This window comes from Sphingobacterium lactis, assembly GCF_051951495.1.
Taxonomy (GTDB): Bacteria; Bacteroidota; Bacteroidia; order Sphingobacteriales; family Sphingobacteriaceae; genus Sphingobacterium; species Sphingobacterium lactis_A.
In genome coordinates, this window is the sequence record NZ_JBNHAS010000006.1 from 115,343 (window position 1) to 173,013 (window position 57,671).

The 57,671-nt window shown below is 38.6% G+C and carries 46 protein-coding genes and 1 tRNA gene (2 of these 47 running past the window's edge); 16 read left to right on the plus strand and 31 right to left on the minus strand.

The features are described 5' to 3' along the window. A protein-coding gene (locus ACP6L2_RS17245) for a SusC/RagA family TonB-linked outer membrane protein (protein ID WP_440510494.1) crosses the window boundary here: on the minus strand, window positions 1-80 show its 5' portion. 3,265 nt of this gene lie to the left of the window's left edge; only the first 80 of its 3,345 coding nucleotides appear in the window; its start codon is at window positions 78-80; its stop codon lies beyond the left edge, outside the window. A gap of 753 nt (window positions 81-833) precedes the next feature. Then, a tRNA-Glu gene (locus tag ACP6L2_RS17250) sits at window positions 834-905 on the minus strand. Window positions 906-1,018: 113 nt separating this feature from the next. On the opposite strand from ACP6L2_RS17250, the gene ACP6L2_RS17255 reads away from it, so the two are divergent. Next, on the plus strand, window positions 1,019-3,502 hold the full coding sequence (locus ACP6L2_RS17255) for a family 20 glycosylhydrolase (protein WP_440510495.1): 2,484 nt from the start codon (window positions 1,019-1,021) through the stop codon (window positions 3,500-3,502). 92 nt (window positions 3,503-3,594) lie between these two features. Here the strand turns inward: ACP6L2_RS17255 and ACP6L2_RS17260 are convergent, their stop codons facing one another. The 4 genes from ACP6L2_RS17260 to ACP6L2_RS17275 all read right to left on the minus strand — a co-directional run bounded on the left by ACP6L2_RS17260 (window position 3,595) and on the right by ACP6L2_RS17275 (window position 7,751). Beyond that, window positions 3,595-4,314 carry a hypothetical protein gene (locus tag ACP6L2_RS17260; RefSeq protein ID WP_344675634.1) on the minus strand — a complete coding sequence of 240 codons (720 nt, stop codon included), beginning with the start codon at window positions 4,312-4,314 and terminating at the stop codon, window positions 3,595-3,597. Window positions 4,315-4,515: 201 nt separating this feature from the next. Further along, window positions 4,516-5,004: a 6,7-dimethyl-8-ribityllumazine synthase gene (ribH, locus tag ACP6L2_RS17265; RefSeq protein WP_344675633.1), complete on the minus strand. Its 489-nt coding sequence runs from the start codon at window positions 5,002-5,004 to the stop codon at window positions 4,516-4,518. 63 nt (window positions 5,005-5,067) lie between these two features. After that, the gene (locus ACP6L2_RS17270) at window positions 5,068-5,742 is read right to left on the minus strand and encodes a tetratricopeptide repeat protein (RefSeq protein ID WP_440510496.1); all 675 of its coding nucleotides are present in this window, start codon (window positions 5,740-5,742) and stop codon (window positions 5,068-5,070) included. A gap of 83 nt (window positions 5,743-5,825) precedes the next feature. Next, window positions 5,826-7,751, minus strand: a complete 1,926-nt coding sequence (locus ACP6L2_RS17275) for a polysaccharide biosynthesis protein (protein WP_440510497.1) — start codon at window positions 7,749-7,751, stop codon at window positions 5,826-5,828. A 130-nt stretch (window positions 7,752-7,881) separates the two neighbouring features. On the opposite strand from ACP6L2_RS17275, the gene ACP6L2_RS17280 reads away from it, so the two are divergent. Next, window positions 7,882-9,093 carry an alanine dehydrogenase gene (locus ACP6L2_RS17280; RefSeq protein WP_440510498.1) on the plus strand — a complete coding sequence of 404 codons (1,212 nt, stop codon included), beginning with the start codon at window positions 7,882-7,884 and terminating at the stop codon, window positions 9,091-9,093. Between the two features lie 5 nt (window positions 9,094-9,098). Continuing rightward, the gene (locus ACP6L2_RS17285; protein WP_440510499.1) at window positions 9,099-9,962 is read left to right on the plus strand and encodes an alpha/beta hydrolase; all 864 of its coding nucleotides are present in this window, start codon (window positions 9,099-9,101) and stop codon (window positions 9,960-9,962) included. A gap of 8 nt (window positions 9,963-9,970) precedes the next feature. Here ACP6L2_RS17285 and ACP6L2_RS17290 read toward each other — a convergent pair whose 3' ends face one another. From ACP6L2_RS17290 to ACP6L2_RS17315, 6 genes are all read right to left on the minus strand, one after another. Further along, window positions 9,971-11,032: an ABC transporter ATP-binding protein gene (locus ACP6L2_RS17290; protein ID WP_440510500.1), complete on the minus strand. Its 1,062-nt coding sequence runs from the start codon at window positions 11,030-11,032 to the stop codon at window positions 9,971-9,973. Between the two features lie 56 nt (window positions 11,033-11,088). Next, entirely contained in the window at window positions 11,089-11,928 is an 840-nt protein-coding gene (locus ACP6L2_RS17295; RefSeq protein ID WP_440510501.1) for an outer membrane beta-barrel protein, read from the minus strand. 4 nt (window positions 11,929-11,932) lie between these two features. After that, a complete protein-coding gene (locus ACP6L2_RS17300; RefSeq protein WP_440510502.1) occupies window positions 11,933-12,688 on the minus strand; it encodes a hypothetical protein in 756 nt (251 codons plus the stop codon). Beyond that, window positions 12,669-13,232, minus strand: a complete 564-nt coding sequence (locus ACP6L2_RS17305) for an RNA polymerase sigma factor (protein ID WP_440510503.1) — start codon at window positions 13,230-13,232, stop codon at window positions 12,669-12,671. The genes ACP6L2_RS17300 and ACP6L2_RS17305 overlap by 20 nt, the downstream gene beginning before the upstream one ends. A gap of 66 nt (window positions 13,233-13,298) precedes the next feature. After that, window positions 13,299-13,709 carry a tRNA (adenosine(37)-N6)-threonylcarbamoyltransferase complex ATPase subunit type 1 TsaE gene (gene tsaE / locus ACP6L2_RS17310; RefSeq protein WP_440510504.1) on the minus strand — a complete coding sequence of 137 codons (411 nt, stop codon included), beginning with the start codon at window positions 13,707-13,709 and terminating at the stop codon, window positions 13,299-13,301. A gap of 3 nt (window positions 13,710-13,712) precedes the next feature. Beyond that, window positions 13,713-15,266, minus strand: a complete 1,554-nt coding sequence (locus tag ACP6L2_RS17315; RefSeq protein WP_440510505.1) for a response regulator — start codon at window positions 15,264-15,266, stop codon at window positions 13,713-13,715. 212 nt (window positions 15,267-15,478) lie between these two features. On the opposite strand from ACP6L2_RS17315, the gene dtd reads away from it, so the two are divergent. Both dtd and ACP6L2_RS17325 read left to right on the plus strand, forming a co-directional pair. Beyond that, a complete protein-coding gene (gene dtd, locus ACP6L2_RS17320) occupies window positions 15,479-15,937 on the plus strand; it encodes a D-aminoacyl-tRNA deacylase (protein ID WP_440510506.1) in 459 nt (152 codons plus the stop codon). An 11-nt stretch (window positions 15,938-15,948) separates the two neighbouring features. Next, a complete protein-coding gene (locus ACP6L2_RS17325; protein ID WP_440510507.1) occupies window positions 15,949-16,275 on the plus strand; it encodes a nucleotide pyrophosphohydrolase in 327 nt (108 codons plus the stop codon). A 14-nt stretch (window positions 16,276-16,289) separates the two neighbouring features. Here the strand turns inward: ACP6L2_RS17325 and ACP6L2_RS17330 are convergent, their stop codons facing one another. Then, window positions 16,290-17,048 carry an endonuclease/exonuclease/phosphatase family protein gene (locus tag ACP6L2_RS17330; RefSeq protein WP_440510508.1) on the minus strand — a complete coding sequence of 253 codons (759 nt, stop codon included), beginning with the start codon at window positions 17,046-17,048 and terminating at the stop codon, window positions 16,290-16,292. 67 nt (window positions 17,049-17,115) lie between these two features. On the opposite strand from ACP6L2_RS17330, the gene ggt reads away from it, so the two are divergent. Further along, the gene (gene ggt / locus ACP6L2_RS17335; protein WP_440510509.1) at window positions 17,116-18,810 is read left to right on the plus strand and encodes a gamma-glutamyltransferase; all 1,695 of its coding nucleotides are present in this window, start codon (window positions 17,116-17,118) and stop codon (window positions 18,808-18,810) included. Between the two features lie 64 nt (window positions 18,811-18,874). Here ggt and cydB read toward each other — a convergent pair whose 3' ends face one another. From cydB to ACP6L2_RS17355, 4 genes are all read right to left on the minus strand, one after another. After that, the gene (gene cydB / locus ACP6L2_RS17340) at window positions 18,875-19,951 is read right to left on the minus strand and encodes a cytochrome d ubiquinol oxidase subunit II (RefSeq protein ID WP_440510510.1); all 1,077 of its coding nucleotides are present in this window, start codon (window positions 19,949-19,951) and stop codon (window positions 18,875-18,877) included. Window positions 19,952-19,957: 6 nt separating this feature from the next. Next, window positions 19,958-21,295 carry a cytochrome ubiquinol oxidase subunit I gene (locus ACP6L2_RS17345; RefSeq protein ID WP_440510511.1) on the minus strand — a complete coding sequence of 446 codons (1,338 nt, stop codon included), beginning with the start codon at window positions 21,293-21,295 and terminating at the stop codon, window positions 19,958-19,960. A gap of 145 nt (window positions 21,296-21,440) precedes the next feature. After that, window positions 21,441-22,763: a DNA recombination protein RmuC gene (rmuC, locus tag ACP6L2_RS17350; protein ID WP_440510512.1), complete on the minus strand. Its 1,323-nt coding sequence runs from the start codon at window positions 22,761-22,763 to the stop codon at window positions 21,441-21,443. A 32-nt stretch (window positions 22,764-22,795) separates the two neighbouring features. Next, window positions 22,796-23,983: a formimidoylglutamase gene (locus ACP6L2_RS17355; RefSeq protein WP_440510513.1), complete on the minus strand. Its 1,188-nt coding sequence runs from the start codon at window positions 23,981-23,983 to the stop codon at window positions 22,796-22,798. Window positions 23,984-24,095: 112 nt separating this feature from the next. Between ACP6L2_RS17355 and ACP6L2_RS17360 the strand changes: the two genes are divergently transcribed. Beyond that, window positions 24,096-25,061: an SDR family NAD(P)-dependent oxidoreductase gene (locus ACP6L2_RS17360; RefSeq protein WP_440510514.1), complete on the plus strand. Its 966-nt coding sequence runs from the start codon at window positions 24,096-24,098 to the stop codon at window positions 25,059-25,061. A 23-nt stretch (window positions 25,062-25,084) separates the two neighbouring features. Then, complete coding sequence (locus ACP6L2_RS17365) at window positions 25,085-26,380, plus strand: HAD-IB family phosphatase (RefSeq protein WP_440510590.1); 1,296 nt, start codon at window positions 25,085-25,087, stop codon at window positions 26,378-26,380. Window positions 26,381-26,853: 473 nt separating this feature from the next. Here the strand turns inward: ACP6L2_RS17365 and ACP6L2_RS17370 are convergent, their stop codons facing one another. The 8 genes from ACP6L2_RS17370 to ACP6L2_RS17405 all read right to left on the minus strand — a co-directional run bounded on the left by ACP6L2_RS17370 (window position 26,854) and on the right by ACP6L2_RS17405 (window position 37,090). Beyond that, entirely contained in the window at window positions 26,854-27,423 is a 570-nt protein-coding gene (locus ACP6L2_RS17370; RefSeq protein WP_440510515.1) for a 5-formyltetrahydrofolate cyclo-ligase, read from the minus strand. A 72-nt stretch (window positions 27,424-27,495) separates the two neighbouring features. Beyond that, window positions 27,496-28,056: an elongation factor P gene (gene efp / locus ACP6L2_RS17375; RefSeq protein WP_440510516.1), complete on the minus strand. Its 561-nt coding sequence runs from the start codon at window positions 28,054-28,056 to the stop codon at window positions 27,496-27,498. A gap of 49 nt (window positions 28,057-28,105) precedes the next feature. After that, a complete protein-coding gene (locus tag ACP6L2_RS17380; protein WP_440510517.1) occupies window positions 28,106-28,729 on the minus strand; it encodes an ABC transporter ATP-binding protein in 624 nt (207 codons plus the stop codon). Window positions 28,730-28,746: 17 nt separating this feature from the next. Beyond that, window positions 28,747-29,541, minus strand: a complete 795-nt coding sequence (gene lpxA / locus ACP6L2_RS17385; protein WP_440510518.1) for an acyl-ACP--UDP-N-acetylglucosamine O-acyltransferase — start codon at window positions 29,539-29,541, stop codon at window positions 28,747-28,749. 10 nt (window positions 29,542-29,551) lie between these two features. Further along, entirely contained in the window at window positions 29,552-30,946 is a 1,395-nt protein-coding gene (locus tag ACP6L2_RS17390) for a bifunctional UDP-3-O-[3-hydroxymyristoyl] N-acetylglucosamine deacetylase/3-hydroxyacyl-ACP dehydratase (protein WP_440510519.1), read from the minus strand. A 39-nt stretch (window positions 30,947-30,985) separates the two neighbouring features. After that, a complete protein-coding gene (gene lpxD, locus ACP6L2_RS17395) occupies window positions 30,986-32,023 on the minus strand; it encodes a UDP-3-O-(3-hydroxymyristoyl)glucosamine N-acyltransferase (protein ID WP_440510520.1) in 1,038 nt (345 codons plus the stop codon). Between the two features lie 17 nt (window positions 32,024-32,040). After that, window positions 32,041-33,303 carry an HD domain-containing protein gene (locus ACP6L2_RS17400; RefSeq protein ID WP_440510521.1) on the minus strand — a complete coding sequence of 421 codons (1,263 nt, stop codon included), beginning with the start codon at window positions 33,301-33,303 and terminating at the stop codon, window positions 32,041-32,043. A 1,324-nt stretch (window positions 33,304-34,627) separates the two neighbouring features. Then, window positions 34,628-37,090 carry a TonB-dependent receptor gene (locus tag ACP6L2_RS17405; RefSeq protein WP_440510522.1) on the minus strand — a complete coding sequence of 821 codons (2,463 nt, stop codon included), beginning with the start codon at window positions 37,088-37,090 and terminating at the stop codon, window positions 34,628-34,630. 356 nt (window positions 37,091-37,446) lie between these two features. Here ACP6L2_RS17405 and ACP6L2_RS17410 point away from each other — a divergent pair, with 356 nt between their 5' ends. The 3 genes from ACP6L2_RS17410 to ACP6L2_RS17420 are packed head-to-tail and all read left to right on the plus strand — an operon-like array spanning window position 37,447 to window position 40,412. Beyond that, on the plus strand, window positions 37,447-38,610 hold the full coding sequence (locus ACP6L2_RS17410) for an amidohydrolase family protein (protein ID WP_440510523.1): 1,164 nt from the start codon (window positions 37,447-37,449) through the stop codon (window positions 38,608-38,610). 34 nt (window positions 38,611-38,644) lie between these two features. Beyond that, on the plus strand, window positions 38,645-38,926 hold the full coding sequence (locus ACP6L2_RS17415) for an acylphosphatase (protein ID WP_344675601.1): 282 nt from the start codon (window positions 38,645-38,647) through the stop codon (window positions 38,924-38,926). Window position 38,927: 1 nt separating this feature from the next. Next, window positions 38,928-40,412 carry an oligosaccharide flippase family protein gene (locus ACP6L2_RS17420; RefSeq protein ID WP_440510524.1) on the plus strand — a complete coding sequence of 495 codons (1,485 nt, stop codon included), beginning with the start codon at window positions 38,928-38,930 and terminating at the stop codon, window positions 40,410-40,412. A 16-nt stretch (window positions 40,413-40,428) separates the two neighbouring features. On the opposite strand, the gene dusB is transcribed toward ACP6L2_RS17420, so the two are convergent. The 5 genes from dusB to trmD form a co-directional block, all read right to left on the minus strand. Further along, window positions 40,429-41,424 (minus strand): tRNA dihydrouridine synthase DusB, encoded by a 996-nt coding sequence (gene dusB, locus ACP6L2_RS17425; protein ID WP_344675599.1) that lies wholly within the window; start codon window positions 41,422-41,424, stop codon window positions 40,429-40,431. Window positions 41,425-41,570: 146 nt separating this feature from the next. Next, entirely contained in the window at window positions 41,571-42,353 is a 783-nt protein-coding gene (trpC, locus tag ACP6L2_RS17430; RefSeq protein ID WP_440510591.1) for an indole-3-glycerol phosphate synthase TrpC, read from the minus strand. A 22-nt stretch (window positions 42,354-42,375) separates the two neighbouring features. Further along, window positions 42,376-42,948 carry an anthranilate synthase component II gene (locus tag ACP6L2_RS17435; protein ID WP_440510525.1) on the minus strand — a complete coding sequence of 191 codons (573 nt, stop codon included), beginning with the start codon at window positions 42,946-42,948 and terminating at the stop codon, window positions 42,376-42,378. A gap of 1 nt (window position 42,949) precedes the next feature. Then, window positions 42,950-44,353: an anthranilate synthase component I family protein gene (locus ACP6L2_RS17440; RefSeq protein ID WP_440510526.1), complete on the minus strand. Its 1,404-nt coding sequence runs from the start codon at window positions 44,351-44,353 to the stop codon at window positions 42,950-42,952. 243 nt (window positions 44,354-44,596) lie between these two features. Then, entirely contained in the window at window positions 44,597-45,277 is a 681-nt protein-coding gene (gene trmD / locus ACP6L2_RS17445) for a tRNA (guanosine(37)-N1)-methyltransferase TrmD (protein ID WP_440510527.1), read from the minus strand. Between the two features lie 400 nt (window positions 45,278-45,677). Here trmD and ACP6L2_RS17450 point away from each other — a divergent pair, with 400 nt between their 5' ends. The 4 genes from ACP6L2_RS17450 to ACP6L2_RS17465 all read left to right on the plus strand — a co-directional run bounded on the left by ACP6L2_RS17450 (window position 45,678) and on the right by ACP6L2_RS17465 (window position 55,727). After that, window positions 45,678-48,743 carry a SusC/RagA family TonB-linked outer membrane protein gene (locus ACP6L2_RS17450; protein ID WP_440510528.1) on the plus strand — a complete coding sequence of 1,022 codons (3,066 nt, stop codon included), beginning with the start codon at window positions 45,678-45,680 and terminating at the stop codon, window positions 48,741-48,743. Between the two features lie 5 nt (window positions 48,744-48,748). Then, the gene (locus ACP6L2_RS17455; RefSeq protein ID WP_440510529.1) at window positions 48,749-50,248 is read left to right on the plus strand and encodes a SusD/RagB family nutrient-binding outer membrane lipoprotein; all 1,500 of its coding nucleotides are present in this window, start codon (window positions 48,749-48,751) and stop codon (window positions 50,246-50,248) included. Between the two features lie 714 nt (window positions 50,249-50,962). Then, complete coding sequence (locus ACP6L2_RS17460) at window positions 50,963-54,157, plus strand: SusC/RagA family TonB-linked outer membrane protein (protein WP_440510530.1); 3,195 nt, start codon at window positions 50,963-50,965, stop codon at window positions 54,155-54,157. Window positions 54,158-54,161: 4 nt separating this feature from the next. Next, window positions 54,162-55,727, plus strand: coding sequence for a SusD/RagB family nutrient-binding outer membrane lipoprotein (locus ACP6L2_RS17465; protein ID WP_440510531.1), 1,566 nt, complete (start codon window positions 54,162-54,164; stop codon window positions 55,725-55,727). Between the two features lie 161 nt (window positions 55,728-55,888). Here the strand turns inward: ACP6L2_RS17465 and ACP6L2_RS17470 are convergent, their stop codons facing one another. Then, complete coding sequence (locus ACP6L2_RS17470) at window positions 55,889-56,947, minus strand: Mrp/NBP35 family ATP-binding protein (protein WP_344675589.1); 1,059 nt, start codon at window positions 56,945-56,947, stop codon at window positions 55,889-55,891. Window positions 56,948-57,058: 111 nt separating this feature from the next. Here ACP6L2_RS17470 and ACP6L2_RS17475 point away from each other — a divergent pair, with 111 nt between their 5' ends. After that, a protein-coding gene (locus tag ACP6L2_RS17475) for a transglycosylase domain-containing protein (protein ID WP_440510532.1) crosses the window boundary here: on the plus strand, window positions 57,059-57,671 show its 5' portion. Its footprint extends 1,469 nt past the window's final position; only the first 613 of its 2,082 coding nucleotides appear in the window; it begins with the start codon at window positions 57,059-57,061; its stop codon lies beyond the right edge, outside the window.

The window sequence follows — 57,671 nt, forward strand, 5'->3', positions numbered from 1 at the left end:
GCATCCACAACTGTACCTGAAATAGTGTTTTGAAGTGTTGATGCTGAAATTTTAGCATCTGCGTTCAATTTTGATGACATTGGGCTTGAAGCCAAACTGGAAAATGATATTGTGCCGGCAACAGCCAGAACAACTAAATTTTTCCATGTTTGATTGAGCCTGTTTTGTCTCCAACAAGAAGATTGAGATTTTCTCTCAAAAATCGGAGAATAAAGATACCCCATAGATTAAATAATTTAGGACGTTTAATAATTGTGAGTTAAAGCATCAAAAGGTTTTCTGCCACTCGTGTAATTTATGGGGGGCAATATATAAAAACATATTAAAATTTAAAAATAATTTAATGAGAGGTTCTAAGTTACTATTTATAATAGTTTATAATAAAACATTATTTTAATAAATAAATAAAAATGTTTCTAAAGAATGTAAAAATTTCCTTGTTGGATTTTAAAATATCAGTTTTTTAGATTTTTAGTGTAACTTAAAAATGAGATAATTTTAAAGCTAATTCCTTTTATTAAATGGGTCATAAAATCTTTCGGTCTTCACTTAAACCTAGAAAGTAATAAAATTTAACTGAAGAAAGTTTAATATTAGGAGGTGAAGTGCTTGTTAAATATATTAGTCTATTCCTTCATTTATAAATCCAATAGCCAAGGTACTGTGTCGCTAAATAAATTTCGTACATATTTCGATTTGGGATGACCTTAGTTTGGAGGGAAAAAGACTCTTCGCTTTGCGCTGAGTTGGAAGTGGGTATATGCTAGATTCTCTTACTATCTCAAATCTCACTATAAACTAAAAAAGCGACCTTTTCAAGTCGCTTTTTTCTGTAGCCCGTAGGGGAATCGAACCCCTGTTTCAAGAATGAAAATCTTGCGTCCTAACCCCTAGACGAACGGGCCGTTCTGTGTTTCGGTGTGCAAATATAGAATTAAGATCTTTATTAACAAAATTTTTTTAAGAAAAATCTTTCATTAACTTAGTTTCTCTGTTTTTTTGCTAGATTACCATCATTATGAATCAATTAAAATCTTCATTATTGCTTATGCTAGCTCTTGGGTTGGGGACAAGTGCTGTTCATGCACAAAAGCTCCAGGTGAAATGGGATTTCGCCAGTGGCTACAACCATAACGATAACCGTTTGCTGAAATTGACCTTAGTGAATACTGATCAAAAGGCAATTCAATTAGATGCTTATAACCTTTGGTTCAATTCCATGTATCCAATTGAGAATACAGGAAGCAATAAAGCAACATTCAATGATCAAAGTGGAAACCTATATCGCGTAGACTTTAATGCTGGGACTACACTTCAGGTAAAGGACTCTTTGGTGTTGCATTATAAATCGCCTTATCCAATAACACATACGTCTCTTACACCAAATGGTTTTTACCTGAAGAGTAAGGGACAAACATCGGAAATCATCAATCTGGATCCGGTAGAGGTTACAGCATTGCATGTTACAGCTCGGGAGGAGAATGCGCAGTTATCAGCATTGTTTGCCAAGAACAGTTTGCTGTATAAGGGAACTCCTCAGCCAATTCTACCAATGCCTGCTTCCTTTAAAATGAACAATGGATCATTCAAGGTTGGAAAGATCTGGGGAGTATATGAAGATCCTCAATTGAATTTATCGCAGCAGTCAGGATATGATTTGGCCTTTAGAACTTTAGACGTTGCTGGAGTAAAAGGACCTAAAAATGGTTCAGATGTCAGGGTATTACAGAATGCAGACTTGGCATCTGAGGCCTATGAGCTTCGCATAGATAAGTCAGGGATAGAGATTCAAGCATCTACCGCTGCAGGTGCATTTTATGCAATTCAATCTTTGATTTCATTGGCCTCTGCCGAGCAATTACAGGGAAAATCAGAATTGTCGTTCCCCTACGTAGAAATCAAAGACGCTCCTCGATTTGCCTATCGTGGATTCATGATGGATATTTCACGTAATTTCAAGGAGCTTTCGGTATTGAAGAAATACGTTGATCTATTGGCTTCCTATAAGCTGAATAAATTTCACTTGCATTTTATTGATGATGAAGGATGGCGATTGGAGATACCTTCGCTTCCTGAGTTGACAGAGATAGGTTCCAATCGTTCTGGCTCTTTTCAAGATGGGAACACCATTCCGCCGGCATATGGCTCAGGCGGTCATGCCGTTGGAAAGAATTATCTAAGCAAAAAGGAATTCCAAGAATTGCTGGAATATGCTGCAGATCGCTTTGTAACCATTATTCCGGAGATAGAGTCGCCTGGTCATGGTCGTGCTGCCATTAAGGCGATGGAAACACGTTATAATCGCTTGATGAAGGCTGGTAAACAGAAGGAAGCTGAGGAGTTTCTTTTGTATGAAGCAGCAGACAAGTCGGTTTATAATTCTGCCCAAAACTGGAGGGACAATGTGATGAACCCGGCATTGCCATCGGTATATCGTTTTATGGATGTGGTGCTGGATGACATCAAGAAGATGTATGAGGAAGTCGGCTTGGAATTGAAATTGGTTTCTTTGGGTGGTGATGAGGTTCCTGCGGGATCTTGGGAGAAATCTCCTGCCGTACAAGAGCTGATGAAGAAAGAGGGAATGTCTACGGTATATGAGGTTTGGCCGTATTATGTGAAGAAACTCCACGAAATCTGTGCTTCAAAGGGGATGGATATGGCAGGTTGGGAAGAGTTCGGCATGGTCAATAAAGGACAAGGCATGGTTGTCAATGAGGAATTAGCTCATTTGAACTTGCATTTGGATGTATGGAACAATGTAATTGGCGGTGGACAAGAGGATTTAGCCTATAAATTGGCTAATGCAGGTTATAAAACAGTGTTTACTTCTTCTGCTAACTATTATTTGGATATGGTTTGGGACAAGGATTTCCGTGAGCCTGGTTTAAAATGGGCTTCCATTACAGACCTTTATCAGTCTTATGCCTTGTTACCAGATGCTTTTTTTGCCAATATGAAGCATATGGATGCGGGAAAGAAGTTAGAAGATGCTTATTTAGCTAAGAAAGTACGCCTGACAGAAAAGGGTAGATCCAATCTGATCGGATTGAAAGCTGCATTATGGGCGGAGACGGTCTTGACTGCTGATCGCTTGGATTATATGATATTACCACGTCTTTTTGCTTTAGCTGAGCGTGCTTGGGCACCTAAGGAAGCTTGGGAGGGTGATCAGACTTTTGATCAAGGTAAATTTGAAAAGGCATACCGTAACTTTGCGCATAAGGTAGGATCGCAGGAGCTGCCTAAACTTGATAATTTGCATGGTGGATTCAAATACCGTCTGCCATCCGTAGGTGTTATGGCTGAGAAGGGAAGTATTCACGCCAATGTCGAATATCCAGGATTTAAAATTGTCTATACATTGGATGGGTCTAATCCGACAAGTTCTAGTCAAAAGTTCCCAAAAGGTGGGATTCAAGCCAAGAACGGCATGGTCGTGAAGCTGGCGACAGTAGATGCGAATGGCCGTATTGGACGAATTAGTACTTATACGAGGTAGATTGGTTCAAGTTTTACCATAAACAGACAACGGGCTTCAAAATTTCTTGAAGCCCGTTGTCTGTTTAATATTTCTCTTATTCTTAAAAGCTCCTAGAAGCTGTTAAATTTAGCTGGTTCCATTTCGGTAAAACTAGCTACCTTTTGATAAGAGATGCTGTCTCCTGAGGCTTTAAAAATGGTCGGAAGGACAAGTCCATTGCCGATATCCTTGTAGCCATTGACAGTATAGCTCTTATCGTCCATGTCAATGCGTTTAATCAATCCTGATTCTTCATTTACATAAACTGATCCTCTACCACCTAAGAAATTAGCGAAATCTACCTTTTGTAATTTTTCGGCATTGATGATTTTGCTTTCTGATGGATTGTTCAAGGAAGAAGAAGCGATACTAGCGGGCAATGATAGGACTTTTAAGTCGATGTTGTATTGATCAATTAAGTCAGGCAACAGACCTCGGTAATCTTGTGCAGCTATTTCGGTTCCATTCTCGTCGAAGATGTGGATCAACTTCTGATTCGGTACATTGAAAATCGCGACAACATTGTTGCGGTTTAAGGTACCTTCAAAGCGGACCATTCCACTTTGTTTGTCCAATAAGAATTTACGGTTTCCGGTGATACTAGCGTGTTGGCTGTTTCCAGAAACGGTAAACATGATGTATTTCGTACTTTCCCATTTGCTTTTACCTCCTGCGGCATTCCATATCTTGTCTGCAATGTTCTTGGTTTGCGCCATGAGCATCGATGGACAAAGACTGACTACGCTGAGGAGCAGGCAGAAATAGTACATGATATTTGTTTTCTGTTTCATTTTTTGATTGTTTAATGCTGAATTTGGCATGGTTGCCGAACAAACATGATGTTAAGCCTAGGCTTTGCGTGAAGTTTGCAAAGGAAAGGTAGGACATGGTTTAGTAGCACATGGTATAATCTCCGGTAATTGTACCGACTTAACCATGAATACGATTAACTCACTTTGTTTCATAACCTTAGCTAATCAAAAACGATACCATTAATATTTTAGGTTGATAAGGGCCATTTGTATTGCCGTTATGGCAGCTTCTTCACCTTTATTTCCATGTTTGCCACCAGCACGGTCAAGCGCTTGTTCTTGGTTATCTGTGGTTAAAACACCAAAAATAACAGGTGTATCATGTTTTATACCTACTTGAGCTAATCCACTGGCAACTCCCTGACAGATAAAATCAAAGTGACGGGTTTCTCCTTGAATAACACATCCTAAAGTGATGACAGCATGAAGATTCTGATCTCTCAATGCGATATCACTACCGGCAATAAGTTCATAACTTCCAGGAACTTCAATGAGTTTGATGTTTTCCTCCTTAGCGCCATGGTCTAATAAACCCTTGTAAGCACCATTTAATAAAGCACCGGTAATTTCTGCGTTCCATTGCGATACAACGATAGCAAATTTCAGGTTTTCAGCATTCCCAACTTGTATATGGGAGAAGTCGGATAGATTCTTTAAGCTACTTGACATATTTGATTGTAAATAAAAAGGGCTACCAATGGTAGCCCTCAAAGATAATCAATTTTTTTAGGATTACTGTTTCGCTTGAACGCGTGCTAAGAAGCTGTCAATCGTAGTTGATTCAGCACTTTGCGGGTATTCATCACGAATGCGTTGGTAAGTAGTCTCCGCATTTTTGTAATCACCAAGTTCTTCATAAACTAAGCCCAATTTCTTTAAGAACAATGGGGTAGTATATACGTTCTTCGATTTGTCAGCTGCTTTTTTGTAGTAGTTAGCTGCTTTATCGTAAATTTTTTCTTCAGAATAAGCATCGCCTAAAAGACCGATAACCAATGGATCTAGAATTTCAGAACCAGTCTCAGAATATTGCTCTAAATATTTGATCGCTTCTTTAAAGTTTTTCTGACGTAGGTAAAGACCTCCTAAGTAAGCATTAGCAATATTTGCAGACTTCGTGTTTGAGAATTCATCAGCGATAGCTTTGAATCCTGGCGCTGTTCCATCACCATCAATTGCTAATTTCTGTAAGGAATCAATCGCTACGAATTGCTCTGCATGGTACATTTTATTTGCTGCCTGCTCTGCACGAGGTGCTAAATATAATTTTTGGTATCCAATGTATAACAAGATCAAAATAACGATACCTGCTATGATAAAGGTGATACTCTTTTCGTTTTCTTGGAAAAATGATCTCTTCACAGCTGGTCTGTTACTGGAAGAAATGTTCTGATTATTTTGTGACATTCTTAGTTTTAATAGATTACGGAACGCAAAAATACACTTTTAAAGAATACTTGCAATATATTAACAAAAATATTTAAGTCTCCTTAATGATTTAATGCGCTGAGTTTTTCTTTGTCTAATTGCTCATAAATGGAATTCTGACTGACAAATTCTGGTACCATGACTTTCATTTGTCGCACAATATCCAAGTTGTTATGACTATCCAATGCTTTGGATAGGGTTATAATTTCTTTCTTAACCAATTCAAAATCATTCTCACGAACTTTCGCAATCATGATCTTTTCATGGTGGGTAGTAATCGTGTTCTCCAAGTCATTCAATAACTCTTCATACAGCTTTTCTCCTGGGCGAAGACCTGTGAATTTAATTTCGATATCCTTGAAAGGAACGTAGCCTGATAAACGAATCATCTTCTTTGCTAAATCCACAATCTTCACAGACTTACCCATGTCAAATACAAAGATCTCTCCACCATGCCCCATGTTTCCGGCTTCAATTACCAATTGGCAAGCCTCAGGGATGGTCATGAAATAACGGGTAATATCAGGGTGGGTCACTGTAACAGGACCACCTTTTTCAATTTGATCTCTAAATCTTGGGATAACAGAACCATTTGAACCCAACACGTTTCCAAAGCGTGTGGTGATAAAACGAGTAGGTTTCATATTATCCTGGGTCGTTAGGAACTCATTAAGCGATTGTACATACTTTTCAGCGATACGCTTTGTCGCCCCCATGATATTGGTAGGGTTTACCGCTTTATCCGTTGATACAAATACAAATTTTTGAATATCGAATTCTACGGAAAGGTTTGCTAATAGATAAGTTCCAAAGACATTGGTTTTAACACCCTCACTTGGGTGGTTTTCCATCATAGGCACGTGCTTGTACGCGGCAGCATGATATACGTAATGTGGTTTGAACGTTTCAAACAATTGACGCATTCTTTGTTCGCTTCGTATATCGGCTATGAAGGTATGATAAATCTGATTCTTGTATAAATCCTGTAGATCCAGTTGTAAGTTGTGTAATGGTGATTCCGCTTGATCACACAAGATAATCATCTGCGGTTCATACTTACTTAATTGCTTTGATATTTCCGATCCAATCGATCCTGCAGCACCAGTAACCAATACACGCTTTCCACGCAATTGATCAAATAGCTTTTCATTGGAAATCTGAATTGGAGCACGCTCTAGCAAGTCCTCAATCTTGATCTGTTTAATCTGTGCAGGAGAAAGGTCTCCATTCATGATTTTATTGACAGGAGGTAGGGTCAGAACAGTTACATTGTGCTCTAGGGCAATGTCGATAATCATGTCCTTACATTCGATATCGATATTGGAAGATGCAATGATTAATTCATCAATCCCATACTTCTTGATCATTCTTGGGAATTCCTTCGAGCTGAAAATCTTTAAGCCATCAATGGATTTACCAATTTTCTCTTCGTTATCATCAATATAGGCGACAATTGTTTTCTCTGAACGGAAGTCGTGTTCAAAAGTACGTTTTACAGCTATTCCTAAATCTCCGGCTCCATATACAACAGCATTCTTACGGCCATTGCGGGTAGACTTTGTGTATTGGAAGAAAATCTTGATACAAGTTCTATAAGTCGTTAATCCGGTAAAGGCAAATAACGAATAGATAATGATCAGATTAATAGGGATATTTAAAGGAACACGAAGAGCAATGAAGAGTAATTTGGCAATGAACATTACAATTGCCGTAAATACAATTGTTGATAAGATCCGAATGGAATCTACTGCACTGGTGTAGCGCACAATGCCACTGTATAACCTAAATACCAAGAATGAAAAGGCAGTCAGGGTCATACAAAATAGGAACTTCACAGCGAAGTCAGTACTAGAGAAAGATTCTAACTGAAAGTTGTTGTAAAGTATGAAAGCGAATATAAAAGCACATGCTGAAATAGCAATGTCGAAACTAAAGATTATCCATCTAGGAACAATCTTTATGTGATTCAAAGGCTTTAGTAGTTTCATCGTAACAGGTTAGTTTGCAAACTTACGATTTATTGTTTCTAATATCAGATTAATTATCAAATATAATCCTTTACGGGTGTTAATTTGAAATAATATTGTGTATTTTTAACTTAACTTATTTTTTGTGTAAATGATAAATGTGTCCAAATTAGCTCAAGAAGGTGTCTTACAACCCCAGGAAGCACTACTAAGCAGAGGAAAGAAAAAAGGTCAATTAACCATCGGCATACCCAAGGAAAGCTCCTTTCAAGAAAATAGAATTGCATTAACACCATTATCTGTAGGATTATTACTAGAGAATGGTCATCGGGTTATTTTAGAACATGATGCCGGGAAAGCTTCTAACTTTTTGGATCACCACTATAGCGAACAAGGGGCGCAAATTGTTTATGACAAAAAAGAGGTCTTCCAAGCAGATATAGTAATCAAAGTTTCCAGCCCTACCATGCAGGAAGTGGAGATGATGAAGAACCGCCAAGTACTCTTTAGTTCTCAACAGCCTAGTCTCATGGATTTAGATGTGTTGAAAGCATTGATGAAAAAACAAGTTACAGCTTTGTCCTTTGAGTATTTGCAGGATGAGGGTGGTCATTTATCGGTTGTTCGTGCTATGAGTGAGATTGTAGGTGCTACATCCGTATTGATTGCGGCAGAATATTTATCCAATGTGTTTGATGGGAAGGGTTTGATGTTGGGTGGTGTAACAGGAGTTCCTCCTACAGAAATGGTTATTATCGGAGCAGGTACTGTTGGTGAGTTTGCTGCTAGAACAGCAATAGCATTGGGAGCACAAGTGAAGGTCTTTGATAGTTCAGTATATCGATTAAGACGTTTGCAAAGTAATGTAGGCAGTCGCGTGTTTACCTCAATAATACAACCTATTGTATTGAATAAAGCCGTAAAATCCTGTGATGTGGTAATCGGTGCTGTACGAGCAAAGAATGGTAGAACGCCTTGTCTAATTTCTGAAGATACTGTCTCGAAGATGAAGCCTAATTCGGTATTGATCGATGTCAGTATTGATCAAGGTGGTTGTTTTGAGACTTCGGAAGTGACTAATCACGATAAACCGGTATTTAAAAAATACGATGTTATACATTATTGTGTTCCGAATATTGCTTCTCGGGTTGCACGTACCGCTACTTATGCTTTAACAAATATATTTACACCAATCTTATTGGAAATAGGGGAGTCTGGGGGTATGAACAATATGATCTGGGCCAATCAAGGTATTCGCAGTGCGATTTACTTGTATCATGGTAATTTGACCAATAAGGATATGAGCGATAAATTTAACTTGCCATGTAAGGACCTCAACCTGATTGTAATGGCTAACCTATAAAACCTATGAAGCAGTTCCTGATAATTTTAATGAGTATAATGACGATACATGCGATAGCACAGGAAAAGGGGCAGATGCACTATTTATATTCTGCAGATGAAATTCCTGGATCTACAAAGAAGCAAGCAGAATTAGAGGAAAAAGATAAACCTAAGCTATTCGTTTATACAGATGTCGATAAAGCTGCAAAAGATATTGTGTTTTTAGTTATTCCTGGTGGAGGATATAGCCGAGTTGCGATTAATCATGAGGGACATGACGTGGCAAAACGATTTGAGAGCCTAGGTTATGCAGCCTATGTATTGGATTATCGCTTGCCTAAGAAAGAAACAATGATCGATAAACGCTTTGGTCCATTGCAGGATGCGCAGCAAGCCATGCTGTTGATTCGGAAACAGTTTCCTAAAAAGAGATTGGCTGTTATAGGTTTTTCTGCTGGAGGACATTTGGCTGCTACATTATCCAATTTTGCTAAACGTTTCACCATTAAAGGGGCTAAGGCTTCCGATTTACAGCCTGATATTTCTGTACTTTGTTATCCCGTAATTAGTATGGAGGATGGTATTACCCATCAAGGCTCTAAACAAAATCTTATTGGACCTCAAGCTACTTCTATTGATACTGACTTATTTTCCATGGAAAAGCAAGTGTCCAAAAAAACACCTCCTACTTTTTTGATGAGTGCCAAGGACGATAAGACCGTGCCTATTGAGAATACGTATCGTTATAAAGCTTCTTTAGATAAGTTTAAGATCCCAAATGAGTTGCTTACTTATGAGCTGGGTGGCCATGGCTTTGGACTCAAAAACAAAACCAGTGATGTGGATTGGTTTGCGGCCATGATAAAATGGCTTGATACTCAAAAATAGAAACTCTACTAATCTTCTGAATAGGATTCAAAAATATGGTAAGCATTGATACGAATATCAATTCGGGTATTTTTGGGTAATTCTAGTTTTGGAAATTGAATCTGATGCAGCGTTATGTTATCATTGCCTAGAATCAATTCATTGTAGAACCCTCGAAATCGAATTTCCTTTATCCAATATTCGCCATTTAAATTGGCTTCCACTTGAATGTCTTCTTGTAAAATAGCTATCGGGTGATTGGTTTCAATACCAATTAATCTTGCCTGTTCGGCTTTGAGGATATTGCTTTTCGCTAATAGACGTGCAGTATAAGGATGGTGTGGCCAGTTGTATAGGGCATGCGGATCTCCTGCATCGGCAATGCGGCCTTGTTTCATAACAATCAGCTTGTCTGCCATCGCCAATACCTCAGCCGGATCATGCGAAACCAAGATGACGGTTAATCCAGTGTCTTTAACAATTTGTTGAATATCCTGTTGTAGCTCATCTCGAAATGCAGCATCAACTTGATTGAAGGGCTCATCCATTAACAAGACTTCAGGGTCATTAATCAAAGCTCTACTTATCGCCACGCGTTGTTTCTCTCCACCACTTAAATCGGCTACACGTTTCTGTGCCAGGTGATCAATTCGCAAGCGCTCTAGTGTTTCTTGAGTCTTAGTTCTCTTTAATTCAAGATTGGTATTAGAGAGTTGTGAGGCCACATTATCCCAGACTTTAGCATAAAGATTTAAGTCATCAAATCCTTGTGATACTAATTTCATGGCATCATGACCTGGGATTAGTTTATCCTTACGGGTTGGTACTAACCAGCCACGATAGCGAACTTCCCCCTCTGCGGGCTCCAGTAAACCATAAATCAATTTCAATAGCGTACTCTTGCCACTGCCAGATTCTCCAATGATAGCTGTAATCTTGCCTTCCTCAATGCCAAAGTTTACACGATCAACCGCTGTGACCGTCACATTGCCTTCAAATACGCAGGATAAGTCCTTACCGTGTATTAAAGGTAGATCAGGTTGTTGAACATCGGAAAATATATATTGACAGGAGTTAGCTTGTTTGCCCATAAAAAATGTCGGGCCTTTAGAACCCGACACAAAAATACGTTTTACAATTCACTTTCTTAAAATCCTAAGGTAAGACCAAAGGCTAAGTTTCTTAAATTCTCTTGTTCCGGACTCTTTTCAAATAAGTCATTCATATAGTATTTGGCAAATATTCCAAAGTTATCATATCCTAGACGGACAAAAGGACCGTATTGGAATGTTTGAAGGTTGTAAGTATCCTTGAACTTTTGTTTGCCATATTTATCGCTTTTTAAGCGTTGTGTTCCTTTCAATAATACGCCTGTCATTGCTCCAAATGCTAGTTTAACACGCTTGCCATTATTCAGCTTATGAGAACGCAATTCGAAGGTAAGTGGTAGACGCAAGTAAGTCGAAGTAAATACATTCTTTTTGAAATTACCATCAGGATCTAAATCTTCTGTCTGTATAGGCGTTTGATCTTGCAATAACAACACATCATTTTTCAATCTCCAATAGTTCCATTCAAATCCTGCAGATAGATACACCTTAAATCGATCTGTAAAGCGGATACCATATTGTGCTACATCAAAGCCAAAGTTAGAAGATTTTTTATAGCTCATAAATTGGTTGTCATCCGATAAGGTGAAACTTCCCTCATCTGATAATCTGGAGAATCCCCAATCCACTCGTGTGAAAGTAATACCTCCAAAAGAACGTGGGTAACGGATTTTTTTATTTTCATTATCTAATGTATCCGACTTATCATCCTTTCCAAAATTTATACTGATATCAGCAGATTTCTTTTTGCCAGCTTTACCATCTTGTCCAGCAGTTCCTTCCTTATTCTCCTCTTTTGTTTTATTTTCTTGGCTATTTGCTGCTTGCAATCCTACGAATAGGAACGCGATAGCGGGTAGTAAAAATTTAATTTTCATATGGTTAATTTCTAGTTTTAGCAATACTGTTTTTAATGTTAAGATTCCATGTCCCTTCTTCATCTTCCGTTAGTCGAACATCCTTATCTAGTATAACGATATTCTCAGCGAGGTTATTTAGTACCCGAACAAAGAGACCCTGTTTATTCTTTTTACTTGGAGCAGCCTCTTGATGAATATGGTCTTCGATCTTCACCTGTGCTGTTTGCACCAATGTTTTATTTTCTAATTCAGGTACATTGGCCACAAACTGTTCTTCTGTTTCTAGATCAATTGACCTTACAGGTTCAGAAACTTCAGCTATAACTTGTTCCTGTACTGCAGCTGTCTGAATATCTTGACTAGAAATTGTATTTCTTTCTTCATTTCTATTCGCAGCTACTTGAACCTGCTTTGTATGTGCTTCTGAATTTTCTAATTTCTTTGATATTTGTTGCTCGCTACTTACTTTTTCATTCTCATTTGAAGGTTCTATTTGCATTTCTTCGGTTTCAACAGTCTCCTTAGGAACACTTGCAATGATCTTTTCTTCCTTAATGACATTGGTGTCCTTATTTAGGAATATTTTTAAGGAGATTCCAAATGCCAAGAGCAAAGCAGCAGCCATACTTAGGATAAACCAAGGCATGCGTTTTACGGGCTTTTCTTTCGTTTCCTTATTTAAGGACGCTTCAATATTGTCCCAAAGACCTTCAGGTGGATTTTCTTCAAAATCCTTTAGTTTGTCTGAGAATAACTTATCAAAATCTTGATCTTTCATCTGTTATTTCCTCCAATTTCATGATTCTTTCTTTCAGCGATTGCCTCGCTCTTGAAAGTTGTGATTTAGAATTGCCTTCACTGATATCCAACATTTCGGCAATTTCCTTATGATTATATCCTTCGATGGCATATAGGTTAAATATTGTCCTATAACCCAAAGGAAGTTCTTGAACCAAGGCTAATAAATCCTTATAATTCAAATGCTGTAAGCTGCTGCTTGATGTACTTTCAAAATCACGGTCACTGAGACTGTCTGTCTGAAAGATCAAGTTTTTGTTTTTGCGGTAGTGTTCTATGGCTGTATTCAGCATTATACGTCTGATCCATCCCTCTAAAGAACCTGTACCAGAGTAATCCTTAGCTCGCCCAAAGACTTTTATAAATCCGTTCTGTAATATATCCTGTGCCGCTTCACTATTTTCTGCATAACGCAAGCAGACAGCATACATCTTGGAAGCAAAATATCGATACAACTCCGATTGCGCTTTGCGGTCATTCGCTAAGCAATCTATCCATAATTTATGTAGTTGTATCGGCTCCAATTGTGTTCGGTTTAATAGTAAGACGCAACTGAGCCAAGATGGGTTGCATCAAAAAGAAAAAAAAGATTAATTTATTTGAATGTGTCGCTTAAGATCTTCATCTACAGTGATATTTACTTCTACTGCATCGTCAGGAATAAGGTTAGGGATTTTCTCAGGCCATTCTACAAAGCAATAATCACCTGAATAAAAGTATTCCTCATAGCCTAAATCGAATGCTTCTTGTTCATCTTTTAAACGATAGAAGTCAAAATGATAAACCGGACCATTTGCTGATTCGTATTCATTAACAATCGAAAAAGTAGGGCTAGATGTGGCGTCCATTACGCCCAATTGACTGCAGATAACCTTGATAAAGCTCGTCTTTCCAGCTCCCATAGGGGCCTTGAATATAAATACACGTTTTTCTGCAGACTGTTCAAGCAACCAATCTGCAGCTGCAGGTAAATCTGCGAGGCTTGCTGCTACAAATTCCATGGTTTATTTCGGGATGTATGTAATAAATGGGATAATCATTTCCTCAAGGCTGATTCCGCCATGCTGAAAGGTGCCATTAAAGTAATTTACGAAATGGTTGTAATTGTTTGGATAGACAAAGTAGGTGTCCTCCTTGGCAAAGACAAAGCTTGAGCTCACATGGATACGTGGTAGTTGTGCTTCCAATGGGTTTTTTACAACAAATACGTCCTTATCAATGTAGTTTAAGTTCTTACCCTGTTTATACCTTAGGTTAGTATTCGTATTACGATCACCAATAATCTTACTTGGTTTTTTTACGCGGATAGTACCATGGTCAGTTGTGATAATCACACGAACTTGTCTTTGTGCTAACCATTTCAACACTTCCAATAAGGGTGAGTGTTCAAACCATGATAATGTTAGGGATCTGTATGCTGCTTCATCATTTGCTAGTTCACGAATCATTGCCATATCCGTACGTGCATGCGATAGCATATCTACGAAATTATAAACAAAGACATTCAGATCAATTTGCATATGCTTATTGATATTTTCTAACACGTCTTTGCCTTGCTCTAAGGTAATCACTTTCGTATAGCTATGCTTGATGTCGCGGCGGTATAGTCTTTTGATCTGGTCAGCTAAGAATACATCCTCGTGCAAGTTCTTTCCGCCCTCCTCATCATCATTCTGCCATTCCTTTGGAAAACGCTTTTCCATTTCTAAGGGAGTTAATCCGGAGAAGATGGCATTTCGGGCATATTGGGTTGCTGTTGGAAGGATACTGTAGTAACTGTCTTCTTCCTCCAAGCGATAATAATCCGTCAAAACCTCATTGATTACCTTCCATTGATCATAACGCAGGTTATCGATCAGGAAGAAGAAAGTCGGTCGATCAGCTTCTAGTTTTGGGAATACCTTTTTCTTAAACAATTGGTGAGATAAGGTTGGGCCCTCTTCTGGATTCTTTAGCCATCGGAGGTACTCCTTCTCAATGAATTTAGAAAAGAGGAGATTAGCCTCAGACTTCTGCATGGTTAAGATTTCATGCATGCCCGCATCTTCTAGTTTTTCTAAGGATAATTCCCAATAAAGAAGTTTTTTATAGGCATCCACCCATTGGGTAAAGTCTAGGTTTTCATTCATCCGCATTCCCAATTGTCGGAAGTCTTGTTGATAGGCCATGGATGTTCTTTCAGAGACCAGGCGTTTGTTCTCTGTGAATTTCTTAATGGTCAACAAGATCTGTTTTGGATTGACAGGTTTAATCAGGTAATCATCAATTTTAGCGCCTATGGCTTCTTCCATCAGATGCTCTTCTTCATTTTTGGTTACCAATACTGTCGGGATGGATGGATTGATGGACTTTAACTTACTTAAGGTCTCCAACCCGGTTAAGCCAGGCATATTTTCATCTAAAAACACCAAGTCAAAAGGCTCACGCTGAAATGCTTCTACCGCATCAGCTCCATTATTTACCGTTTTGACCTTGTAATCCTTTTGTTCCAATAACAAAATATGAGGTTTTAAGAACTCAATTTCGTCATCTGCCCAAAGTATATGTATTTTCTGCATGAATTTATCCCAACTAATTCAGCTAATTTACAGCTTTCTGCTTAAGTAAGGTGTAGAATTGTAGTTTTTGTTCGAAGTGATGCCATATTCCTGCTAATCTTTGTTAATAAAAAATAAATTTAATTAGCAGGGAAGTTTGCATTTCGCATAAAAGGATTTTCAGTATGCTGTGTTATTTGTAGAGTAAGAAGATACTTTTTACTTTTACCCTCATGCGAGCAGTAATTCAACGAGTAACACATGCTTCTTGTACAGTAGAAGGTGCTATAACAGGGAAAATTGAACAGGGATTTGTCATTCTTTTAGGCGTGGAGGAGTCAGATATCAAGGATGATATGACTTGGTTAGCACAGAAAATAGTGAACTTACGTATCTTTTCTGACGAACAAGGCTTAATGAATAAGTCCATTCAGGATGTAGCTGGAAATATTTTATTGATTTCACAATTTACCTTGTTTGCACAAACTAAAAAGGGAAATAGACCTTCCTTTATTCGCGCTGGTAAACCAGATATTGCCAAGCCGATGTACCTGGAAATGGGTCAAATGTTATCTGATTTAATAAGAAAGGAAGTACAGATGGGTGTTTTTGGCGGAGATATGAAGATTGATTTACTAAATGATGGACCAGTAACCATCATTATGAATACCAAGGATAAAGATAATTTTTAACAAACTAATTTATGACCATACAAGAAGCGCAAGAGATCGTCGATAAATGGATTAAGAGCAACGGAGTTCGATATTTTAATGAGCTTACAAATACAGCCATGCTCATGGAAGAGGTCGGTGAAGTTGCCAGAATCATGGCTAGACAATATGGCGAGCAGTCTTTTAAAAAATCGGATGAAGAGGTAAACCTAGCCGATGAAATGGCAGATGTGCTTTTTGTATTAATCTGCCTGGCCAACCAAACAGGGATTAACCTAACGGATGCTTTGGCTAAAAACCTGCAAAAGAAAACCCTTCGCGATAGCGAAAGGCATAAAAATAACGAGAAGCTTCGTTAAGAAATCACCTTCTCTTATTTGAAGGTGATTTCTGCTAGTAACGGTAAGTGATCAGAAGCATAGCTTTCATTGATCACAGAATAACTTTTCCACTCGAATTTCTGATTCTTCAACACCATGATGTAATCAATCTCATTTCTTGGATTGACATTCGGTGAAGTGGGTTTATTTGTTTTGGTATTTCTAACGAAATATTTCTCCAATATCTTGATGGGCTCAGAATCTGGCTTAGCATTTAAGTCGCCAACAAAAATCAATGGTTTACTATACAATTCCCCTAATTCATTGATAAATTCCGCTTGGGCTATTCGGTTTTCAGGTTTTAAATCTAAATGCGTATTGGCTAAAGAGATTGTTTTCCCTCCAGGTAATTCCACATCTACTATTGCTAAAGAACGGTTCTCACTTTGAACAGGCATGGGAAGGTCATAACGACGTTTTCCAACTATTTTATGTTTGCTTAAAATCAAGGTTCCATAATAACCTTTCTCCAAATTGATGCCTTTGGAAAAGTAATATTCCATGCCGGTTAGCTCAGCTAATTTCTCTGCTTGGTTGACCATTTCTGAACGGCTTACGTTGATGTCTACTTCTTGAATACCTACAATATCTGCTTTGGCATCATTAATAACTTTTGCTATTGCCGGCAAGTCAATGAAGTTAGGTTTTGAAGGTGGATTAGCATGGTGAATGTTATAGGTCAGAATTCTGACTGTCTGAGCTTGTAAGCTAATCGAAAATAATACAGCTAATAGGAGGAATAGTTTGCGCATAAATTTAAAATTTGAATGAAGTTAAATATATTCAGCTAATAATTCCAAACTTATTATCTTTAACCTCATGAAAAAACCGAACTTAATCTATATTGTAAGCTTATTTTTACTTCTTGGTTCTTGTTCTGTCAAGCAACAGTCTGGAACTGCAGTACAAGAATATGAGCATGGTGCGGTAGTTACTGCCCACCCAATAGCATCCAACGTAGGTGTGGATATTTTGAAAAAAGGGGGGAATGCAATAGATGCTGCTATTGCTGTGAAATTTGCCTTAGCCGTAGTCTATCCCAATGCTGGGAACTTAGGTGGCGGTGGCTTTTTAGTGTACCGTGGTAAGGATGGGGAAGTGAATTCCTTAGACTTCCGTGAGAAAGCTCCAGGTGCTGCATCTCGTGATATGTATTTGGATAAAGAGGGCAATCCCATTACGGATTTAAGTCTTTATGGTCAGTTGGCTTCTGGTGTTCCGGGCTCTGTTGCAGGAATGGATGAAGCACATAAAAAATATGGTAGCCTAAGCTGGAAGGAATTGGTGCAACCTGCCATTGATTTGGCAGCAAAAGGATTTGAAATTACGGATCAACAAGCTGGTGAATTCAATCGATATAAAGCTAGGTTCCAAAAGTTCAATCCCAATGGGGCTGCTATCATTCAGGATAAAGAATGGAAGGCTGGGGATGTATTTGTACAAAAGGAACTTTCAGAAACCTTAACCCGAATTGCCGAACAAGGTCGTGATGGTTTTTATAAAGGAAAAACAGCCGATTATATAGTTGCTGAAATGAAGCGTGGCAATGGTATTATCAGCCATAAGGATTTGGAAGATTACCAAGCTATTTGGCGTGCTCCAATAGTTGGAATGTATAAAAATTATAAGGTTATTTCCATGCCTCCACCTTCATCAGGAGGTGTTGCACTCATGGCTTTATTACAGTCAGTAGAAAAGTATCCATTGGCTAAATGGGGATTCCAAAAGGACAGTACGGTTCGTGCAATGGTAGAAGCTGAGCGTCGTATTTACGCTGACCGTGCTACGCACTTAGGTGATCCTGATTTCTATCGTGTTCCGGTAGCCAATTTAATGGATGCTAAATTTAACCAAGAGCGTATGGCTAAGGTTAGCTTGGCTAAAGCTACACCAAGTGATGCGGTTAAAGCAGCTAAATTCCCTGGATATGAATCAGAACAAACCACACATTACAGTATTGTGGATAAGGATGGAAATGCTGTTTCATTAACGACCACCATCAATGGTTCTTATGGTTCTTGTGTTTGGGTTGATGGTGCAGGATTCTTATTGAACAATGAAATGGATGACTTCTCCGTTAAACCTGGAACACCAAATATGTATGGTTTGTTAGGTGGAAAAGCAAATTCCATCGAACCTGGAAAAAGAATGTTGAGTGCCATGACACCAACCATTATTGAAGAGAACGGAAAATTGAAAATGGTGGTAGGTACTCCTGGAGGTTCTACCATTATCACTTCGGTATTCCAAACCATATTGAATGTTTTGGAATTCGGTATGACAGCTCAGGAATCTGTAAGTGCTGCTCGTTTTCACCATCAGTGGAAACCTGATGTAATCGATGTAGAGGCTAAGGCAATTGACTCCTTAACCCGTGTTAGCTTAACAGAAGATGGTTATAAACTAAATAAACGTGGACCTATTGGGCGCGTGGAAAATATCGTGATTCTTCCAAATGGTAGAAAACAAACTGGAGCAGATCATCGAGGAGATGATAAAGCTGCTGGATATTAATCCTAAGAATTAGGATTGATAAAAAAGGGGATAAGTAGCCAATTCTTATCCCCTTTTTATATTATTAGTGATCACCATATCCAACATCATCCAGCTTTCCTTTGAATACGCGGAATTGAATAATGAAGTAAATGACAACCAGGATAAAGGCAATGATAAACCAATTCATTCCTACCGATAATCCATATTCATGAGCTGCTACATTGTAGATCGTGAGAGATGGATTTACAGAATTTGTAGAAGGTAATACATTTGGGAATAAGGATGCTACCGTACTTGCGAAACTACCCATAATAAACAAACAGGAGAAAAGGAATCCCATTCCATCCTTCTTGAATTTATGTATCCAGAACTGCCCAATTAGACCAACGGCAGCAATTAGCGGAAATATCCATAACCAAGCATGATCTATTAGATTGTTCAATGGAAAGGGCTTTACGTATTGCCATAAGGCTGCGGTTAGAATAACCAGAACACAGAGCACAATATTCAGTTTGAAAATAATGGATTTCAATCTGTTATTGATAGTCGAAGAGGTTTTAAGGATAATCCAATTGGCCCCATGAATCGTAAGGGTTATAACTGAAACAATACCCAGTAGGATAGTGAACCAATCAATTATACCATGTGATTCTGCTAAGGGATCCAATGTCGGATTCCATAACTGCAGGAAGAAATAATGCCCTTCTTGTGTGGATATGCCATTTTCAACCATACCTAAGTTGACTCCTCGGACAACATTTCCAAGGGCAGCACCAAAAAATAGGGCCAAGCATAAACTAGCTACTCCAAACGCTTTTTCCCAAAACCGCTCCCATAGCCTGTTATGTAATTGTCCTCTCAATTCCAAACCAATGGCTCGGAAGATCAGGAACCACAACACCAGCATCAAGGGCAAATAGAAGCCACTAAATGCCGAAGCATATAAAGTAGGAAAGGCAAAGAATAAAACTCCCCCAGATGCAATCAGCCAAACTTCATTAGCATCCCAGAACGGGCCAATGGCATTTCTTATTGCTGCTCGTTCCTCATCTGTTTTTGCAAATAATAAGTGCACTATACCAGCACCAAAGTCATAACCATCGAGAATGACATACATCCCTAACATAATAACCAAGATTATAAACCAGAAGATTTCCATACTCGTTTATTTTAAGGCGAAGGGAGCTTCAGGACCCTTGCGAATGATCTTTAATACCAACATGAGGAATAATAACCCCAACAAAATATATAAACCTACGAATCCCAATAAGGTGAACAAGGTGTTTCCCGATGAAACTGTAGGCGAAACCCCATCAACCATCCGCATAAGGTTATAGACTAGCCAAGGCTGTCTGCCAAGTTCTGCAGTATACCAACCAGCCGTATTTGCGATGTAGGGGAAGGGAATCATAAACATCAAGATCCATAAAACCCAATTCGTTTGATACAGCTTATTCCGCCAGAGCAGGAATGTAGCAACTACCATAATTCCGATGAAAATAGTACCTAAGCCAGCCATAATATGATAAGCATAATATAAACCTGGTACATTGGTCGGGTGTATGGACTCATCAAATTCGTTTAAACCTTTTATGGTAGCATCCCAGCGTTGATGTGTCAAGAAGCTGAGGACATTCGGTACAGCAATTTTATTGTCTAGTTTTTTGTTCTCCATATCGGGTTGACCGATAAGGATGATTTCAGATCCTCCATGCTCAGTCTCGAAGATTCCTTCCATGGCTGCAAAGGTGACGGGTTGATATTTAACCACATTTTTTGCTAGTAAATCTCCAGTAGGAAATGCAACGACAATTGAGGCTATTAATCCAAATACAACTCCAGTCTTAAGGAATAGCTTGCCATATTCCTTATGCGAATTACTCAACACATAAAATGCTCCAACAGCCGAAACAAAGAAGGCGGAGGTAATTAAGGAACCTGCCTGATTGTGAAGATAAGATGGCAATAGCCATGGATTACTGAATAAAGCAGAGAAGTTCTTCAAGACAAACTTTCCATTTTCCAATACCTCATAACCGACGGGGTGCTGCATCCAACTGTGTGTGGCTAATATGAGGTAACCTGATGCCCAGGAACCCAAGAATACCATGAAGCCTGCCAAGAAATGCATTTTCTGCCCCATTAACTTCTCTCCGAAAATGAACATCCCCAAGAAAGAAGACTCTAAAAAGAAGGAAAACATACCTTCCATCGCCAAGGTCTGTCCGATAATACCACCGGTGAGTTCAGAGAATTTTGCCCAGTTGGTTCCAAACTGAAATTCCATAGGTATACCCGTAACGACACCCATCGCAAAATTCAAGGCAAAGATCTTCATCCAGAATTTCGCTGCATCGTTATAAGCTACAATTTGAGTTCTTAAGAATCGCCATTTAAAATAAACGACCATTAAGGAAAGCCCCATGGTAAGTTGTGGAAAGAGGTAGTGAAAGGTAATCGTAAATGCAAATTGCAGACGATTGTAGAGGATCATATCTTCCATAAGACGTTTTAGTTTTGTGGTCGAAATTTTCCTTAAATGTAAGGGCATTACATTTGAAAATCAAATAAATATAGTGTTATTACCATAATTTTATGGAATAAAGCCATTCGAGGTTAAAATATCAAATGCTTGGGGCTAATCTTGATTAATCTTCTAGATACTTACCACCAATTTGCTTACTGGCTTTCGCACCTAGAACTTTTAATTGTTCAATTTTACGAACCACATTACCTGGACCTTCAGCAAGTTTCTTCATCGCATCCTCATGCTTATTACTGGCCTTCTGTAGGTGGTTTTGAATCTGCTCCATGTCGTCTAAAAAGCCAACAAACTTATCATAGAGTAAACCGGCTTCCTTGGCTATTTCAAGAACATGTCGATTTTGGCGTTCCTGTTTCCATACGCTGGCAATAGTGCGTAGAGTAGCCAATAGGGTAGAAGGACTAACAATAACTACTTTTCTATCCCAAGCATCACTGAAAAGCTCCGGCTTCACCGTAATGGCTAAACTAAGTGCGGATTCAATTGGGATAAACATTAATACAAAGTCTGGCGAGTGTATTCCGTATAAGTTATGGTAATCTTTGGAGGAAAGATCCCGAATATGATTTTCTAAAGACTGCACATGCTGTTTGCCAAACTGCAAACGTTCTTCTTCTGTATCCGCATTAACCGCTCGTTCATAGGCAATCATGGAAAGTTTAGAATCTACGATCAGGTGTTTCTCATCAGGAAGAAAAATAATCGCATCTGGTTGTAGTCTTCGTCCATCTTGCTCTTGAACAGAAGCCTGTAGTTTATATTCCTGCCCTTTTATCAATCCCGAACGTTCCAATACGCGTTCAAGGATCACCTCGCCCCAATTGCCCTGCTTTTTATTATCGCCTTTTAAGGCCTTAGCGAGGTTATTAGCTTCATCCCTTATCTGCACGCTCTGTTGCATCAATTGTTCCACCACGCCCTTTAAAACATTGCGCTCTGCCGCCTCATGTTGATAGGTCTTGGAGACTTGTTCTTCAAACTGTTTAATCTTCTCTTTCAAGGGATCCAGTACCAAGCCAATTTGTTGTTGATTCAGTTGGGTGAACTTCTGCGATTTTTCCTCTAATATTTTATTTGCCAATACTTGGAACTCTTGATTGAACTGCGCTTTGATGGCTTGGAGTTCTAACTTTTGATCCGCAAATTTCTCCTGTTGCGCTTGAAGATAAGCATTGGTGCTTTCTAAGGTTCGTTCAATAGACTGCCTAGCCAGAGACTCTTCTTTCCAGGCCAATTGGCTCTTGTCCCATTCTTTCTGTAGCAAGGCTTCTCTTTCCTGTGCCTTTGCCAATTCTACTTGTTGCAGCTGCATCGCTTGCTTGAGCTGCTCATGGCTATTGGCTGATACTGATTTACTGCTTCTAACATACAGCCAGATGCAAATCAGAGTCACTATTAACAAAAGAATAGGGTATAGGATTTCCATGAATGAAAAGCTCTTAATTCACTAGGAGAATATTATTGTAATTTCTGATGTGTCTTCCACCAAAGATCAGGCATTTCACCATTTACAGCCAATTGATAATCTTCATATCGACATGGAACCAAATAGAAACGCTCATTCACTGATTTTGATCCAAAATAAGGAACCTGCATCCACCAACGGTCGGATTTCTTACTCTTCACAAAAACCAATTCATAATCTTCTGCCTCTAGGCTTGTACGGTAGATGATATAATTGGACTTCGGATACATCGGTGCATCTTTTTTACGGCTATAATAGCCATCCACAAAACACCATAACATTTGTGCGATTAACATCGCTGTTTGTCCCATAGGGTCAAATGTGGGGTTAAATTCATAGATGCCAAAGGAGGTACATTTATCCGACATACCGGCATAGCGTGCCAGTTGACAAGCCTCATCACCATATAATCCATTTGGACTTGCATTAGCATTACCACCAGCTTCAGATGCTCGAATAGCCCCAATATCGAAACTAATCATATCCGCTGAGCGAATAATAGGTTCTGCTTGATCCAGCTTGCCGGAAAAAGAACCCAAACGCATCGCATTGAAGAATAGTTTATCATACATATTGATGGACTCCTTGCTCACCAAATATGTCTGATAACCAATATTACTCAGGTTGAACAAGTAATCCGGTTGATGCAGAATGATGTGGTTTAAGTAAGTATGCGAGTTAAGCGGCATATCCTGTGGATTGTCCTGATCCAAATCAAATTTGCTGTCAATGATTGCAATGTCAACCCGTTGTTCTAAATTCTCATAGGCAGTATATTGCGCATATGTTAGGTCTTGACCACCACCAATCAATACTGGAAGGATCTCTTTTTTCAGTAATTCTTCCATCACCATTTTGATAGCTACATAAGTATCTTTTATAGTTGCCCCAGCTTTGATATTTCCCAAGTCGGCAATTCTAACCTTATAGTCACCTTGATAAAGGTCATAAAGATGCCTGCGAACGACATCTGGACCTTTTTGAGTACCGTTGTTATTCACGGATGAACGGCCTTCTTCCACACCAATGATAGCGATTTGTGGTCTTTCAGACTCATCCTCTAAATCAGGGAAGATATCGATGTATTTTTGTATGGAATGCCCGAACTGTGAATTGTAATACTGCGTAGAAGCTCCAATGCTTTTTAGAGAGATGGGCGATAAAAAATCTGCTAATGACATATTGATTGTATAATAACTGAATTTTTCAGTGAGAATATCCTATTGTATTTAGCAAATATGCATTTATTAGCTTACTTTTGGTTAACATAATTTTTCAACAATAAGTTAGGAAGTGATTTTAGTTACCGGAGGAACTGGATTTTTAGGTTCAACATTAGTACAACAACTGATTGATCAGGGGCATAGCATTATCGCGACCAAAAGGTCAAGCTCCATCATACCTGAAAACCTGAAAGCCTCGTCATTGATTCAATGGGTAGATGCTGATATCACCGATTACTATGCGTTGGAAGAACTTGTTGCTCAAGCAAGGCAGGTTTATCACTGCGCAGCCTTAATTTCCTACCATAAAAACGATGCCGCCCAAATGTTCCACACCAATGTGGAAGGAACCAAGCATATCGTCAATCTTTGCTTATTACATCAGAAAAGATTGGTTCATGTCAGTTCTATTGCAGCATTAGGGGCCAGCAAGAAAGGACTCCCAGTTAAAGAAAGCGATAAATGGGAACATACGCCACGAATTTCTAAGTACGCTTTAGCGAAGTATGAGAGTGAAATGGAAGTATGGCGCGGAATAGCCGAAGGTCTAGATGCGGTCATAGTCAATCCTTCTGTGATCATGGGAATAGGGCCAGGTGAAAATGGATCGAGAAGTATCTTTGAGATGGTCAATAAGGGGAATAAGATCTATCCCTTAGGCAGTGTGGGGATTGTGGATGTGCAGGATGTAGCGAAAGTAATGATCCAATTGATGGATAGTGCGATTTCTGGACAACGCTTTATTGTGAACTCAGAGAATATTTCTAATCGAGAATTACTGAAGCGCATTAGCAAGCTGATGAACAAACCGGAACCTATAATTAAGGCTACACCGATCATGCTTTCGGTGGCTTGGCGAGTTTCAAAAGCCTTATCCATGTTGAATGGAAAGAAGCCTGTACTCACAAGAGAAACTGCTCGAGCAGCAACAAGTAAATTGGCTTATGACAACAGTAAGATCGTCAATACCTTGGGTGTTTCCTTTAAACCCCTGGACCAGATCCTGGAAGAAGTATGCCAAGCATATTATACTTAAAACAATCTAAACAACCATACACAGTGAAAAACTATTACATCATCGACTTCGACTCCACCTTTACCCAAGTCGAAGCTTTGGACGAATTAGCTCGTATTTCTTTGGAGAATCATCCAGATCAAGAGGAAATCTATCAGGAGATTGAACGGTTTACCAACCTTGCCATGGAAGGGAAGATCTCTTTCCGTGAGAGCTTGGCTGGTCGTGTAAAGTTATTACAGGCCAACCGATCTCATTTGGATAAACTGATCAGCCAATTAAAAAAGAAAGTCTCTAAATCCTTCAGTAGAAACAAAGAATTCTTTAAGGAGAATTCTGATACAGCATGGATCGTTTCTGGAGGCTTTAAAGAGTTTATTACCCCCGTGGTGAGTCAATACCATATCCGCAAGGAAAATATCTATGCAAACACCTTTAAATTCGATGAGGAAGGAAATATCATTGGTTATGATGAAGAGAACCCTTTGTCGGATGAGGGAGGTAAAGTGAAGTTACTTCAGCAGTTGGAAATCAACGGTCGTATCTTCGGTATAGGTGATGGTTACTCTGACTTCCAATTGAAGGAATCTGGATTAATAGAGAAGTTCTTCGCTTTTACGGAAAATATTGCTCGTCAATCCGTAACAGATAGGGCAGACCATATCACACCAAGTTTCGATGAGTTTTTATATGTGAATGATCTTCCACGTGCCATTTCCTATCCTAAGAACCGCATACTATGTTTAATTGTAGGAGAAGTTCCAGAGATTGCGGCACATATCTTAAAACGTGATGGTTTCTCCATTCGTATTAAAGAGACTTTAGAGGAGAAATATGTAAAGGATGTGGGAATGCTCTTGTTAGGACCTAACCAAAAGATAGCAGATGATGTTCTAACTCGTGCGGATAAGCTAAAAACAATAGGTTTCCTTGGCGATGCAAAAGGTCATATCTCCAAAGCCATCTGTAATGAGAAGGGAATTGTCGTTTTTGATGACAAGAAAAATAAAAAACGCAATGCGGAATTTATTCCACGCCGCATGGCAAACTTCATCAATAATGGAGATACAGACCAGAGTCGTAACTTCCCGAATTTGACTTTACCAAACTTGACCCGGGCCCACCGTCTTTTGCACATTCATAAGAATGTTCCAGGCATCATGGCACAGATCAACAACGTATATGCAGAAAACAACATTAATATTTTCTCGCAATTCCTAATGACCAGAGGAGATATTGGCTATGCCGTAACGGATATTGACGCCGAATACGACAAGAAAATGTTAAAACAATTGAAGCAGATCGAGAACACGATCAAGTTTAGAATATTGTATAAGTAATTTGATAAAAAGAATTTGTCTAAAAAGCTACTTAATACTGGCTATTGACACTTGATTCCTCAAGTAGACAAATTAAATGGTCGATCAGGTTGGTAATAATTCATGGATATTTCTAAAAGAATGGGAAATACCAACTTGACCTTGCTAGGAGTAAATAATGTTTAGACCAGAACCTAGCTTTTTAGACAGTGATTCTTTTTACTTTATTACTCCTGTTCAAAATCTATGTTCTTGAAAATGAGCATAGGATATCTCGCAGAAGCTGTACTACTATATAAACGGTAGGAATCTCAACAAATTGCCTTTTGATTGCTATTTAACGGTCGATGCCTGCATTGACCCTACAAACATTCGTGAAAATAAGGTTTCCTATTACTGATCGTAATGCTAAAGTCTGTTGTCTGGTGTCTTATATCTAATAGCGCAGCGGTCTCATATCTCACATCTCATAGCGCAGCGGTCTATACCCCTCCCTAAAAAACAAAAGTCTTTCCAGGGGTAAATGCCAGGTCAATGGGGATATCCCATTCTTGAATATCATCAATGGCCTCAACGGGTGGAAAATAACTGACGCCCAATTTCTTGACATCTTCTTTGCAGCTAGCAAAAAAACGGTCGTAAAAACCCTTTCCATAGCCAACGCGATTACCAAGCATATCAACCACCAGCATTGGTGTAATGATGGCGTCAATAGCCGTCGGAGGTATCTCCTCGGCAACAATCGGTTCAGGGATACCCCAACTGTTCAGTTCGAGAGAAGTGTCCTTAAAGAAGCTGTAATGCGTTAATTCGTTGGACTGGAAATCGGATTTCGAGATTACAATGGTTATCTCCGGGAAATGTTTCCAAATCCAATCAATGAAGGGTAGGGTGTTGTATTCCTTAAATTTTTCAATGGATAAATAGCAATGCAGGTATTTAATGCCAGACCAATCATAAGCCTTCAGCTCTTCCAGGAGTAGGTCATCCAACTGTTTCACCTCCTCCAAGCTTAGCTCATTGCGTTTCTGCTTATATACCTGTCTTAATTTTGCTTTTTCCATGTCTATGAATGAAAACGGTCTTGAAGCTTTGGGGGCTAACAAGACCGAGTAATCAACCTAAACCTAAAATCTTTATTTTACGCGTTCGATGTAATCACCAGAACGTGTATCTACTTTTACTTTATCTCCTTGGTTGATGAACAAAGGCACTTTGATTTCCACACCAGTTTCCACCGTTGCATTTTTCAATGCGTTGGTTGATGTATCACCTTTAACTGCAGGCTCCGTATAGGTAATTTCCAATTCTATGGTAGCTGGAGTTTGCGCCATGATAGGTTCATCACTTTCAAAAGCTACGATCACATTCATTCCTTCCTTCAAGAAACGTGCAGCATCGCCAAACAATAATTTTGGGATGTTAAACTGCTCGTAGGATGTATTGTCCATCACCACGAAGAAGTCACCGTCATCATATAAATATTGATAATCGTTGGTCTCTACGCGGGCAATTTCTACCTCCTCATCCGTTCTGAATCTATACTCAACCAATTTACCAGTTTTTACATTACGCATTCTTGCTTGGTAAAAAGCACGTAAGTTGCCTGGAGTACGGTGGATATATTCCTCTACTGCTACTAATTCTCCGTTAAAACGAAGAATGTTTCCATTTTTAACTTCTGAAGCTTTTGACATATTTATATTGTTATAGGCAGCAAAAATAATAAAAACCTTGATTATATGGCTATTTGTACTTTAGAATTTCCACATATTCATCGCAGAAGGCATATTCATGCTCCTGGTTTGACCCGATGATGAGCACGCGGTCATTCTTGGTTTTCTCCACCAAATCCAAATACCATTTCTCGCCGGCTTTATCTAAATTACTGCTTGGTTCATCTAAAAATAACACCTTACTATCGACACAGCAAGCCATGGCCAACTTGACACGTTGCTTCATGCCAGATGAAAAATGCCTGATTTCTTTTTGAAAAACACCCTTAGCAAATCCCAATTGCTCTTTTACCGTCTCCAAATCATATCCCGGCAGGAAAGACTTGAATTTAAAGTGAAAGTCCAAGTGCTCCGCTAAAGTGAATTCCTCTATAAGCTCCACATAGGGAGCAGCATAACTGATGTATTGGAAGGTTTGGTCTATTTCAACCGGCTTGTCGCCTTCCATACGATATTCAATGGTCCCCTCACTTGGTGTTAAGGAACCGGTTAGAACCTTGAGAAGAGTGGACTTACCAGACCCGTTTGGACCTAGGATAGCATAGCTCTTTCCAAAAGAAAAGGTATAATCCAGATGGCGAAATATCCATTCTCGATTATACCTTCTTCCAATATCTTGTAGAATTATATTCAAATAAAAATCTCCTAGAATTACATACTTGATTTACCTTGTCCAAATCCTTTGACAACTCCTCGGTTCGAAGCACGAACAAAACCTAAGATTTCATCACGTAACTCTGTTGCTTCAAACTCCGCTTCTACGATATCCAATGCTTTTCCCAAGTTACTATGTTGAACAAATAGAACCCGATAAATATTTTGGATTTCATTGATCTGTTCATTGCTGTATCCACGTCTGCGAAGACCAACAGAATTGATCCCGGCATAGGAAATAGGCTCACGAGCAGCTTTGATATAAGGAGGAACATCTTTACGTACCAGGGTACCTCCGGTTACAAAGGCATGGGAACCAATCTTACAGAATTGATGAACGGCTACCATTCCCGCTAATACCACGTAATCGCCTACGGTGATATGTCCTGCTAAGGTGCTGGAGTTGGAGAATATACAGTTATCACCTATGATACAATCATGAGCGATGTGGCTATATGCTTGAATTAGACAATTTTTACCAATTACTGTGCGGTATCTATCTTTGGTACCGCGGTTTATGGTCACACATTCGCGGATGGTGGTGTTATCACCAATCTCCGTAGTTGTGATCTCTCCTTCAAATTTTAAATCTTGCGGTTCACCCGAGATAACTGCACCAGGGAAGATACGGCAGTTCTTACCGATCCTAGCTCCATTCATAATCGTTACGTTTGAACCTATCCAAGTACCTTCACCAATCTCTACATCCTTATGGATGGTCGTGAATGGTTCTATGACAACATTCTGAGCAATTTTTGCCTCAGGATGTATATATGATAAAGGTTGTATCATTTGCTGTTAATTATCCTTTAACTTTAACTATTTGAGCCATTAACTCCGCTTCGCTTACTACCTTATCACCGACCATACCCACACCTTTCATACGTGCAATTCCACGACGGATTGGTTCCAATAGTTCACAGCTGAAAATTACAGTATCCCCAGGGACAACTTGATTTTTGAATCTTGCGTTTTCAATCTTCAAGAATAGGGTCAACCAATTTTCGGGATCAGGAACGGTATTCAATACCAAGATTCCTCCAGTTTGTGCCATAGCTTCAATCTGAAGCACACCCGGAAATAGTGGTGCGCCAGGGAAGTGTCCCATGAATAAATCTTCATTCATCGTCACGTTCTTCAATCCAATAACATGGGTCTCCGAAAGTTCCAATATCTTGTCAATCATTAAGAATGGCTGACGATGCGGAAGAATGTTCATGATTTGTACCGTATCATAAACTGGTGGCGTATTCGGGTCATATACTTTAACCCCTTTTTTATTCTTCTCACGCTTTATCTGTGCTTTAATGCGTTTTGCAAATGCAACATTCGCTGCGTGGCCTGGACGTGCCGCCATAATATGGCCCTTAATTGGCTTGCCTACCAAAGCAAGGTCACCAATCATATCCAGTAATTTGTGACGTGCTGGCTCGTTCTGATAGCGTAAAGAAATATTGTTTAATATCCCTTCTTGCGCTACTTCTACGCGTTTATGGAATAAACCTTGAAGTTTATCCAATTCAGTTTCGTCTACTTCTTTATCTACTATAACGATCGCATTTGATAGATCGCCACCTTTAATCAAATTTTGGCTTACTAATGCTTCCAATTCATGTAGGAAACAGAAGGTTCTCGAGCTGGAAATCTCCTTGCTGAACTCTTCAATATTCGTGATGGATGCATGTTGACTACCCAATACCGGCGAATTAAAGTCAATCATACAAGTGATGCGGTAACCATCCACTGGCATAGCCACAATTTCCACTTTGTTCTCCGGATCGGTATAATGAATGTTATCGGTTACTTCGAAGAAGTCACGGTCAGCATCCTGATCAACGAATCCTGTCTCTTGGATCTTTTCGACGAAAATAGCCGAGCTACCGTCTAAGATAGGAACTTCAGGAGCATCGATTTCTATCAGTACATTGTCTAGTTGAAGACCTACTAATGCGGCCATCAAATGCTCAATTGTACTAACTGAAGCGCCATTTTGCGAAATAGTTGTTCCCCTTGCTGTATTGCTTACATTGTCAGCATCTACACTAACAAGCGGCTGACCATCTAAATCTGTTCTTTTAAATTTGTACCAGTGGTTTTCAGGTGCTGGCTTTAGCGTTACATTAACTTGCTTACCAGTGTGAAGCCCAACGCCTGAAAAATGGACATCAGATTTAATGGTTCTTTGTTTTACATTCATATCTAACATTCGTGTTATTGCAAAAAATATCCTGTAAAGTTAACTATTATTTTTTTCTTTTAATTGCTTTTCAAGCTCCGCGATGCGTCTTTCCATTTCTGGAAGCTTGCTGTAGAGAACTTGCGAGCGTAACTCGTTGTTATATGGGAAGGCAGGACTACCACCCCATTTCTTGTTCTCTTCCTTCAAAGACTTGTTTACTCCGGACTGCGCCTGCACCTGCGTGCCTTTGGCGATACTGATATGGCCTACAACACCTACCTGCCCACCTAATACCACTTGCTCAGCGATCTTTGTACTGCCTGATATTCCAGTTTGAGCGGCGATAACTGTGTTATAGCCAACCTCAACATTATGTGCTATCTGAATTAAATTGTCCAATTTAACCCCTTTTCGAATAATTGTCGACCCTAATGTAGCACGATCAATCACCGTATTGGCGCCAATCTCCACGTAATCTTCAATGATGACATTCCCGATCTGTGGGATTTTAGAATAACTGCCATCCTCTTGAGGGGCGAATCCAAAACCATCACTGCCGACAATAGTGCCCGAGTGAATGATCACCTGTTTCCCTAATTTACAGTCTCTATAAATCTTTACGCCAGGAAAAATAATCGATCCATCACCAATTTCTACATCATCCCCGATGTAAACCTGTGGGTAGATCTTCACCTGATTACCGATTTTTACTTGTTTCCCTATATAGGTAAATGCACCGATATAATTGCCTTCGCCAAGCTGAGCTGTTTCATGAATAAAAACAGGTTCTTCTATACCTGAACGTTCATTACGCAGTTGGTCGTATAGTTTTAATAATTCGGTAAAGGCTGTATAAGCATTCTTAACACGCACCAATGTCGATTTTACAGGTTTCTGTAAGTTTAAATCCTCATTGATAACGATGATACCTGCTTCTATTTCATAGATAAAATGCTCATACTTTGGATTCGATAAGAAGGTTAAACTCGAAGGACAGGACTCTTCAATCTTGGATAATTTGTCCACAAGCACTTCGGGGTTACCTTCAACGGTACCATGTAGTAAATTTGCTATCTGTTCTGCGGTAAATTGCATGAATTGATACTAAAAGGTTATATGTTAATAATTGTTTGTTGGCGTTGTGTGATGTAACCAATCTCTTTCGGATAGGTGACAGCATATTTATTCACTCGTTTTGTCAGCGCTTCGATATTTGAAAGGTCAGAGGCTTCAGCGATATCCTTTAGCTGACCATCTTTTTCCAAAACGCAGATCTTACTGCTGGAGGAATCGTATGCACTATTTCCGACAACTTGTTCATAGACAAAGTAACCAACTTCATCTTCCCCAATCATGAACTTCTCTTTCACCTTTTCCTTCAACTCATTAATGTATTCCGTTGGAAATGGCTTATTGCTCATTTCAGTTCGGAATAGCTCCCTACGGATTAACTTTCGGCATAATGTTCGCAAAATGGGGTCTTCATGATCTGCCCAGATTTTGATTGCTGAAAGAATATCGGTGTCGTCTAAACGTGTAAACCACTCCAAATGCGACTCGTTCTCTAGAAAATTTTCTTTTGTTACCCGCTGAGTAAGAAAATGTTCCAATGCCGGGGTTGCAAACAAGCGATGACCTGCATTGCTTAATTGTTTTGCCCTCGCCAAAGCTTGGATTAACATCTGCTCAGCAGCAATAACTGTTTTATGCAAATAGACTTGCCAATACATTAATCGCCTAGCAATCAAAAATTTCTCTACGGAGTATATCCCTTTTACTTCGACGACCAGCTCGTCATCTTTCACATTTAACATCTTAATGATGCGATCAAAGGAGATGACACCTTCGGAAACCCCCGTAAAGAAACTATCCCTATTCAGGTAGTCCATACGGTCTGTGTCCAATTGACTGGAAACCAATTGATGTAAGAAAGGACGAGGATAATGATCGTTGAAAATGGTAATTGCCAAATCTAATCGACCATTAAATTCTTTATTAAGTTTATCCATCAATTGAGCAGAGATCAATTCATGGGACACACCTTCCACAAGAGTATGCTCCAAGGAATGTGAAAATGGGCCATGGCCTACATCGTGCAATAAGATCGCTGCTAATGCTGCTTCCTCTTCCTCTTCAGAAATCAGCACATCCTTTCCACGTAAAGTCTCAATCGCCAGGCTCATGAGGTGCATGGCTCCAACAACATGTTGAAAACGCGTGTGTAAGGCTCCGGGATACACCAAATGCGTCATAGATACCTGTTTGATATAACGAAGTCTTTGGATGTAAGGATGCTGGATGAGGTCATAAATGAAACCCGACGGGATTGTGACAAAACCGTAAACAGGATCATTTATTATTTTTTTCTTATTCAATCTAATCTAAAAGTGATTATGTATAAGCCATTTAACCGTAATTTTCTTACTTGTGTAGGCTAAGATACGGGCAAAGATACACAGATGGTACTTAATTAATGTTAAAAATATATCAAAAACGGTCTTTTTTGATAGAAATACCCATTATTAGGTAGAAAATTGATGTATCTATTCGTTAATTATTACCAAGAATTCAATCTATTTGATGCAATCGATTTCGAAATAGACAGCTTATGAGCTGAATTAGAGAGGTTTTACCTGTTAAAACATAAGTTTTTATAATTTCAATTGGACATTGTTAAATTCCTATTTATATATCCTTTTAGTTAAGTAAGGTTGTTGAATGTTTGTTTTTTTAGAGTGCTCAAATTAATAGCTGCAGCTTTTTTACGTTGCTTTCACTTTTAGAATGCCGGCAAAGTCCGACCAGTTTGCTCTGATACTCTAATGGAATTTCCTTGGATCTGATAGGGATCTTCTTCGGATCTCGTTCGCTTCTAACCGAACGAGATCCGAAGGAGTTCCGAACAAGTTCCGAAGGAGATCCGAAGGAGTGACGAAGAAAACCCTTGTGAAGCACACGGTAAACCCCTGTTTAAATAGTAGTTAATATTTGGTATTTAGACCTATGTCCATCCCTAAATAGAGTTGACCGTTTTTTATGGGATTATTGTTGCTGTTTTTAGGATTTAATATATGCGGTCGAAGCATGCTTCGACCCTACAGTTTTGGGTAATAGGAAACCTTATTTTCACGAATGTTTGTAGGGTCGATGCAGGCATCGACCGCTAAATAGAGATCAAAAAAGTCCCAATGCAAGGTTATTGTAAAAAACGGTCGAAGCATGCTTCGACCCTACAGTTAGGGATATTTTAGGCTAAATTTTCCATGTTTCATGTAGGGTCGATGCATGCATCGACCGTTAATAAACGATATCTAAAAACCATTATTGTTGCGGAAATATAAAGATTAAGGACATACATAGTAAAAAGGAAAAAGTCCAAAATCAAAGAGAATGAACAAGTGCTGGAGTAGTTAATAAAAAGTAAGATTATCCATCCTTCCTATTAGAAAATACAACCAATCACTCTTATATGCTTTTCTTAAAAGATCAGTAAATAGCCTATTAATGTCAGCAAATAAATTGCGAAGCGTGTTCTAGGTCTTTGAACTTTTTATCGTATTGGGAATCTCATCTTATATACTTTAAATTTTCCTTGTTTATATCATGATGCATTCCGCGAGGATATTCCATAAAAAATGCTGCATAAATCATTTTTCATGCAGCATTTCTGTATAAATTTTATTTGCCTTTCTTTTTGAACTAGAATCGAATATTCAGTCCAAGCATAAAGTTTGTTCCAGCTTGTGGATAATAAAAGTTATAATAATCGCGCTGGTTGCTGTCTTGGAAATATTGACCCCAAGTATAACCAGAAGTGGCATATTTCGCATTTAAGATATTGTAGACCGTAGCATTGAGGCCAATATTCTCGATTCCGAAGGCTGAGAAATTGTAAACTGCCTGAACATGATTTACAAAGGAAGGTTTTAAACTGCGTTCTTTTGCACTGGTATTGTCCATGTATATTCTTGAGATGTATTTACTCAACAAGCTAAAAGATAAATCTGGAGTTGCATGGAACGTGAAATTATTGGATAAAACCGCCGATGGTGATTTAGCTATATTCGTGCTTTTATGAAAGATTTCCTTTTCGCCAATATATTCCCAATCGATATTGTTGTTGTATATGGTCATCAGCTCCGTGAAATTCTTGATTTTGTTTTGACTTAAGGCTGCTGTCATGGACCATTGGAATAGATCGCTTACTTTCCAGGCAGCATCCAATTCAAAGCCAATTCTATAACTGTCTTTTACATTCTGACGAATTGCCTCACCTACATTGTTGATTTTACCGGTTGGGATTAATTGATCTTTATACAACATCGCATACAGGTTAGCTCCAATGTTGAACTGTCGATCGCGGTATCTATATCCCGCTTCGATATCCTGCATTTTCTCCGGTTTTGGGAAAAGGTTCAATGGATTTTCCAAATAATCATCGCGTACTGGCTCCTTGCTTGCATAAGCATAAGAAGCATAAATGTTCGATTGATCATTTAATAAATAGGTAAATCCAGCCTTCGGATTAAAGAAGTTTAACTTATCATTGAAATGAAAGTTTTTGATTTTGTTGTCATCACCTTCGGCATTGTAATAGATGTTACGGTATTGTAAATCCACATTGAAAAGCCATTTGTTTAAACGATAGTCTGCTTTTGCAAAAAAGTTGAAGTCATTTTTATGAGCTTCGTTGTAGTAGTAGCGATGGTTAGGCTGGGTGCCCCAATTGTATTTACTCCAGATGACTTCTCCAAAATGCCCTCCAACATATTGATTATAAGCACCACCAAAACTTAAGTTGAAATGATCATTAACCCGATGTTGTAAGGCGTAGGTTACACCGTAGAACCAGTTGTCTAACCAACGCTGACGAATTAAATCTGTTTTTTTAATGGATTCCGTACCGTTAATAATGTCGGTTAAACCATAATTACTGAACTTATCATCAATGCGGTATTCCTCATAGTATCCTGCTCCACGTGTATAGTGTAATCCAGCATTTAAACTAGTCTTATCGCTGATTTTATAAGTGTACTGCAGGTGACTATGTGTCTGCGTATAATTATCAGTTTGGTTGTCGTAATTGTAAATATTATACCTTCTATCTGCATTTTTAATGCGTTCGATTTCTTTAGGATCATAGATCTCCATAGCCGCGATGTAATCATCAAGACGATCCCTGTTACCGGTGTACAATGGTTCAGGAAGGCCGTACCAAGCTTGATAAGTCTTTTCCTTACCAGAGAAAACAGTCGCCTTTAAGGTATGTTTGTCAGTATACATGCCAGCATCTACATAGAAAGATTTCAGGTCAGAAGATCCGCGTTCCACATAGCCATCTGAACTGATTCGGGATAAACGAGCATTTACTGCATATTTACCATTGATTAGTCCTGAGCCTGCTTTTACGGTGTTTTTCCAAGAATTAAAGGAACCGAATGAGTTGTTCAGTTCTGCATAAGGGTTGGATTCCAAGGCATCGGTTTGGATGTTCAATGAAGCTCCGAAAGCACCAGCTCCATTGGTAGAAGTGCCGATACCACGTTGTACCTGTATACTTTGCGTACTGGAGGCGAAGTCTGGAAGGTTGACAAAAAAGGAGCCCATACTTTCTGAGTTGTTCAAAGGGATTCCATTTAATGTTACATTGATACGCTCATTATCCGATCCACGGATAGTCATGTTAGTATATCCAATACCTGCACCAGCATCCGAACCAATAACCACACCAGGAGTTTGATCGAGTAAATAAGGGATATCCTGACCTACATTTTTACGTTGGATTTCTTCCTTACCCAAGTTCTTGAATGTAGTTGCTGAATTTTCCTTAGCACGGGTCACGTTGATGTAGATTTCCTCTGCTTGGAAGCCAAGTTCTGTTAATCGTATATGGATTTCTTTTTGTTGACTAGGATTCACTTTCACTTTCTGCGGGCTGTACCCTAAGAAGGTAACCTGCAACAGGTAATTTTGATTGGAAAGATCGGTAAAAGAGGCTACACCTTCTGTGTTGGATTGTGTGGTTTGTTGGTTTAAAGTAACCGTGGCACCACTTAATGGTGAATTTTCTTGATTAGTCACGCGGACTGTCAGGTTGTTTTGCGCCATCGCTGAAATAGCAAACAAGCAGCATACTGCCAGGGCTATACATCTGTTTAGCATAATAAATATTTGTTTTTTTATGAGTTAAAAGTTCCCATTGCAAGGGGTTACAATAGGTTAAATTTAACCTCCCTTTCCCTACGCTGGCATTACCCAGATCAGGTGAGTGCAATTCGTTTTACAACTGTTGCACAGGGTATAATCTCAGCCTTTTTTTGTGTTGTTGACAACAAGGCACCCCTATTAGATGCGGCAAATGTAGGCTTTATATGCATCATTTCAAAATTGTGCAACCTTTGTAACAAATTCATAAATATTTTTTTATTAGTTAAACTGAATTTTATTTTTTGTAAATTGGCTGAACTGTTTCAAAAGCAGTTACACTAACTTTAAAAAAAATAGAACTATTAAATTGTATGAAGTATTACGGTGCTGATGTTGTATTCCCTATTTCGAGTCCTGCAATAAAGAAAGGAATTGTTGCTATGGATAATGAGGGAGTAGTAAAAGGTGTTTATAATCCTGGGGAGATCGATGAAAACCTAGTCGAATATTTCAAGGGTGCCTTAATTCCGGGTTTTATCAATGCCCATTGTCATTTGGAGTTGTCGCACATGAAGGGTGTGGTTCCCGAAGGTACAGGATTAACCACTTTCTTGAGTAAAGTGATGGATGAGCGTTCCAGCAAAGAGGATCAGGTGGAAAAGGCGATGTTGGCTGCTGATAAAGCAATGTATGAAAATGGTATTCAAGCAGTTGGTGACCATGTGAATACAGCTGCTACAGCTAAGGTGAAAGAGGAAAGCCCGATTACCTACCATACCTTTGTTGAGGTTATGGCTATGCGAAAAGAGGATGTTGTTAACCGTATCGATCAAGCAAAAGAAATCGAGTTTCATTTCGATTACAAACACTCGTCGATTACTCCACACGCGCCATATTCAGGTTCTAAGTTCTTGTTTAAAACCTTAAAGAAGGCAGTCAGTGAGGATAACATTATCAGTATCCACAACCAGGAAAGTGATGAGGAAAATAAACTTTTCCGCTACAAAAAAGGTGAATTCTTAGACTTTTATAAGAAATTGGATTTCGATATAGAAGATTTCAAAGCGCAAGCTAGAAACTCCTTGCAATCCTTCCTTCCTTACATTCCAACCAAAAACAAATTAATTTTAGTACACAACACTTACACTTCCATTAAGGATTTGGATTTTGTAGATCGTATGGGCCGTAAGGTTTATTTCTGTTTCTGCCCGAAGGCGAATTTATACATCGAGGGAAGAATTCCTAAGGTTGATAATTTCCTTTTAGGAGATTATGAAATCATAATAGGAACAGACAGTTTAGCGTCTAATGATAGTTTGGATATCTTGGAAGAAATGAAGGTAATTCATCAAGAGTTCCCTGATTTGGACTTCAACGATACGATTAAATGGGCGACCATTAATGGTGCTCGTGCTTTAAACTTAGATCATCAGTTGGGATCTTTGGAAGAAGGCAAGCAACCGGGTTTGGTGCTGTTAGAAGGTATGGACACATTCAAATTGACACCTAAAGTTACGGTAAGACGTATTCGTTAGTTTGTTATTCTAATTCTTCTTTTACCTTTGTAGGATGAAGCATTGGAATATTCAGGTTCAGGGTAAAGTACAACGTGTTTTCTTTCGCGCAAGTACAAAAGCTGTGGCAGATCAATTGGGTGTTAAGGGTTTTGTAATGAACCAGCCTGATGGTTCGGTATACATAGAGGCTGAAGGTGATGATTTTGCGCTTCAGTCCTTGCTTGAGTTTTGTGCGGATGGACCAGAGGATGCCGAGGTAAGCTCCGTGGAGCACCAAGAGACAAATGAATTAAAAGGCTTCAAAAATTTTGAGGTCGTTAAAAAAATAAGTTAAGGTGTCGGGGCTTAAGAAATTTGTCAGCGATACGATGATATATGGTCTTACGACCATTATCTCAAGAACATTGGGATTTGTTATTACGCCCATTCTGACCCGTAACTTTACGGAAGCGGCATATGGTATCTTTACGCACGTATATGCCTATGTTTCTTTAGTAAATGCTGTTCTAGCATTTGGCATGGAAACAACATTCTTCCGATATCTACAAAATAAAGAGGGTGACAAGCAGCGGGTCTATGATTCCAGCTTCTTTGTCACCCTTCTTATGACCGCGATTTTCCTTATTACTATTTTTACATTTTCAACACCTATCGCGATGTTCGTTGGTGAAAGGGAAAACGTATCGGATTATACAACTTATGTTAAAATCGTAGGATTAATAGTGGCAGCTGATGCATTAGCAGTGATTCCATTTGCTAAACTTCGTGCCGATGGTCGCCCCATTCGTTATGGTGTTATCAAATTGGTCAATATATTTACCTATTTAGGTTTTGTTTTGCTATTTCTTTATGGTTTGCCATGGTTGACAGAGCAGTCAAGTTTTTGGAAGGACCTCAGTGCAGGTTGGTTTCGTAAAGATTGGTTGGGGAATGTCTTCTTGGCGAATCTAGCGGCATCCTTAGTGACCTTATTTATGCTGTTGCCCCAACTATTGAGTTTCCGGTTCCGTGTTGATACGGTGATGTTACGAAAAATGTTGACCTATAGTTTCCCTATCATGATTGCCAACATTTCCTTTATTATCAATGAGAATCTGGACAAAATGATGTTCCCGAAGTTAATTCCAGGGGTAGAGGGTGATCGCGAGTTGGGGGTCTATGGAGCTGTTACTAAATTGGCGGTGTTTCTGAATTTATTCGTTATGGCCTTCCGATTAGGTGCTGAACCTTTCTTTTTTTCTTATGCCAAGAACGAAAATGCCAAAAAAACTTATGCCATGATTATGCGGTATTTTGTGCTTGCCATGATCTTGGTGATGGTTGGAATCTGTGCTAATTTGGATTGGTTGAAGTTATTTATCCGTGGAAAAGCTGAAGATGTTGCCGGATATTGGGAAGGATTATTTATTGTTCCGGTGTTGCTGTTTAATTATGTGCTGTTGGGAATTTACATCAATCTTTCGGTATGGTATAAGCTTTCCGATCAGACACGTTATGGTCTGTATATTTCAGGTATAGGTGCTTTGATGACTATTGTGTTGAACCTGTTGTTAATACCTAAATATTCCTATACCGGAGCAGCATTGTCGACAACTGTTGCCTATTTTACGATGGTGATTTTGTCTTATGTTTGGGGACAAAAGAATTATCCGATTCCTTATGAATCCTTAAAAATAGGTGCTTATCTTCTTATAGGGGTGGTTTTATCCTTTATTGCTTATCAGCTTAATTTCTGGTTCGCAAATGTCCTATTTCTTGCTCTAATAGGTGTTGTGGCTTATTCAGAGAGAGAATTGATTAAGCGGTTTATTAGGCGATAAAAAAAAAGTCGCTTACTTAAGCGACTTCCTCGGCAAAGTTATGCCTGATATCTTCCAGAACTTCTATGATGTGGTTTACATCTTGAAGCTCGACTAATTTCATTCTATATTCCTTAAAGTTTGGAATGCCTTTGAAATAGTTTGCGTAGTGACGGCGCATTTCAAAGATTCCTGTTTTATCACCTTTCCATTCAATGGATTTGGTGAGGTGAGTTCTACACACATCAACACGCTCGGCAATGGTTGGTCCCTCAAGACGTTCACCCGTTTGGAAAAAGTGTTTGATTTCACGGAATATCCAAGGGTAACCAATGGAAGCTCTTCCGATCATAATACCATCCACTTGATATTCTTGACGCCATGCCGCTGCTTTCTCAACAGAGTCAACATCGCCATTTCCAAAAATAGGGATCTTAATTCTTGGGTTTTGTTTCACATCACGAATCATAGACCAGTCGGCTTGACCTTTATACATCTGCGCACGTGTTCTTCCGTGAATGGCTAAAGCTTTGATGCCGATGTCTTGCAGGCGTTCTGCGACCTCATAGACGTTTTTAGTACTATCATCCCATCCCAAACGAGTCTTCACGGTAACCGGAAGGTGAGTAGCATCTACAACCGCCTTAGTCATGGCAACCATTTTATCAATGTCTTGTAAAAGACTGGCACCAGCACCACGGCATGCAACGTTCTTTACAGGGCAACCGTAATTGATATCGATCAGGTTGGGATTAGCTTGTGTACAGATCTCGGCTGATTGACGCATATGCTCAATGTCTGAACCGAATATTTGTATGCCAATCGGGCGTTCATATTCGAAAATGTCTAATTTTTGGCGAGATTTTGCAGCATCCCGTATCAGGCCCTCTGAAGAAATAAATTCGGTGTACATCATGTCCACTCCATTTTGTTTGCAGACATAACGGAACGGTGGATCACTCACATCCTCCATAGGTGCTAGCAATAACGGAAACTCTCCTAAATCAATATGTTCGCCAATTTTTACCGACATGCTTTTCTGAAATTTTCACAAAGGTAAGGAAATTAATGGCTTGTTTGAAAATGTAGGCTGCCATTGCTTGCTAATCTAAAAGTCAAAAAAGAAAAAGCAACGCTTGAATAGGGCGTTGCTTTTAGATGTTTATTCTTGTCAATAGATTAGATTTGAGCTACAAATTCTTTTATTGACTGTGCCGGATTTTCTGTTTTCATGAAGTTCTCTCCAATCAAAAAGGCATGGAATCCTGCTTTCTTGAGATCCTTAATCGTTTGAGGATCGGAGATTCCACTCTCAGATACTTTGATGTAGTCATTTGGTATTTTATTCACCAAACTATAGGAATGATCTAAAGAAACCGAGAAATCCTTCAGGTTTCTGTTGTTCACCCCAATAGCATCGATGCTTGGAAATATGGATCGATTAAGCTCTTCCTCATTGTGCACTTCCAATAGAACATTTAAGCCTAATGATTTGGCGTATTTGGAGAAATCACGGATTTCCAAGGTGCTTAGACACGCAGCAATCAAGAGGATGATATCCGCTCCATAAGCTTTGGCTTCTGCGATTTGATATTTATCAACGATAAATTCTTTTCGTAACAAAGGGATTTGCAATACTTCACGGGCTTCCGTCAAGTCTTGAAGTGATCCTTGGAAGAAATCTGCATCAGTAAGTACGGAGATGGCAGAAGCTCCAGCATCCTGATAGCCTTTCACGACTTCCTGAACGGATGAAGTTCCATTAATCAGACCTTTGGAAGGGGAGGCTCTTTTGTATTCTGCAATAATTCCCTTTTTATTGTTGTCCAATACGCTTTCTCGGAGGCTATAACAGCTACGGTTGAAGAGTGGATATTGTTCCAACTCAGCCAAACTAACCTTTTCCATGGCAGCCTGAACCTCTTGACGTTTCCGAAGGACTATTTTATCTAATATATTCATGTTTACCGCTTCTGTCATGACCTTAATTTTTTAACCAGTTTTCTAATAGGATTTTTCCATTATCGGTAAGAATGGATTCTGGATGGAATTGCATGCCTTTTACATCGTATTCTTTATGCGCTAATGCCATGATAATACCATTGGGATCAATTGCCGTTATTTTTAAACTCGCTGGGAGATCTTCTTTGGAGACCGCCCAAGAGTGATATCTACCGATTTTGGATTCTCTAGGAAAATTCTGAAACAGGTTTTCTGTGTCATCTGTTACCTCAATGTTTGTCGCTACTCCGTGTAAAGGCTTAGGCATGTTGAATAAACTGCCACCAAATACCTCTGCTATAGCTTGCTGACCTAGGCAAATGCCTAATATACTTTTAGTAGGAGCGTAGGTGCGGATAACATCCAAAAGCAATCCGGCTTCCTCAGGTATTCCAGGACCTGGAGAAAGAAGGATTTTGTCAAATTGGTCAACATAGGATAAATCGAATTTATCGTTACGGACCACTTCATAAGATTGGTTCAATTCCTGAAGTAAGTGAACCAAATTATAGGTGAATGAATCGTAATTGTCGATTACTAAAACGGGTTTGTTCATGTTATATGGTCACTGCTAATTCTAATGCTCTTCGTAGAGCGGATATTTTGTTATCTACTTCTTGTAATTCTTTTTCTGGGTCTGAGTCTAGGACGATGCCTGCACCAGCTTGATAATGCAAAACATTTTGTTTGCTCATAAAGGAACGTATCATGATGGCGTGATTAAAATCACCGTTAAAGCCCATGAAACCAATAGCACCTGAATAAAAGGAGCGCTGAAAGCCTTCATACCTATCGATTAGGGTTAGTGCCATATGCTTTGGAGCTCCTGATAAGGTACCTGCAGGATAGGTGTCTCCCACAACATCGAACGGATTGGCATTTGCATGCAATTTACCACTTACCTTGGAAACCAAATGGATAACGTGGGAATAATATTGCGCTTCTTTGTAGGATTTTACTTCTACGTTACTGCAGTGACGGCTTAAATCATTTCTTGCTAAATCAACCAGCATTACATGCTCCGCACTTTCTTTAGGGTCGTTTTTGAGTTCTTCCGCGATCTGCTCGTCTTTCTCCAGATTGCCAGTTCGTTTGAATGTTCCAGCAATAGGATATATGGTTGCCACATCTGCTTTGATGGTAAGTTGTGCTTCTGGTGAGGAACCGAATAGTTTGAAATCTCCATAATCAAAGTAGAATAGGTAAGGAGATGGATTGATGGATCGTAAAGCGCGATATACATTGAACTCATCGCCACTGAACGGTCTTGCGAATCCTCTGGATGGGACAATTTGAAAAACATCGCCACGTTGAATGTGCTCTTTCATTTTAAGAACTAGGTTCTTAAAGTCCTCATCGCTCATGTTGGAGGATTCAGGTCCTTTGGTCTGGAAGGTGTATTCAGGAAAGTTTTTATTCTGGATTAAGAACTGCATGCGATCCAATTCGCTTTCTTCGTTTTCCAACAGGTTTTCAAAAATGTGTAATTGATTGCGGAAGTGATCAATAGCAATGACATATTTGTAGACGTGGTATTGTAAGATAGGGATTTGTTTTGCAGGATTTGGTTTAGTAGTTAGGGTGATGTCTTCAAAATATTCAACAGCATCAAAAGTGAAATAGCCGAATAAGCCGGTACTTATGACATTGATGTCTGCTAGGGGCTCTGCATGAAAAGTGCTTCGGAATTTGGAGACTTCTTCACGTAGGTTGAGCTCTTTTGCCGATTTTGTTGTTTTTGGTTGATCAGGGAAAGAGATGCTTAACTCTTCATTCTCCAGAACAATCCCTGCGATCGGCTGACAACAGATGTAACTGATGTTGTTGTCACGACTGTGGTATTCCGAACTCTCTAACAGCAGGCTGTTCGGAAAGGTGTCACGAAGCCGAAGGTATATGCTCACTGCTGTAGTCGTGTCAGCAAGGATCTTCTTGTGGTTCGTTTGAAATTTGTAGCTCATATTGTTTATTAATCGTTTAAAAAGTATAAAAAAAGCCCGGCGAAAAATCGTCGGGCTACCATTCTGTGGTTTTGGTTGATTATGAAAATCTTTATCTAATAATATACCACCCTCCCGACTTATTTAGTCAGAAGCCACCAACGGTTAGTATATTTGTTTTGAGTCAACATAATTCACAAAATTAGTAGAAAATTCCACAAAGCAAACATTTTTTATAAAATAATCAAAAAAAAGTGCTAATCCTTAGTCATTTAGCAAATCTGGACGGCGTTCTTTCGTTCGTTTCAATTGCTGTTCATGGCGCCATTCGGTAATCTTTGCCTCATGACCTGATAGTAAAACATCAGGTACTTTATGGCCTTTCCAATCCACTGGTCTACTGTAAATTGGCGCATCTAATAATCCGTCCTGGAAAGAGTCTGATAGGGCAGAGGTTTCATCGGATAAAACACCTGGAATAACACGGACAATGGCATCTACTAAAATCGCCGCGGGTAATTCTCCGCCAGATAGCACATAATCACCAATGGAGATTTCTTTGGTGACATAAATATCACGGATTCGCTGGTCGATTCCCTTATAGTGACCAGCAAGGATCATGATGTTCTTTGCACTTGAAGATAATTGATTGGCAATTTCTTGATTTAAGGTTTCACCATCAGGTGTCATGTAGATGATTTCGTCATATTCGCGTTCTTCAAGGAGCTTATCAATGCATGCAGCGAAAGGAGCGATTTGCATGACCATTCCTGACCCACCACCATAAGGATAATCATCAACAGATTTATGCTTGTTGTCCGAATAATCGCGGAGATTATGAACATGGATTTCTGTCAGTCCTTTATTCTGTGCTCTTTGCAAGATAGAATGAGCAAATGGGCTATCCAATAACTGTGGTAATACGGTAATAATATCAAATCGCATGCTTGCAAAGTTAGAATAATGGTTTGGAAGTTTAACCCCAAAGTGTTAGGAAATAATTTTATCTAATTATTAGAAATGGTTGTTGGTGTAGACAAGTTAAGTGTGAATGTTTGGAAAAAGTAATTAAAATGCATGTTTTAAACTTAATTTTTGTCTATAAAAATAAAATATATTTCTTAAGTATTTTTTTGTTTAGATTTTATTACTATTGTTTACATTGAATTTAAATAATGTATTGTTTTGGTAACATTTGTGTATAAAACACGATAAATTATCAAAAAAAATGGCATTTTTTTGCAATACTCATACGTCTCGAGCTACATTTGAGAAGAGGTTTAACAGTAATTTAACAATTATACTACCTGAAAACCCAAATTATTTAACTAAACAACAACAAAACATGAAACAAAAATTACTCAGCGTAATTTTGCTATGTACTATGCTTATTGGTGTAGTTTATGCGCAAAATCGACAAGTGAGTGGGAAAGTTACATCTGAGGCTGATGGGCGTCCTTTGAGCGGCGTGTCAGTTACAGTAGTTGGAACATCTTCCGGCACTCAAACTGATGGAAATGGTGACTATACTATTTCTGTTTCCAACGAGGGAACCTTATCCTTTTCCTATGTAGGATATACGTCCCAGCGTGTAAAGGTTGGTACTCGTAGCAACATTTCTATTGCTTTAGTAGCTTCAGAAAATGCCATTGAGGAGGTAATCGTAACAACAGCTTACGGTATTAAACGTTCTGCGGCTTCTACTGGTTATTCTAACCAAACGGTTGATGCTAAGGCATTAACTGAAGGAAAAGTTGTCAATTTGGCAACAGGTCTTCAGTCGAAGGTTCCTGGTCTTCAAATTAACTTGATTAACAACGGTGTAAACCCATCTACTCGTGTGGTATTACGTGGTAACCGTTCTTTATTAGGTAATAACCAGGCGCTAATCGTTGTGGATGGTGTACCAGTTCCTAACTCCGTATTAAACGCACTGAATCCAAATGATATTGAGGATGTCAACGTTCTGAAAGGCGCGAATGCTGCGGCATTATACGGTTCAGAAGGTGTGAATGGTGTGTTAATCGTGACTACGAAAAAAGGAAGTAAAGGTGGTCCTGTTATCAATTTCAGTAACACTTCTTCTTTAGAATCTGCAGCTTATCTACCAAAAATGCAGGAACAATTCGGTAATGGATATGACTTAGACACCTACGTGCCTTATGAAAACACATCTTGGGGTCCTAAATATGATGGAAGTACTGTAGTTGTAGGTCCAACCTTGGCTGATGGTAGCGAATGGAAACTTCCATATTCTGCTGTAAGTGGTGAGAAAGAAAAATTCTGGGCTTTAGGATCAACTATTCAAAATGATATTTCTGTGTCTGGTGGTGATGATGTTACATCATACTATGCTGCCTTCCAAGATGTAAATATCAAAGGTATTACACCGAAGGATAAAAACAGAAGAACTGGTGGTCGTTTTAATGCCTCTAGAAAATTTGGTAATTTCACGACGTCCTTTAATTTGAACTATACTTATCAGAACCCTGATGTTACGAGTTCAAGTGTTTACAACAACCTATTGAACGTTCCTCAAAACGTGCCTATCACGCAATTGAAAGATTGGCAAAATAATCCGTTCGCTACTCCTGATGGTTATTTTTCAGGTTATTATGTAAATCCTTACTGGGAAATCGATAATAACAGAAGAAACACTAGAGAAGAAGTGTTTAATGGTAACTTGGAGTTGAAATATGACTTTACAGATTGGTTAAGCGCTACTTATCGCTTAGGTAACTATGCATTGAATTCAAACTACAAACAATACTATGCGAAAGTTGCCTATACTAAAGCTTATGATAGACCTACAGATAATCCAGGTTCTGTAACAGATCGTTCCGATAACTTTAACCGTTTGAACTCAGATATTATACTTCAGGCTCAACGTAAATTCGGTGATTTTGACTTAGGATTAATCTTAGGGGTAAACGTTCGTACAGATTACTCCAAATTTGTATCAAACACTGCTAATGCGTTAGTAGTTCCAGGATTATACAATGTGTCCAACAGATTAGGTGAAGCAACAGTTGGTTCTGATTATTCTAGAAAAAAACAATCAGCTAGATTTGCTCAAGCGGATGTGAATTACCGCGACATGTTATACCTTACAGTGAATTTAAGACATGAGTCTATTTCCGTGTTAAGTCCTGATAACAGATCGTACTTGTATCCAGGTGCTTCCTTATCGTTTATAGCAACAGAAGCATTCCCGACTATTAAGGAATCATCTCCGATTAATTTCTTGAAATTCTATGTGTCAGGAAATAAAACTGCCAATGTAAACTTAAGTCCATACAATTTGACTACAGCTTATGAATTAGGACCAGGTTTCCCATTTGGAAATTTACCAGGCTTTACTGTTGGAAATACATTTGCTAATCCAAACTTAAAACCTGAGTTTGTGAATTCCTATGAGGCTGGTTTCCAAATTAGCATGTTGAACGATCGTTTATACGCTGAAGGAACTTATGCTTACAGTATTTCTGATGGTCAAATTATTCCTATTTCAACTTCTTTCGCAACTGGATACGACAGAGCATTCGTGAATGCTGGTACAGTAACCAATAATACGATCGAAGCTACATTGCGCGGAACACCTGTTCGTACAGAAGATTGGAAATGGGACATCGGATTGAATTATACCCATTATGATAATAAAGTAACAGATTTATACCAAGGCTTGAACGAAATTCCATTGGGCGGTTTTGCAAACTCTGCTTATATCTATGCGATTAAAGGAGAAGCTTATCCGATGATCAAAACTACTGCTTACAAACGTGATCCAGAAGGTCGTGTAATAGTAGACAAGTCTACAGGATATCCAATCCGTGCTTCTGAAATGAAAGCTATGGGACAAACAAATGCGCCTACTAACTTAGGTTTCAATACATCATTACGTTATAAAAACTTAACCTTAGCTGCACAATTGGATTACCGTACTGGTCATGTGTTCTATAGCCGCTTAGCGAACTTGAATAACTTTACTGGTTTGTCATGGGAGTCTGCTCAATATGATCGTCAACCATTCGTGTTCCCTAATTCAGTATACGAGGAGAACGGCACATTTGTACCTAATACAGATATTAAAACAGCTGATGGTGGATTTGATTATTGGTATAGCCAACACAATGCTACACAAGAAAACTATGTTAAAGATGCGACTTTCTTGAAATTAAGAGAGGTGTCTTTGAACTATAACTTACCAGCTTCTTGGTTAGCTAATCAGAAAGTTATTAAACGTGCAAATATTGGTTTAGTTGCTCGTAACTTATTCACCAAATTAGCTAAAGAAAACATTTATACTGACCCTGAATTCAGTTTCACGGATGGAAATACGGTAGGTATTACTGACGTTAATCAGACTCCTCCAACCCGTATTTATGGTTTCAACATTAATATTACATTCTAAGCAACATGAAAAAGATATATAAATATATAACAGGGGTTGCAATTGGTACTTTTTTAGTTACCGGTTGTGGAAAGGGTTTTTTAGATGTAAATGAAAACCCAAACAAACCGGGTTCTGTAACTCCCAATCTTGTCTTGTCGACCGGATTGAACAGAACTGCAGCAGCAGTGACTACCACCCTAAACCAAATTGGTTCAATTTGGGCTGGGTATTGGGCACCTGCTACCGATTATCTTTGGTACATGGATAACAAACAGTATAACGTAACATCAAATTTCGGTACAGCTGTTTGGGAAACAACGTATGATATCTTAAATGATTTCCAAAGTCTCCAAAATGCGGCAGCAAGTAGTAATATGCACTACTATCAAGGTATTGCTATGATCATGAAAGCCATGAACTTTCAAATTGTAGTAGATGCTTACAATAACGTTCCTTATTCTGAAGCATTAAAAGGAACTGAGATTATCCGTCCGAAATACGATGATGGTCAGGCAATTTATGATGATTTGTTGAAGCAACTTGATGCAGCCATTGAATTGATTAAAACGGCTCCAGCAACAGAAGCAAAACCAGGTGCAGAAGACATCTACTTTGCCGGTAACATGACTAACTGGGTGAAATTTGCCAATACTTTAAAACTAAGATTGCTATTAAGACAATCAGAGATCGGAAGTAAAACTGGATTCATTCAAGCGGAGATTGCTAAAATTGTAGCGGAAGGTTCTGGATTTATTACAACTGGTGTATTCGCTTCTCCAGGATATTCTTCTTCAACTGGAAAAATGAATCCATTCTGGGAAGGTTACTATGCTAACGCTGCTGGATCTGCAACGTCCAACTACAAAGCTACGAGACCAACTGTTTACATCTTGAATCAATATAAGAATGCGAATGATCCACGTATGGAGGTTATGTATGCTAAAGCAAAAGGAATCTATAAAGGTGTTGAGTTAGGTAGAGCAACAGGTGATTCACAAGCAGCATTGTATAAATCTTCTGAAACATCGCCATTCTTACCAAATGCTGGTGTTCTTAAATCAGCTACTCAAAAAGCAGTTATTATGTTGCCTTCAGAAAGTTCTTTTTTACAGGCAGAAGCTGTTGCTAGAGGATGGATGACAGGTGATGCGAAAGCTTTATACCAGCAAGGTATCAAGGAATCATTCGAATACTTAGGTGTTGCAAATGCAGCTGCAGCAGCAGCTACATATTATGGTCAAGCTATTAACAAAGTTGGTTATGATGCGTCTACAAATAAAGTAGAAGCTATCATTTACCAAAAATGGTTGTCCTTAAACAGTATCAGTGGTTGGGAAGCTTGGAATGATTTCAGACGTACGAAATTCCCTTCTGATAATCCTATTTCTTTGGATCCTATTAAACCAATTCATCCAAAAAGATTAGTATATCCTTCTTCTGAATATGGAAGAAACGCGGAAGAAGTTGAAAAACAAGGTGAAATCGATACCTTCACTTCTAAGATATTCTGGGATACTAAATAATTTCTCTCGGAATTAATTTATTTTGAACGGCCATTGTATAAATGCAATGGCTGTTTTTTTATGTGTCGATGCATAATTGAATCTCTGTTTTCTTTTCATGAAAATGTATGCTCTATTAATTGATTGATTTTTACGATTGTTATATAGTAGAATTTTTCATAAATACGATAAGCCGTTAGATTGTTACAAAAGAGATCAATCTTTTTAATCTATTAGGTAATAGCCCTCTCATAGCAACTGTTTATTTCCAAATTATATTTTGTTAGACAGTCGAATATTACCGAAATATTAAAGTCATATTAATTTTTCATTACCTATTTTGATTATTTTATGATTATTAACATATTTTGTTCTGTTTTACAGGGATGTTTAGCATCCCAAATTACAACCTAATTTCACCTAAAATCATCTATTAATTTATTGTATGTCTAAGTAATTGATATTTAGAAACATATATTGGTATTTAACTTCTGTTATTTATTAAAATAAGACAAAAATCATTTATTTATCTCCATAAATATTAACTATTCTAATCTTTTTTATTTTCTGCCGTAAATATGGTTTTTATAACAACTTAATAGCTGATGTTTTTCCATATTTTGAATTTACAAAGCAATCTATTGTTGAATATTTAAACAATCTTATATATTTGTCTCTTGTTTAACAAAATTTAACAGTTCCTGTTTTAAAAATTTTAATTATTAAAAAACATTTATGAAACACAAATTACTCAGCTTAATTTTTGTGTTAACATGCTTCGTTGGAGTATCGTTTGCACAAAATCGCCAAGTGAGTGGTAAAGTGTCATCGGCATCCGATGGTTCACCACTTGGGGGAGTATCAGTAATGGTAGTGGGTACAAGCACCGCTACGCAGACTGATGCAGCAGGAAATTACAGCATTGCAGTAGGCAACAATGCTACTCTTAGTTTTTCCTTCGTAGGTTATACATCTCAACGTGTAGCTGTAGGCACTCAAACAACGCTTAATGTAGCCTTAGTAAATGACGAAACATCAATTGATGAAATCGTTGTTACGGCAATGGGTGTTAATAGAGAGAAGAGAGCCTTAAGTTATGCTACTCAAGAAGTAAAATCGGATAAATTAACTCAAGCAGCCAATCCAAGTTTAGCAACTGCTATTCAAGGTAAGGTTTCTGGTGTTGAGGTAACTCCATCATCAGGTATGCCAGGTGCATCAGCGAAAATCACTATCCGTGGTTCTCGTTCATTTACTGGTGATAACTCACCTTTATATGTTGTTGATGGTATGCCAATCACATCTACTTCGGATGTATCGACTGGTAACTCGGTAACTGGTGCTGACTATGCATCTCGTGGTTTGGATATCGATCCTAATGATATCGAAAGTATCAACGTATTAAAAGGTCAAGCAGCATCGGCATTATACGGTATGCGTGCTTCTAATGGTGTTATCATCATTACTACCAAAAAAGGTAAAGCAGGAAGCAAAGCACAAATCACGTACAACTCCAATGTTTCTTTTGATAAAGTAGCTGTTCTTCCGGATTTCCAAACAACATTTGCTCAAGGTACAGCAGGTAAATTTAACCCTAATGCATCTACATCTTGGGGACCAAGAATTGACCAACTTTCTATGGATGCAGTATATGGTGGTGATGTAAAGAATGAATTAAGTAATGCAGCTTTAGCAAATGGAATTAATACTGCTGGAAAATACTATGTGCCTCAGCGCGCAGCTGCAGGTTTAGATCCATGGGTAACTCCACAAGCTTACAATAATGCAAAAGACTTTTTCAATACTGGAAGAACTTGGAATAACTCGGTGAATGTAATGCAAGGCTTTGAAAAAGGTTCTTACTCATTCTCATTAGGTGCAACAAATGCAGAAGGTATTGTTCCTTCTACTGGTTTAGACCGTTATACAGCTAAATTGGCTGGAGAATTGCAGATTTCTGATAAATTCACTACAGGATTTACAGGTAACTACATTAACTCTAAGATCTCAAAACAGTCTGGTGCAAATAATGGTATTGTAGCAACTCTTTATGGTGCTCCTGCTTCTTATGACTTAAAAGGTATTCCTTCACACATTTTAAATGACCCTTATACACAGAACACCTACCGTAACACAAGTGGTTTCGATGGTGTATATTGGGCAGTTGAAAATAACGTGTTCACAGAAGATAACCAACGTTTCTTTGGAAATGGTTTCGTTCAATACGCAACTAACCTAACAGAAAATCAGAAATTAACATTGAAATACCAATTAGGTGTTGACTCTTATACGACTAACTTCACTGACCTTTGGGGTTTCGGACATGCAAATGGTAGAGGATCAGTTGAAAACTACCACTACTCTGTAACTGAATTAAACTCATTAGGTACAGCCATGTACAATTGGCAAATCAATGATGATTTAGTTTTTGATGCTTTATTAGGTAATGAGATTGTTGATCGTAATCGCAGACAAGATTATGCTCAAGGATTAAATTTCAATTTCTCTGGTTGGAACCACATGAACAATGCATCGACATTTGCTGCATCGCAATCTTTAAGAGGTAACCGTACTTTCGGTACATTCTTAAACTTGTCGTTGGCATATAAAAACATGTTGTTCTTAAACGCATCAGGAAGAAATGATATCGTTTCTTCTATGCCTAGAAACAACCGTTCATTCTTCTATCCTTCTGTTTCAGCAGGTTTTGTATTTACCGAACTTGAGCCTCTTCAGAATGGTATCTTGACTTATGGTAAATTGAGAGCTTCTTACGCTGAGGTTGGACAAGCAGGAGACTATTATTCTCCGTACTTTGTAACTCCTACTTATGGTGGTGGTTTCTCAAGCGGTACACCGATTATTTACCCTATTCCTGATGGAAACAATACAGTTGTAGCTTATACGCCAAGTACTATCGTTTATGATCCAAACTTAGTACCTCAAAATACGAAGGCACTTGAGATTGGTACAGACTTAACGTTCTATAATGGATTGATTAATTTAAGCTATACCTTCTCTCGTCAAGATGTAAAAGATCAGATCTTCCAAGTTCCATTGGCTGGGTCTACTGGATCATCTAGCTATGTTACGAACGGTGGACGTATTCATACAAATGCACATGAAGCAACATTAAACATTGCTCCATACCGTGGTGAAGACTTTAAATGGGATTTCGGTTTCAATTTTACAAAAATCGACAACTATGTTGATGAGTTGGCAGAAGGTGTGTCAAGTATCTTCTTAGGAGGTTTCGTTGAGCCACAAGTACGTGCTGGAATCGGTTCTAAATTCCCAGTTATTTATGGTGTTTCTTATTTAAGAAATGAAGCAGGACAAATTGTTGTCGATAATAATGGTCTACCTCAAGCAGGTGAAGAAAAAGTAATTGGTTCTGTTGCACCTGACTTTATTTTAGGTTTCAATACAGCTATTGAATACAAAAAGTTCAGATTATCTGCAGTTATTGACTGGAAAAATGGTGGTCAAATGTACCACGGTACAGGAGGTATCTTAGATTTCTATGGTGTAACGCAGAAATCTGCTGATTTCCGCTCTGGATCTCCATTCTTATTTGAAGAAGATGCGGTGAAGGTAGTAGGTACTGATGAATATGCTAAAAATGACATCATGATTCAACCAGAAGATGCTTTCACTTATTTCAATGCTAAAAATGGAATATCTGAATCTTCAATTTTCGGTACTTCATTCGTAAAATTAAGAGAAGTAGCAATTGGTTACCCGGTTTACACAACTAGCAAGTTTAAAGTAGATGTAAATGCATTTGCTCGTAACTTAATCTTATGGTCAGAATTGAAAGGTTATGATCCTGAGGTTTCTCAAGGAAACACAAACATGTCTGGTGCATTTGAGCGTTTTTCATTACCAGGAACATCTAGTTATGGTTTAGGTGTAAACTTAAAATTCTAAGAAAATGAAATTTAAATTAAATATAATAAAACTCGTTGCTATAGGCTGTTTAGCAGCTCCAGTTGCATTTACTTCGTGTTCGGAAGATGTAATGGATAGCATCAACGAAAATACAGGAAATCCTAATGATGTCTATGCTAAATTTATCTTAGCAGATGTTATTACTTCTACTGCATTCAGTAACTCAAGTGGTGATATCAATACTTATTTAAGTGCTTATGTAGAGCATGAAGTTGGAACACACAACCAACTATGGAATGCTGAGCACCGTGTAAATGAGCCAAGTGCATCATCAACTTTTAACAACTCTTGGAACAGTATTTATACTACATTGAGAAATGCGCATTTAGTAATTTCTAAATGTTCTCCAGGTGGTCAAGAGGAAGATAATTTCTCTACTTTAGGAGTTGCACAAGTTCTTACAGCCTATAACTTAGCGCTGTTAACAGATATGTACGGTGATGTCCCTTACTCTGAAGCTTTAGATTTAAACAAAACCTTTACGCCTAAGATTGATAAACAAGAAGAAATCTATGCCGAGGTTATTCGTCTATTAGATGAGTCTTTGGTTAATCTTCCTAAAGGAGATAAAACCTCATTCAAATCACATGATTTGTTGTTCAAAGGCGATATTTCGAGATGGGTTAAATTTGTACATGGATTAAAAGCTCGTTACACCATGCGTCTTTTAAAAGTGTCTAAAGATAAAACTGCTGATCTGAATAAAGTTTTAACTGATATTGAAAAATCCTTTACTAGTGCAGCTGAAGAAGGTGCGTTCAATGTATATAATGCACAGAACTTAAATCCTTTCTTCGACTTCCAATGGTCAAGAGATGGTTTGGCAGCAAGTAGAAGTATTGCTGATAAGATGATTGATAGAAAAGACCCTCGTTTACACCGTAGTTTTGTTAGTAGCAAATGGGTTCAACGTGATAGTTTGGATATCAATAAAAAGCAATATGATTTATTAGCGCCAAACGGAGACAATGAGCAAGTTCAAGGTGTTTACAATACCTCCATTTTTGTGTATTCACAAACTGCTTCAACGCAATTGTTAAGCTACCATGAATTATTGTTTTTAAAAGCAGAAGCTATGCAACGTTTAGGTCAAGCTGCTACTTCAGTAGAAGCTGTACTTAAAGCGGCTGTTACTGCTGGCTTCAAAAACTCTGAAAAATCTATTGCAGCAGCTTTATCAGCTCCAGCATTAGAACAATATGGAAGTCTTGAGAGTACTTCTGATCCAGTAACTGATGCGCAGATTGAAGCTTATTTCAACAGCAATGTTAAACCACTTTTCTTAGCTAATGGATTGAAAGAAATTGCTAATCAAAAATACTTAGCTTTCTTCGGTGCATCTGGTGAGTCAACTGAAATGTACAACGATATCCGTCGTTGGAAAGCATTAGGTGAAGACCTTGTTGTTTTGAAAAACGAAAACAAGTTTCCGTTGAGATTACCTTATGGTAACTCTGAAACTACTACTAACCCGAATGTTCAACAAGCTTATGGCGATGGACAATACGTTTATTCAGAAAACGTATGGTGGGCAGGTGGTACTAGATAATTAATATTTTAGTATTCTTAAATAAAGGCCGTATCAAACGATACGGCCTTTTTTAATTCCCATATATTTCCAATATTTCCATCCACCTCAAAAAGAAAAGGCTGAATCCTTCAATAGATTCAGCCTTTTCCATGTATTGGAATTAAAAAAAATGTAAATGACTATTTGTTTGCCAGGATGCTTAATTCTTGTGCAACGCGACCTGCTAATTGGCCAAACGACGCTGAAACAGGATCATCCTGATCCAGTGCAATTGGGAAACCATTATCCCCAGCATCTGATACCGATTTCACCAATGGAATCTCACCAAGGAAAGGTACTTGATTGTCCGAAGCCAAACGTTTGCCACCATCCTTGCCGAAAATGTAATATTTATTATCAGGCAGTTCCGCAGGGCTAAAGTAAGCCATGTTTTCAACCACACCAATAATCGGTACGAGTACACCTTCCATTTGATACATCGCCATACCTTTGATGGCATCAGCCAAGGCTACCTGTTGAGGCGTAGTGACAATTACTGCTCCTGAGATTGGGTAATTTTGTGCTACCGTAATATGTATATCTCCAGTACCTGGAGGCATGTCCACCACCAAATAATCTAAATCACCCCAATCCGTATCGTTAAAGAGCTGTTTTATAGCCGATGTGGCCATAGGGCCTCTCCAAGGGATTGGTTGGTTCGGATCCGTAAAGAAGCCGATAGAGAGCAGCTTAAGACCAAAACGCTCAATAGGAACAATCTTGTTCTTTCCATCAGGAGTTTGGGTAGATTCCGGACGAGCATTCTCTACTCCAAACATAATTGGAACAGATGGGCCATAGATGTCCGCATCCAATAAACCAGTTTTAGCACCTGTATTTGCTAAAGCTAAAGCCAGGTTCGCAGCTACTGTAGATTTCCCTACGCCGCCCTTGCCGGAAGAAACTAATATAATGTTCTTGATGTTTTTCAATTGCGCCGTTTCTACAGCACGTACGCGCGCTGTCATGTTGATTTCAACTTCCACCTCCTTGGAGATGAACAAGGCTATAGCATTGCGACATGCATGCTCTATATGACCCTTTAACGGACAAGCAGGTGTTGTTAAAACGACGTCAAATTTGATTTTATTAGGTAATATTTCGATGTTCTCAATCATGTTGAGAGTCACCAAATCTTTCTTTAAATCAGGTTCTTCTACATGACTAAGCGCATCCAGGATCTGTTGTTTTGTGATCATGAGTACGTATTATGAATTGCAAAGCTAAGGAAACCTACTCAATATCATGTCATCCAGATGTTTTTAATGATTTTTGCCTATTTTTATCAAAATTCTACCATAGAGTTATATATGTCAGCAACTAACAAGATCCAACGCCCTAGCTTGGCTTTCCTAAGAAAAAGATGGTTTATCATCAGTGCCATTGTACTGGTAGCCCTTCTTTTGACAGGCTTAATTTGGGGGCTTTCCGTTCGGGGAGCGATGTTGGACAAAGCCGTATCGAAAGTTAAGAAAAAACTAAAGGATGATTATCAACTCACATTTGATGTTGCTAGTTATAAGTTTTCCGGATTGACCTCTGTCGATTTTACACGTATTAAAGTCAAGCCAGATAGCGCTGAAGAATTAGCTTCCATTAACCATTTTGAGGTATCGGTAAAAGTATGGCCACTATTATTTGGCGATGTTCGCATTGCCAATATGGATATTGATCATGCGGAAATCAGTTTAGTTAAAAAAGACAGTACATCTAACTACGATTTCCTGTTCAGGAAAAAAGATAAGGCAGAAAGTAGCAGCAATAAAGATGATGCGCGAACTTTAGCTGAGCGCGTTGACAACCTTTTTAAACAAGTCTTTGATAAGGTTCCCAGCAATATGAGTATGAAAGATGTTGGTCTTTCCTATACCGATAGCAGTGGAACTCAGAAGGTCTTAATACCTGTTGGAAATATAGATGATG

Bases quoted from the DNA above. Each gene is read 5' to 3' on its own strand.
- ACP6L2_RS17405 (WP_440510522.1), bottom strand. From the start codon at position 37,090: ATGCTAAACAGATGTATAGCCCTGGCAGTATGCTGCTTGTTTGCTATT.
- trpC (WP_440510591.1), bottom strand. From the start codon at position 42,353: ATGAATATATTAGATAAAATAGTCCTTCGGAAACGTCAAGAGGTTCAG.
- ACP6L2_RS17460 (WP_440510530.1), top strand. From the start codon at position 50,963: ATGAAACACAAATTACTCAGCTTAATTTTTGTGTTAACATGCTTCGTT.
- ACP6L2_RS17440 (WP_440510526.1), bottom strand. From the start codon at position 44,353: ATGAGCTACAAATTTCAAACGAACCACAAGAAGATCCTTGCTGACACG.
- tsaE (WP_440510504.1), bottom strand. From the start codon at position 13,709: ATGGAATTTGTAGCAGCAAGCCTCGCAGATTTACCTGCAGCTGCAGAT.
- dtd (WP_440510506.1), top strand. From the start codon at position 15,479: ATGCGAGCAGTAATTCAACGAGTAACACATGCTTCTTGTACAGTAGAA.
- ACP6L2_RS17295 (WP_440510501.1), bottom strand. From the start codon at position 11,928: ATGAAAATTAAATTTTTACTACCCGCTATCGCGTTCCTATTCGTAGGA.
- ACP6L2_RS17285 (WP_440510499.1), top strand. From the start codon at position 9,099: ATGAAGCAGTTCCTGATAATTTTAATGAGTATAATGACGATACATGCG.
- ACP6L2_RS17450 (WP_440510528.1), top strand. From the start codon at position 45,678: ATGAAACAAAAATTACTCAGCGTAATTTTGCTATGTACTATGCTTATT.
- ACP6L2_RS17325 (WP_440510507.1), top strand. From the start codon at position 15,949: ATGACCATACAAGAAGCGCAAGAGATCGTCGATAAATGGATTAAGAGC.
- ACP6L2_RS17275 (WP_440510497.1), bottom strand. From the start codon at position 7,751: ATGAAACTACTAAAGCCTTTGAATCACATAAAGATTGTTCCTAGATGG.
- cydB (WP_440510510.1), bottom strand. From the start codon at position 19,951: ATGGAAATCTTCTGGTTTATAATCTTGGTTATTATGTTAGGGATGTAT.
- ACP6L2_RS17280 (WP_440510498.1), top strand. From the start codon at position 7,882: ATGATAAATGTGTCCAAATTAGCTCAAGAAGGTGTCTTACAACCCCAG.
- ACP6L2_RS17465 (WP_440510531.1), top strand. From the start codon at position 54,162: ATGAAATTTAAATTAAATATAATAAAACTCGTTGCTATAGGCTGTTTA.
- ACP6L2_RS17345 (WP_440510511.1), bottom strand. From the start codon at position 21,295: ATGGAAGATATGATCCTCTACAATCGTCTGCAATTTGCATTTACGATT.
- efp (WP_440510516.1), bottom strand. From the start codon at position 28,056: ATGTCAAAAGCTTCAGAAGTTAAAAATGGAAACATTCTTCGTTTTAAC.
- ribH (WP_344675633.1), bottom strand. From the start codon at position 5,004: ATGTCAAGTAGCTTAAAGAATCTATCCGACTTCTCCCATATACAAGTT.
- ACP6L2_RS17355 (WP_440510513.1), bottom strand. From the start codon at position 23,983: ATGTCATTAGCAGATTTTTTATCGCCCATCTCTCTAAAAAGCATTGGA.
- ACP6L2_RS17415 (WP_344675601.1), top strand. From the start codon at position 38,645: ATGAAGCATTGGAATATTCAGGTTCAGGGTAAAGTACAACGTGTTTTC.
- lpxD (WP_440510520.1), bottom strand. From the start codon at position 32,023: ATGCAATTTACCGCAGAACAGATAGCAAATTTACTACATGGTACCGTT.
- ACP6L2_RS17410 (WP_440510523.1), top strand. From the start codon at position 37,447: ATGAAGTATTACGGTGCTGATGTTGTATTCCCTATTTCGAGTCCTGCA.
- lpxA (WP_440510518.1), bottom strand. From the start codon at position 29,541: ATGATACAACCTTTATCATATATACATCCTGAGGCAAAAATTGCTCAG.
- ACP6L2_RS17300 (WP_440510502.1), bottom strand. From the start codon at position 12,688: ATGAAAGATCAAGATTTTGATAAGTTATTCTCAGACAAACTAAAGGAT.
- trmD (WP_440510527.1), bottom strand. From the start codon at position 45,277: ATGCGATTTGATATTATTACCGTATTACCACAGTTATTGGATAGCCCA.
- ACP6L2_RS17370 (WP_440510515.1), bottom strand. From the start codon at position 27,423: ATGGAAAAAGCAAAATTAAGACAGGTATATAAGCAGAAACGCAATGAG.
- ACP6L2_RS17315 (WP_440510505.1), bottom strand. From the start codon at position 15,266: ATGCAGAAAATACATATACTTTGGGCAGATGACGAAATTGAGTTCTTA.
- ACP6L2_RS17390 (WP_440510519.1), bottom strand. From the start codon at position 30,946: ATGAATGTAAAACAAAGAACCATTAAATCTGATGTCCATTTTTCAGGC.
- ACP6L2_RS17270 (WP_440510496.1), bottom strand. From the start codon at position 5,742: ATGTCACAAAATAATCAGAACATTTCTTCCAGTAACAGACCAGCTGTG.
- ACP6L2_RS17470 (WP_344675589.1), bottom strand. From the start codon at position 56,947: ATGATCACAAAACAACAGATCCTGGATGCGCTTAGTCATGTAGAAGAA.
- ACP6L2_RS17435 (WP_440510525.1), bottom strand. From the start codon at position 42,948: ATGAACAAACCCGTTTTAGTAATCGACAATTACGATTCATTCACCTAT.
- dusB (WP_344675599.1), bottom strand. From the start codon at position 41,424: ATGTCGGTAAAAATTGGCGAACATATTGATTTAGGAGAGTTTCCGTTA.
- ACP6L2_RS17290 (WP_440510500.1), bottom strand. From the start codon at position 11,032: ATGGGCAAACAAGCTAACTCCTGTCAATATATATTTTCCGATGTTCAA.
- ACP6L2_RS17330 (WP_440510508.1), bottom strand. From the start codon at position 17,048: ATGCGCAAACTATTCCTCCTATTAGCTGTATTATTTTCGATTAGCTTA.
- ggt (WP_440510509.1), top strand. From the start codon at position 17,116: ATGAAAAAACCGAACTTAATCTATATTGTAAGCTTATTTTTACTTCTT.
- ACP6L2_RS17255 (WP_440510495.1), top strand. From the start codon at position 1,019: ATGAATCAATTAAAATCTTCATTATTGCTTATGCTAGCTCTTGGGTTG.
- ACP6L2_RS17455 (WP_440510529.1), top strand. From the start codon at position 48,749: ATGAAAAAGATATATAAATATATAACAGGGGTTGCAATTGGTACTTTT.
- ACP6L2_RS17260 (WP_344675634.1), bottom strand. From the start codon at position 4,314: ATGAAACAGAAAACAAATATCATGTACTATTTCTGCCTGCTCCTCAGC.
- rmuC (WP_440510512.1), bottom strand. From the start codon at position 22,763: ATGGAAATCCTATACCCTATTCTTTTGTTAATAGTGACTCTGATTTGC.